Below are 42,085 nucleotides of genomic sequence, written 5' to 3'. Positions count from 1 at the left end.
CGGGAGGAGGTGGGGACCTCAATGTTTGCGCCCGGGGGCGGCCCGGGAGGAGGTGGGGACCTCAATGTTTGCGCCCGGGGGCGGCCCGGGAGGAGGTTTGACCCCCTTTCGGGGTACATGGGGGCGGCCGGTAGGGGGTTGCACCGGGTGGGGGCGCGTTCGAGACCGGCGCATTTAGGGAAGGAGCATGAAGGCAGCGCGTTCGCGAAGGGGCCGGTAGGGGGTTGCACCGGGTGGGGGCGCGTTCGAGAACGGACGGGGAGGGGGGGAGGTCGCGTTCGGGGGGCCCGGGGATGTGGTGGGGTGGGACGTTTTTCTTGCGATCTCCCCGCGTTGCCCGACCATGGTCACCGGTTCTGTGAACGAAAAAACCCGGGCAGGTTGAGGCAGGATGAAGACGAGCGTGAAGGCGATGATGGTGGCCCTGATTCTGGGGCTGAGCCCGGGGATGAGTGGGTGCGTGGTGGGCGGCTACCATCAGCGGATCAACAGCAGCTTTGAGGAGGCTGGCCAGGCGCGCCAGGCCGAGGGCTTTGTCAACGCGATGGAGCTGGGGGTGGTGGCGGATTTTCGTTACCTGAGGCTGGGGATGCCCTTTGAGGGGCAGCAGCGCGAGTTTGTGGTCGAAGACGACCAGGGCCGCCAGCTGACCACGGAGGATGTGGTCGAGCTGCGCTCGCTGCGCCTGGATGTGCCCCTGTGGAGTTTTCGCAACTTTGAGACCAGGGCGATGGGGTATCCGGGGGTGATGCCCAGGCGCAAGAGCCTGGAGCTGTGGGCCAGTGGCAGCCTGGGGCTCACGCCCACCGACCAGCGCACGGTGGGGCTGGGGCTGGTGTACTACCGCTATGGCTCGGTGGCGGTGCGCCTGCACGGCGACTATGTGCAGGCCCCCTACAGCGGGCGCGTGCGGGAGCTCAACGGGAGCACCCCCTGGGCCGGGCATGCGCCGGGGTGGATGGCGGGGCTGGAGGTGACGGTGGCGGCCGGGGAGTACGCGCTGGAGCTCATCAAGTTTGTACTCGACGTCGATCGCACCAGCCGGGAGCGCTCCGAGCAGTGGGCCGGCGGCACGCGCTGAATGTTGGTCGTCGAGGTGCTGTTGGTGCTATGACGCCAGCGGCGCCACGTGTGTGGCACGACCCGATTCGGAGCGCAGATGCGACCAAAACTCTTTCGCGACCCCATTCACGACATCATCTCGCTGGACCTGGCCGACGAGGCCGAGAGCCTGCTCTTTGATCTGATGCGCACCTCCACGGTGCAGCGTCTGCGGCGAGTGAAGCAGCTGGGGCTGGCCTCGCTGGTGTATCAGGGGGCCGAGCACAGTCGTTTCGCGCACTCCATGGGGGTGGCGCATATCGCTCGGCGTATGGTCGATGCGCTGCCCATCGAGGTGGACACCCGCACCCGTCAGGAGGTCTTTGCCGCGGCGCTCTTGCACGACGTGGGGCACGGGCCCTTTAGCCACGCCATTGAAAAGGTGACCGGGGTCAACCATGAGCGCTTCACCCGGGAGGCGATCCTGGATGAAGAGGGGGAGATTTTTCAGGTGCTCCGCCGCGTCGACGCCGAGCTGCCCTTTGATGTGGCGCGCTACTTCGGGGCGCGGGAGCGCTTTGACCCGGCCCGCCAGGTGTTTCGCGACGTGGTCAGCTCGCAGCTCGATGCCGACCGCCAGGACTACATTCTGCGCGACGGTCACGCCACCGGGGTGAAGATCGGCGTGTACGACTTTGAGCGTATCCTGGCCACGCTCAAGGTCTACGAGAGCCGCGGGGCGCAGGGCGAAGCGGTGCGCCGCCTGGCGGTGAGCTACCGGGCGCGCGAGGCGGTGGAAGACTACCTGATCGCGCGTTTTCATATGTTCAAGCAGGTCTACCTGCACAAGACGGTGCGCGCGGCTGAGAAGATGCTGGAGGCGGTGCTGCACCGGGCCGGCAAACGCTACAAAGAAGGGATGCGCTGGGGAGGCCTGGATGATGAGCACCCGCTTTTGCGCATGCTCAGCGGTCAGGAGCTCACGACCCGGGAGTACCTGGAGGTCGACGACACCGATGTGTGGATGATGCTCAAGGTCTGGCAGCGTGGCGAGGACGAGGTGCTGGCCCGTCTGAGCGAGGGGCTCTTGAATCGGGAGCTCTACAAGACGGTGGACCTGCCGCCGGGCGACCCGGTGTTGGTGGCGCGCATTCTGGACCGCGCCGCCGAGGTGGCCCGGGAGCAGGGGCTGGAGGTCGATTACGCGGTGCTGGTGGACCGGGCCCGGGATACCCCTTATCGCCCCTACGATCCGAGTCACCCCCGGTTGAGCGCGCATATCCCGGTGGTGGAGCGCGACGGGCGAGTGGTGCCGATTGAGCAGGGCAGCGACTTTGTGCACCTGCTGGGGCGCGATACCTACCGGATGGTGCGCCTGTGCGTGCCGGCCGAGGTGCGTCGGGGGCTGCTGGAGCGGGAGGCCGGGGCGCGGGTGCTGGTCGATGAGGTGGAGTAAGGGGGCCGGGGTTTCGGGAAAAAGTTTCGGGAGTTCAAGGGGTTGGTCGGAGCGCGGGGGAGCGGTGGTGCCCCCCGGGGTGCGTTCGGAGCTCGGGGGCGGTTGTGGCCATGGCGAGGGTCGTGGTACACCTGCGCGCGCCTTTTAAGAGGCTGGAGCAGCGGTGTTGACGTTACGTAAAGGTCGAGAAATCCATGGAAAAGTTCGTCATTGAAGGTGGTCTTAAGCTCTCGGGTTCGGTGCGTCCGGGGGGAAGCAAAAACGAGGCATTGCCCTGCCTGGCGGCCACGCTTCTAACCGACGAGCCGGTGATTCTGCGCAACGTGCCGCGGATTCGCGACGTGGAGGTGATGCTCGAGGTGATGGCCGATCTGGGCGGGGAGCACGAGTGGATCGAAGAGAACGTGGTGCGGGTGGTCAACAAGAATGTCGATCGCACCACGCTCAACCAGGAGATGTGCCGCAAGGTGCGCGCCTCGATCCTCTTTGCCGGCAGCATGCTCGGGCGCAGCCAGCGCTGCGAGCTCCCGCCTCCCGGTGGTGACGTGATCGGGCGCCGCCGCCTGGACACGCACTTTCTGGCGCTGCGCGCGCTGGGCGCGACCATCACCTTTGAGGAAGGGCGCTTCATTTTTGAGGCCGAGAAGCTGCACGGCGCCGAGATCTTTATGGACGAGGCCTCGGTGACGGCGACCGAGAACGCGATCACGGCCGCGGCCCTGGCTCAGGGCACCACGGTGATTCGCAACGCCGCCTGCGAGCCCCACGTGCAGGGTCTCTGCCGCATGCTCGTGGCCATGGGCGCGCGCATCCAGGGGATCGGCACCAACATCCTCACCATCGAGGGCACCAAGGGGATGTGGGGCTGTGAGCACACCATCGGCCCGGACTACCTGGAGGTGGGATCGCTGGCCGGGCTGGCGGCGGTAACCGGCAGCGAGCTGACCATTGAAGGCGTGGTCCCCGACGATCTGCGCATGATCCGCCTGGTGTTTGAGAAGCTCGGCGTCAAGACCGAGCTCCGCGGCGAAGACCTCTTCGTGCCCGGCGACCAGGACCTGGTGATTCGCGACGATATGAACAACGCGATGGCCAAGGTGGACGACGCGCCCTGGCCGGCGTTCCCGACCGACCTGATGTCGATCGCGATCACGGTGGCCACCCAGAGCAAGGGCACCGTGCTCTTTTTCGAGAAGATGTTTGAAGGGCGGATGTTCTTCGTGGACTCGCTCATCGCGATGGGCGCCAAGATCGTCTTCTGCGACCCGCATCGCGTGGTGGTGGTCGGCGGCGGGGAGCTGATCGGCTCGACGCTGGAGTCGCCAGACGTGCGCGCGGGCATGGCGCTGCTGATCGCGGCGATGTGCGCTCGGGGCACGAGCACCATCTACAACGTGCGCCAGATCGACCGCGGCTATGAGCGCATCGACGAGAAGCTCAATGCTCTGGGAGCTAATATCAAACGGCTTACGGTGGAGTGAGGCAGCTCGTCAGGACGAAGCCAGCGGTGTCGTCAGGGATTCGCGGTAGCGTTGCTACAGCTTCATCCCTGGCTCTCTTGCTGGACTTCGCCCGGAGTGGGGCAGCTCGTCAGAACGAAGCCAGCGTCGTCGTCAGGGATTCGCGGTAGCGTTGCTACAGCTTCATCCCTGCCTCCCTTGCTGGACTTCGCCCGGAGTGGGGCAGCTCGTCAGAACGAAGCCAGCGTCGTCGTCAGGGATTCGCGGTAGCGTTGCTACAGCTTCATCCCTGCCTCCTTGCTGGACTTCGTCCTGACGAGCTGCTTGAGGATTGGGTGTAAAACAGCAGAAAGTGAAAAACGCCGCCCTTGTTGGGGCGGCGTTTTTTATTGCTCGGTGTGTTGTTCGATACCTCGTTGGGTCAGAGAGGCATCGAGGGGGCGGCTTCTTCGGGGGGCGGGGGGGCCAGATCGAGGGGTTCGAACTGGCAGTCGAGGAAGGCCGCGAAGTGGTTGAGAAAGCGCTCGGTGAAGGCTTCGACGTTGCAGCCATCGGGGGTGTCGAGGTGATCGAGGAGGCGAGTGACCGGGGCGTTGGGCATGCCGCAGGGCACAAAGAGGGAGAAGGGGATCAGGTCGTTGATGAGGTTGACGGCGGCCCCGTGGGTGGTGACGCCGCCGGAGACGCGCATGCCCACGCTGGCGATCTTGCGTGGGGGCGTGGTCCGGGTCCAGAGGCCGGGGTGGTCGGTGTCGTAGTCGGCGTCGAGGCCGAAATCGGCCAGTGCCCGGGAGAGGGAGTTGGCCAGGCCGCGGATAAGATCCACGACGCCCAGGCCCAGCGCATCGAGGCGGACCACCGGGTAGACCACCAGCTGGCCGGGGCCGTGGTAGGTGGCTTCGCCCCCGCGATCGATTTTGAAGAATTGGGTGCCCCGGTCTCGGAGCTGGTCCAGGCCGAAGATATCTTCGGCCCGGCCGCGCTTGCCCAGCGTGACCACCGGGGGATGCTCCAGGCAGAGCAGGTAGCCGGTGGGGTGGTGGGCGCGGCCCTCTTGCAGGCGCTGGCGCAGCTGAAGCTGCCAGGCCAGCGCCTGCCCGTAGGGGACGAGACCGGGGCGAAGGAGGATCATGCCGAGGCCAGGGCCTCGATGAACGAGGTGTCGACCATGGTGATCGGCGTCTGGTAGGTGCGCACGCCGATGCCGTGCTTGATCAGGAGTTCCACGAAGGTGTCGCGGTCGATCAGCGTGATCGCGGCGAGTTTCTCTTCGCGGCTCTCTTTAACGGCCTCGGCGTTGATGTTGCCCAGGTGGATGATGACGCCTTCGCTGGCGGAGTAGTGGTGCAGGGTGCCGCGCAGGTCGGTGACCGCGTTGGAGGAGAGCTCCTGGGAGCTATCGCCGACGACCTGGATGCACACGCGCACATCGGCCAGCCCCTGACGCCAGTCCGAGGTGAAGAAGACATCGCCTTCGGAGGAGCGCTTGGAGACCTTGATGTTGCGGTAGCCCAGGCGCTCCATCAGGGTGAGGGCGAGGTGCTCGACGGCCTCGGCTTTGACATCGGTGAGCGCCTGACCCAGGTGGCTGACGGCGTCCTGGCGGATCTCTTCGGCCAGCGAGAGGATCTGCTCTTCGCGCTCGACCGAGCTCTGGGAGAGGCCCCATTCGGTGAGTCCCCAGCGCTCGCGATCGTACTGAATGAAGTAGGGGCGGTTGCCCTTCTGCTCGCGGATCTGGTTGTCGCCGGCGATGGCGGCCTGCACGGTGGCGGCCGGATCGTGGGTGTGGAAGCGGACGAGTTTGCGCTCGAAGATGGCTTCGGCCAGGTCTTTGACCTTCATCGGGCGTTTGTTGTTATCGCTGAGCACGGTCATCGCGGCTTCGGCGATGGTGTCCATGCGCACCGGGCCCTCTTTGAGGTGGCGGTTGGTCGAGCGGGCGGTGCGGGCCGGACGGCGGGTGTCGCGGCGCTCAGTGCGGCGCCCCTCGTGACGTTCACCGCGACCGTTACGCTCACCGCGGCCGTTACGGTCGCCACGGGTCTTCTCGCGCTTGCTGGCGGAGGACTTGCGGCGGCTCGACGAAGACTTGCGACGGCTGGCGGAGGACCTGCGACGGCTGGCGGAGGACTTGCGAGGGCTCGGGGCGCTTTCCTCTTCGCGGCTTTCTTCTTCGCGGGTCTCCGGACGTGCTTCGGCGCGGCTGCCTCGCGAGCTGTTGCGGGAGCCACGACGACGCCGGCGGCGGCTCGAGGAGCGGCGGCTGTCGCCTTCTTCGCTCTCGGCTTCGCCACGGGCTTCGGGCGCCGGAGCCTTGCCGTTGGTCGGGGCCGGTGCGGGGGCGCTGGCTTTTTTGGCGCCCAGGGGCAGGCGCTCGCGGCCATCGCTCTCAAGTTTCTTGACATAGTCTTCACGCAGGGTGAAGACGCCGGGGCGTACGCTGACGACCGGCGAGGAGCCTTCTTTCTTGAGCTCCTGATTCAGGCGCTCTCCCATGGTCGCTTCGGGGGTGCGGCCCACGTGGGAGAGGAGGTTTTCACTGATGGCAGCTTCGGTGATTTTTTTGAAATGGAGCGGGCGTCCTGCGCGAAAAAGAACCTCAATGGCAGCTTCTGCAAAGGTCATGGGTGGTGCTCCTGTGTCGTGGAGACAGCCGCCCGGCGTCTGGGGATGCGTCGGGGCCAGCGCATGGCAGAGCACGACCAGGCCACCGCCTCAAGGGCAGTGGCCGGGCTCGGCTAAGCGTGGCGAATCCGGTGAACCGAGCGAGGGTCGCCCCGATGGGGGGCGATGATCCCGATCGTTTCACGTTCAACTTCGCCAGAGGCCCGAAGGCTTGTTGTGCGACGCGTGGGTCAGAGGCCAAGCGGAGGAGTCTCGAGTCATGGGTGGAGAATCTTACAAGGCACGCGGCGGCGGGGGGTGAGGGGCCCGTAATAAGAGGGACCCCCAGCCAGGCCAGGGCGCGTGGCACCTGGATATCTCCAAAAAGGATGTTTAGCGGCCGATCTATTCCGGCTGCTCCGGCTTCGGGTGCATCTGCACCCGGAGCTCGCTGACGAAAGACGTTGAGCGTTTCGAAAGATGAACGCGCTGACGAGGGTTGACCAGAGGCGCATTAAGCGATCAGGCCCCCGGCAGGTGTTCGATCGATCAAAAAACCCCGGAGAAGCAACGCTCACCCGGGGCTTGATGCTCAGGCCTCGTCGGAGGACTCGTCGTCGCCGGAGGCGACTTTGGCCTCGTCGCGCGTCATGTTGTAGCGCTTGAGGAAGCGGTCGACGCGACCTTCGGTGTCCATCAGCTTCTGCTTCCCGGTGTAGAAGGGGTGGGAGTAAGCGCTGATTTCAACCTGAACTACGTAGTGCTCCACACCATCGATCTCGCGGGTTTCTTTGGAGGTCATGGTGGACTTGGTGATGATCTCGTGCTCACCGTCAACGAAGATCACCGGGTTGTACTGGGGATGGATATCGGACTTCATGGCAGTTCCTCCAGGCTCAAGCCACCTCGCGAGGCACTCTTCCGTTGAGCGCGTCGAGTTAAAAAAGGGTGGCTGGTCGTAAATTAAAACTCGGTTTCAGGCTCGCGATCGGGCGCCGAACACGGCGCGCGGGCGAGCGATAAAGTCGTGGTTGTGGAGCGCGGGCCTTTGGGCAAACGATGGCCTGGGCGCGCGCAAACCGGACGGAGCTTGTAGCGAATTCTCTCGGGCATTACAAGGCGTTTAGTGCGCGGCGGGAGGCCGGCACGAAACTTTTCTATCGAAGGAGAGCAGGGATGCAAGGACAAGCGCAGCCGGGCGGGGTGCCCGCCGGTTTTGAAGCCTCGATCGCCCGGCGCCTGAGTCAGGTGCTGGCGGGGGCGGCCGGGCAGGTGGCGGTGTTCGATTTTGATAACACCTGCATCGTGGGGGATATCGGGGAGCTCTACTCGCATTATCTGATCGACCGGGTGGCCTACCGCTACGATCTGGAGGCGTTCTGGGAGCTGGTGCACCCGGAGGAGGGGCGTGACGAGCTGCGGATGTTGAGTCAGGCGCTGCGGGCGATGGGCGAGCAGGCGCGTGAGGCCGACCCGCGTTATGCGCGCTATCTGGCCGAGATGGGGGCGCTTTACGGGCGGCGGCTGGAGCGGCTGGGCAAGCGGGCCTGCTACGAGTGGGCGGTACGTTTGCATGTGGGGTTGAGCCCGGCGGAGATGGAGGCCTACACGGTGGAGGCGATCGCTGGCGAGCTGCGCCGAGAGTTGCGCGATGAGTGTCGCTTTAGCGGGCGCGGCGAAGAGGTGCGGATCGCGCGCGGCGTGCGCGTGGTCTCCCAGGTGCGCGGGTTGATGGAGGCACTGCGTCGGGCCGGCGCCGAGGTCTGGGTGGTCTCGGCCACCAATGTGTGGACGGTGCGGGTGTTTGCGCAGCTGCTGGGCGTGGCGCCGGAGCAGGTGATCGGCAATCGGGTGGAGCTCGACGGGGAGCGCCTCAGCTCGCGCACGGCTCGGCCGGTGCTCTTTCGGGAGGGGAAGGTCGAGGCGATCAAGGAGGTGATCGGACGGCGGCCCTGGCTGGCGGTGGGCGATGCCGGTACCGACTTTGAGATGCTCTGTGATGCCGAGCACGCGCTGGTGATGGATAAGGGCGATGCGCTCTTAAGGCGCGAGGGGCCGGGGCGTGGGTTTATGATGCAGGAGCGAGACGCACTTGATATGGAGGCGCCCGAGGTGGCGTTGAAGGCGTTGGACGTATTGAGAGGCGTAGAGCCTGTGGTGGCGAGATGAGCACACAGAAGGGCAGTGAAACTCCGCAGGTGGTGGTGGTCGATCGGGGGCAGCCGGAGCGCGAGCGTCTGAGGGCTCCGGCCGCGGCGTTGCGCCGCGGCGAACTGGTGGCCTTTCCGACCGAGACGGTCTACGGGCTGGGCGCCAACGCGCTGGATGCCGAGGCGATCGCCAAGATCTACGAGGCGAAGGGGCGGCCGGCCAACAACCCGCTGATCGTGCACGTGCCCGATCTCGCGTCGGCAAAAGCGTTGGCCGCGCGGTGGCCCGAGGAGGCGACTCGCCTGGCCGAGGCGTTTTGGCCGGGGCCGCTCACGCTGGTGGTGCCGCGTAAGGAGGAGGTTGTGGCCACGGTCAGCGCCGGGCTCGATACCGTGGGTCTGCGGGTACCGGCGCATCCGGTAGCGCGGGCCTTGCTCGAAGAGGCCGGCGTGCCGGTGGCCGCCCCCAGTGCCAATCTCTACACCCAGACCTCGCCAACGCGGGCAGCGCATGTGCTGAAGAGCCTGGGAGGGCGTGTGGGGTGGGTGATCGACGGCGGCGCCACCGAGGTTGGTGTGGAGTCGACGGTGGTGAGCCTGGCTGGCGAGGTGCCGGTGCTGCTGCGTCCGGGGATGGTGAGCCTGGAGGCGTTGCGGGAGGTGGTGGGGGAGGTGCATACCCTGGCGGAGGCCCCGGCCGAAGACGCGCCCCGGCAGTCGCCGGGGCTGGCGCGGCGGCACTATGCGCCCGGGGTGCCCTTGAGGGTGCGAGAGAAGGAGGCGATCGAAGCCGACCTGCGCCAGGGGCGTGGCCAGGGTGTGGGGTGTGTGGTGCGCGAGGCGTTGCGTTGCGAGGGGGCGGTGGCGGTGGTCTTGCCCCGCGACGCGGCGGGCTTTGCCGCCGGTCTTTACGACGCGCTGCATCGCCTTGAGCGCCTGGGCGTGGATGCGATCTGGGTGGAGGCCCCGCCGGGTGAGGCGGCCTGGGAGGCGATTCGAGATCGCCTCGATCGCGCGGCGCATTGAGCGCCGGAGGCGCGGGGCGCTCTCAGCCGGTCAGGGCCATGCTCAGATAGCCCAGGGCGGCGACCATGGCGGCGATGATCGCGTTTCCGGCGATCACTCCCAGGCGTTCGGCGCTGGTAAAGGCGCTGAGATCGTCGGGCTCGGCGGCAAAGCTCAGCGCGCTGGTCAGGGCGGCGGTGGACCAGGCGATGAAGAGGTATACGCCAAAGGGGGCGCCCTTGCCGATGATGAGCATCGCGGCGAAAAAAAGCAGCGGTGTGGCCACGAAGCTGGCTGCCAGATAGTGAGGAAAACGACCTGTCGATGCGCTCATCTCATGCCTCCCCAGGCTCGCTGCGTGGCCTCCGAGGCAGAGGAGGCAATCGCGGCGGTCATCCCATTCATTCAGGCCCGAGCTAAACGTGGGAACGCGCCGCGGCATCGCAAGGGTATGATGTTGGGGAGGTCGCTGCCCTGGCCGCCGGCTATTCGGGCTGGGCACCCAGGGTCAGGGGCAGAGAGAGCGGCTGGCTGCCGCGCTGAAGGGTCAGCTCGACGGTGCGCCCGACGCCCAGGTTGGACGTGACCCAGGAGAGCTGGCGGCTGTCGGAGACGTCTTGCTCGGCGATCGTGGTAATGATGTCGCCGGGCTGCAGCCCGGCGGTGTGGCCGGGGCCCCCGGGAATCACCCGGGTGATGAGGGCGCCGCCCTCGGGAAGGTCGAGCTCTCGTCGTAGCGCGGCGGGGACCTCGTCGACGTAGATGCCCAGCCAGGAGCGGGAGACTTTGCCCTCTTCGATAAGCGCCGGCAGGATGGTCTTGACCATGTTGATGGGGATGGCAAACCCCAGCCCCTGGCCCTGCGCGACGACGGCGGTGCAGATGCCCACGACCTGGCCCTGCACATTGAGCAGCGGCCCGCCGGAGTTGCCCGGGTTGATGGAGGCGTCGGTCTGGATGAAATCCTGGTAGCGCAGCTGCCCGCCGGGGGGGAGCACCTGGCGGCCGGTGGCGCTGGCGATGCCGGCGGTCACCGTGCTGGAGAGCCCCAGGGGGTTGCCGATGGCCACCACCCACTGTCCGACCTGGAGGGCGTCGGAGTCGGCCAGGCTGACGGTGGGCAGCTCCTCGGTGTGGCGTAGGCGCAGGACGGCGACGTCGGTCTGCGGGTCGCTGCCGACGACCTCGGCCTCAAAGACCCGCTCGTCGAGCAGGCGCACTGAGATCTGGGTGGCGTCGCGGATGACGTGTTCGTTGGTCAGAACCAGCCCGGCGGCATCGAAGATAAAGCCCGAGCCCAGGCTCTGCTGTTCGCGCTCGGGGGGGACGATGCCCGGCGGCGATACTGGCGAGCGCGGGGTGGGCACCCGGGTGCGGGTGTAGATGTTGACCACCGCCGGACGGGCCTCCCCGACCAGCTGCGAGAAGTCGGGAGGAGCGGCCAGCGCGGGGGCGTTTTGCGGGGGAGCGGCTTCGCCGGCGGCCGGCGAGGAGGGCGTATCGGGCGAAGGCTGACAGGAGGCCAGGAGCAGGGCGGCGGCAACGAGGAGCCGGCCGCCGACCCGGCGCGATGGTGCCCCGGCCTGCTTCACCCTTTGACCTCCACGTAGACCATCTTCAGGTCGTAGACCAGGGTGCGCAAAAGCTGCGCCTCGTCGTCTTCGAGGTTGCCGCGGGTCTTTTGTTGAAGCATTTGCAGGATGTGGATCACCTGCCGGGCCGCATCGAGGTCGAGCTCCAGCTTGCCGGTCTCCGGGTTGGGGTACTTGCCCAGATTGACCATGCAGCTGGTGCCCAGGCTGAGAATGAAGCCGCCAAAATCGATCTCCAGCGCTTCATCGTCCGAGGCCGATGCGATGTGCACGCCGGTGTTGCCGCCCAGCGGGGTGACTCTGGGGCCGGATTGGGCGGCCTTCTTTGCGGCATCGCCTTCGGATTTGCCACCGTTGAGATCGTCGTGATCGGCCATCGCTACCTCCGGGGTACTGCGGGATTGCCACCGGTAGAAAAGAAAAGGGACGCCGCCTTTGGGCGGCGTCCACCGAGCGCGCTGTATTACTCCGCGTCTTTTTCGAGCACATTCTCTTCGAAGACGGCTTCGACCGTGGCGGCTTTTTCGCTGGCGTCGGGCAGCTGATCGAGATGCGCCTGGTAGTCTTCGTCGGTGATTTTGCCCTCGCGCAGGAAACGGTCGAGGGTGCGGATGTCGTAGATGCGATCTTTGGAACGGGCCATGGTGAGACTCCTGAGAAACCCGGGCAGGGCAGCCATCAAGGGTAAACCCCGGCCGACGCGGAGGTCCGCGCCACGCGGGGTTGGTGAACAAGGGTTAAAAAAGGTCAAGATGCGTGCGCGCAAGGCGCCACAGGGCACTATAGGCCCGGCGGTCCAATTGGCAAGAAGCGAAGCGCTCCTCAGTGGCGGGCCAGTGCGCGGTCGATGCGTTCGCGCATCGGTCCCGAGGCCCGGGGCAGCTCACTCTCCAGGAAGGAGCGTGCCTGTTCGACCCGGGCGCCCTTTTGCAGATCGATGAGAGCCATCTGGGTGCGGGCGGCCCGCTGGTAGGGGGAGTTGCTGCGCAACGAGAGGTAGATCTGCATGGCGTCGTCAAACTTGCCCAGCTCGAACTTCACGTTGGCCAGGTTGAAGTAGAGCTGCTGCGGGCCGGGAGAGCCCATCGCGTCGAGGGCCTGCTCCAGGGCGTGTTCGGCCTCGCGGTACTTGCCCATCGCGCTGTAGATCAGGCCGAGCTTGCTCAGCATGTCGGCCTGAGGGCCGAAGCGTCGCAGAAACCACTCTTTGCGATAGGCCTGCAAGAGTTCGCGGTGCTTGCCGCGCTGAAAGGACTGGGTAAAGGTGCGGTCGAAAGCCTCCCAGCGCCGGCGCAGGTACCAGGGCTTGACGATGTACACCAGCGGGATCCACAGCGAGAAGAGCCCCAGCACCCACAGCGGCGCTTTGAGGCCGTAGTGGAGTACCATCAGAATGAAGATGGAGAGCGGGATTGCGCCGCGCTTCAGATCGATGTTCAAGCGACCACCAGAGGTCATGCGAGCTCCTGCAGAAGATCAGCCGGGCAAGGTCCCGGAGCGTAGACGCCGATGAACGAACACTCAAGCCCAACACATTCGATCCCTGGCTTCATTTCATTGAGCGGGGCCAGCGCCCGGGAGCCCAACGCGCACCTGGTGGGGACGGGGGCAGCGGCGGGGCTGCTCCTGGACTGTGGGAAGGTCTCGGGGCCGGCCGACTGGCTTGAGGCGTTTGGTCGGGAGGGGTCCGGGGTGGGAGAGGCGCCGCAGGCTGTGTGGGTGAGCCATGTGCATGCCGATCATGTGGGGGCGCTTGCGGAGCTGGTGCAGCGCTGGCCGCAGGTGCCGGTGTGGATGAGCGCGCCCACGAAGGCGCTCTTGCCCTTTGCGCTGGTCTCGCAGGGCGTGGTGCGGGCCCGGGCCGAGGCCATCGCTCGCCGCGCCCGGGTGGCGCCCTGGCGGGTGCCGGTGGCGGTGGCCCCGGGGGTGACGCTCACCGCGTTGGAGGCCGGTCATATGGCCGGGGCGGCTATGGCGATGGTCGAGGTCGAGGGCGCCGAGGGCCCCTGGCGGATGCTCTACACCGCGGATTTTTGCACCCACGCCCAGGCGCTGCTTCAAGGGGCGAGTCTGCCCCGGGTGGCGCCCGGCGCGCTGGATCTGGTGGTGATGGAGGCCACGCTGGCCACGCAGAAGGCGCTGGACGCGGTGGAGTACGACCAGGAGGTCGAGCGCCTCGGCGGCGTGCTCTCGGAGCGCCGGGGGGCGCTGCTGGTGGGGGCGGCCGCGCTGGGAGAGGCCGCCGAGCTGGCGGCGATTCTGGTGCGCGCGCTGGCGTCGCCTGGCGAGCTGCTGGTCGATGCCTACGCCCGGGAGGTCGTGGAGGTGTATGGCCGTCAGCTGGCTTCAGAAGAGGCGCGCGCAGCCCTGCAGTCGGTGCGCTACGGGGAGCGCCGGCAGCTGACGCAGCATCTGGAGGCCGGCGGGGTGGTGCTGGCGGTGGGGGACCAGTTTCAGCGGGGCACCACCGCCGGCGCCCTGCTGCCACGCGTCGCCAAAGACCCGCGCGGCACCGTGGTGGTGGTCAACCGCGCCCACCGCTCCAGTCCGGCCGGCAAACTCCTGCGCCGGGCCGGCACCCCGGAGCAGGCCGGCGCCCGGGTGGTGCATGTGCACCTTCCCACCCACGCGTTGCGCTGGCAGCTCCTGGCGGTGGCTGAGTTGCTCCAGCCCCGCGCGATTGCCCTGGTGCATGCGGCCGATGGGAGTCGCCACGCGCTGCGCCGGGCTCTGCAGAAGGCGGGGCTGGAGGCCCCGATTCACGTGGCGCCTTCGGGGCAGTGGCTGACCGAGTTGTGATGCGCCGCGTCATCTGAAGGGGGGGCCAGGGGGTGATGCGCTGCGTCATATTTTGCTGTGCAAAAGGTGTTGCCAAACAAGGGGTTGCGGACAATCTTAGCAGCGCCGCGGACTCCCGCTTCCCTCCCGCTGGAGAGCTCGTCGGCGCCCGCTTTCGCGGCCGGTTCCGGCCCGCTCAGATCGGCCCTCACAACCTGTGTTCCCCTCTGCCTGGAGTTGGTAATGGCTCGAGCTAACGAGAAGGACGTCGTGCGCCTGGGGCGCGAGATCTTTGATCGCATGCAGGGGCAGTCCCCCTCGGTCTTCCGCAAGGATTACTGGAGCGGAAAGATGATGGACTGGTCGATGAAGGATGAGGCCTTCAAAGTGGAGATGTTCCGCTTTGTCGACGTCTTCCCCACGCTCAGCGATCATGTGCAGGTGGCCGAGCACCTTCAGGAGTATTTCTGCCGCCCCGAGCAGAACTTCCCCTCGAGCTTTCAGTGGGGGCTCTCCAAGGTCAAACCCGAGAGTCGCATTGCCAGGATGGCCGCCGGGCAGATCGAGAAGCAGATTGTGGGCATGGCCGAGCGCTTCATCGCCGGGACCAACGCCGAGGAGGCGCTGCCCACCCTGGAGCAGATGTGGGCGCAGGGGCTCTGCTTTACGTTGGACCTGCTGGGGGAGGCCACGGTCAGCGAGGCCGAGGCCGGAGAGTATTTTGAGCGTTACGTGGAGATCCTGGAGACGCTCAGCGCGAAGTCGTCGGCCTGGCCGGCCAATCCCACTCTGGAGCAGGCGAAGTTCGGGCGCGTGCCCCGGGTCAACGTCTCGGTGAAGATCTCGTCGCTCTTCAGCCAGCTCGACCCCATCGATCCCCTGGGGAGCGTGGAGGGCGTTAAGGAGCGGCTGCGTCCGCTCTTTGCCCTGGCGCGCGATAAAGGCGCGTTCATCAACCTGGATGTTGAGCAGTACCGCTATAAAGACCTGACCTTTGCCGTCTTTAAGAGCCTGCTGGAGGAGCCGGAGTTCAAAGGGTTTGAGCACGCCGGAATCGTGGCCCAGGCCTACCTCCGCGACTGCGAAGAGGACTTAAAGGCGCTGGCCAAGTGGGCCAAGAAGCGGGGCGCGCCGGTGACCGTACGCCTGGTCAAGGGGGCCTACTGGGACTACGAGACCATCCTGGCCGAGCAGGAGGGCTGGCCCTGTCCGGTGTTCAAGAAGAAGTGGGAGACCGACCAGTCCTACGAGCGTTGCACGCAGGTCCTGTTGGACAACCACCGGGTGCTCCGCGCGGCGATCGCCTCGCATAACGTGCGCAGCATCGCCTTTGCCATGGCCTACGCCAACGCCTGCCGCCTCGATAAGAGCCAGATCGAGTTTCAGATGCTCTACGGCATGGCCGAGCCGATGAAGGCCGCGGTGCAGGGGATGGGGTATCGCCTGCGCGACTATGTGCCCATCGGGGAGATGATCCCGGGGATGGCCTACCTGGTGCGGCGCCTGCTGGAGAACACCTCCAACGAGAGCTGGCTGCGCATGAGCTTTGTGGAGGGGGAGTCGATCGAGCGCCTGCTGGCCGCGCCCGGCCCGCTTGACGGGGCGCCGGCGCCGGGGGCGGAGCCCGAGATCACGAGCCTCAATGCCACCGGCTTCCGCAATGAGCCGCTGCGCGACTTCGCGCGTCAGAGCGACCGGGAGCGCATGGCGCAGGCGGTGGCCTCGGTGCGCAAGATGTTCGGGCGGCGTTACGGGGCGCAGGTGGCGTATCGGGAGCTCCCCGCCACCGAGACCTTGCCGAGCCTCAACCCGGCCGCCCCCGACGAGGTGGTCGGGGAGGTGGGGATGGCCAGCCTCCGCGATACCGAAGAGGCGCTGCAGGCGGCAAGTCAGGCACAGCAGAGCTGGGCGACCACCCCGGTCGAGGAGCGCGCTCGTCTGGTGCTGGCCGTAGCCGAGGCCATGCGCCGGCGTCGCGACGAGCTCGCCGCCTGGATGGTCTGGGAGGTCGGTAAGACCTGGCGAGAGGCCGACGGCGATGTCTGCGAGGCCATCGACTTCTGCGAGTATTACGCCCGGGAGGCCATGGAGCTGGAGCGCCCCGAGCGCCTGGGGAGGCTGCCCGGCGAGCTTAACGAGTTGATGTATGTGCCCCGGGGAGTGAGCGCGGTGATTGCGCCCTGGAACTTCCCCCTGGCCATTCTCACCGGCATGACGATGGCGGCCGCCGTCACCGGCAACGCCGTGATCATGAAGCCCGCCGAGCAGAGCTCGGTGATCGCCGCGCAGCTGATGAACCTCTGCAACGAGGTGGGCTTTCCCCCCGGAGTCATCGGCTTTTTGCCCGGCCGTGGCGAGGTCGTTGGCGAGGCGCTGGTCACCGACGCCCGGGTGCACACGGTGGCCTTCACCGGCAGCATGGAGGTGGGGCTGCAGATCGTGGAGAAAGCCGCGAAGATGGCCCCGGGGCAGGCCCATGTGAAGCATGTGGTCTGTGAGATGGGTGGCAAAAACGCCATCATCGTCGATGCCGACGCCGATCTCGATGAGGCGGTCACCGGCGTGGTCCACTCGGCCTTCGGGTTTCAGGGCCAGAAGTGCTCGGCCTGCAGCCGGGTTATCGTGCATCAGAGCTGCTATGAGGCCTTTAAGGAGCGCCTGGTCGAGGCGGTTAAGAGCGTGCTCCTGGGGCCGCCCGCTGAGCCCGGCACCAAAATTGGCCCGGTGGTCGACGCGCAGGCCAAGGCCAGCATCGAGCGCTACATCGCCCTGGGGCGCGATGAGGGGCGAGTGCTCGTGCAGCGCGAGGTTCCCGAGAGCCAGGGCTACTACGTGGGGCCCACCGTCATCGAGGGCATCACCCCGGAGCATCGCCTGGCCCAGGAGGAGATCTTCGGACCGGTGCTCGCGTTGATGAAGGCCGAGAGCTTTGATCAGGCGCTCGCCATGGCCAACAGCACCCGTTTTGCCCTCACCGGTGGGGTCTACAGCCGTAGCCCCAGCAATATCGCCCGGGCGCGCCGGGAGTTTGCGGTGGGCAACCTCTACATCAACCGCGGCATCACCGGGGCGCTGGTCTACCGCAACCCCTTTGGCGGCTTTAAGCTCTCGGGGGCCGGCACCAAGGCCGGCGGGCCCGATTACCTGCTGCACTTTATGAATCCGCGCGTGGTGGTGGAGAACACCATGCGGCGCGGATTCGCCCCCGAGATCGACTGATCCCGGGGAGCCATAAGCGCGAGTTTAAGGGGCGGTCGCCGGCGGGCGGCCGCCCCTATTTTTTTGCGCGTTTGCCGGGCGGTGGTACACCGGCGGGCGGAGCTGCATGTTCACCCCACTACCGCCACGGAGGGTCCACGTTGGGTGCCTTATCTGGAACGCTTTCTTACAAAATGTTTTACGTGCAGGGCGAGGTTGCGGAAGGCTGGCAGGATCTCTACCTGCAGCAGATCCGCAAAAATGCCTTTAAACCCCTGAAACCCGAAGACGAAGAAGAGGTCTCCGAGGGCTGGGTGCCCGTGGAGCGCCCCCTGCAGATCAGCTTCGATCTGCATACCCTGCTCTTTGACCACTTCATCAACCTGGGCTTTCGTCAGGATAAGTACGCCATCCCCAGCGCGCTGCTCAAAGCGCATGTGGAAGAGGCTGAACGCGAGTACATGATCCAGAACGACAAGCAACGCCTGAGCAAGTTTGAGCGCGAAGACATCAAGATCATGGTCAAGCGCAAGCTCAAAGAGAAGCAGCTCCCGCGCATGAAGGTCATCGACATGAGCTGGGATTTGCAGAAGGGGCGAGTACGTTTCTGGAGCCAGTCTTCCAACGTGTGTGAGCTCTTTCAGGGCTATTTTGAAGACACCTTCGGGCTCAAACTCCTGCCCGCCAACCCCTACATCAACGCCGTGCAGCTGGAGCCCGGTCCCGAGAAGATCGAGGAGTTGGCGGTGGTGGAGCCGACCAACTTCATTGAGGGGCTTCCCGCACGCTGAGCGCGGGAGGGAGCCGGCGCGAGCTTGCTTCTGAGTCATTCTGATGCAATTTCAACGCTCTCCGGGAGCGTTGTTGAGGAGTAGAAGACCATGGATCTGGTCGATCTGATTGAAACGCGGCGCTTTCTGGGCAGCGAATTTATGATGTGGTTGTGGTTCAAGTCTGAGAGCTACGACGGGTTGATGGAGGTCGCGGAGCACGGCGACATCGAGGTGCTCTTTGACGACGCCCTGGTGCTGGAGGCTTACCTGGCCGAGACCGAGCGCAACACCTTTAAGGGCGGCGCGCCGGCGTACTCGCCAGAAGCCAAGGTGGCCCTGCAGCAGGGCAAGCGGGTGAGCCGGGCTAAGATTCGCGTGATCAAAGACGGACGCGAGTGGCTCTTGACCCTCAAGGCTGAAGGCATGGACTTTTCGTCGGTGAAGATTCCGGCGGTGCTCAGCCGGGAAGAAGACGAGAAGTTTTACGAGCGGATGTACCTGGTCGAGGAGCTCGAAGACATCATCGCCGCGCTCTACCGCACCTTTATCTTCACGCGTCTCTCGCCGGGCTGGCATGACGCGATGGTGCCGGCGATGAAAGAGTGGATCATGGCCGAAGAAGGCGTGCCCTCCGAACTCTACCCGGCCCAGGCCGAGCAGAGCGGGCCCGCCGTGGCCAAAAGCGCCTGAACCGCCGGCAGGGCCCTGAGCCTCGTCGGTCTGCACGAAGGGAGCGAGATGGGCTTCATCGAAGCGATTTTACTGGCGATGTTGCAGGGGGCGACCGAGTTCTTGCCCATCAGCTCCTCGGGGCATCTGATCCTGGGGGAGCGTTTTCTGGGCATTGAGGAGCCGCAGCTGCTCTTCTCGGTCACCCTGCATCTGGGCACGCTGCTGGCGGTGATGCTCTACTACCGCCGCGAGATCATGACCTCGGTCACCGATGTGGTGGCCGCGGCCGCCGACGGCCTGCAAGAGCGCTCCATCGGGGCCTTTCGCCTCCACGCCGGCGCGCGCCTGGCCCTGCTCCTGGTGCTCGCCACGCTGCCCACGGCGGTGGTCGGGCTGGGCATCGACCGGGTGCTCGACCCGGGAGAGGGGGCCGAGGTGATCTCGCCGGCGATGATGCCGATGGTGATCTGCGTCTCGTTGATCCTCACCGGCTTCATCCTCTTCTCGATGCGCTTTTATAACGACGCGAAGCGCCCGGAGCGCGGCGGGAACTGGACCCTGTGGAACATCACTCCCGGAGTGGCGATCCTCATCGGTCTGGCCCAGGGGCTGGCCGCGCTGCCCGGGTTCTCGCGCAGCGGTCTGACGATTGCCGCAGCGCTGTGGCTGGGGGCGGAGCGTGAGGAGTCGGCGCACTTCTCCTTTTTGCTCTCGATTCCGGCGGTGCTGGGCGCGCTGATCCTCAAGTTTGACCCGGCCCTCTTCGCCGGGGTCGACGGCGGGCGCACCGCGCTGGTCTACGGTGTGAGCGCCCTGGTGGCCGGAGTCATCGGTTATGTGAGCATCATCTGGCTGGTGGGGCTGTTGAAGCGCGCGCAGTTCCATCACTTTGCCTGGTACTGCTGGATCGTGGGCGCCGGGGGCCTGCTGGCCCTGGGGATGATGAGCTGAGCGCCCGGCGCGCTGGCGCCCCACGCGCATAAAAAAAGGCCGCCCTTCACGGGGCGGCCTTTTTTTATGCCGGGCCTATCGGTGCCCGGCATCCGCGCTTAGAGCGGGCAGGTGCTGCCCTGGTCGGTGGTGATGTCCACCACCTGAAAGATGTCGACCGACCCACGGGTGACGACCAGGTCGCCGGTGAGGCCTTCCACATCGTCGTAGATGTTGGGCGACTCCATCGCGGTGTTGGTGGCGGGGAAGGCCGGGGAGTCTTCCAGGTTGGCGCAGGTGTCAAGCTCGTCGATGGACGAGGCCCGCAGCAGCGCCCCGCTCAGCTCGCTGTGGAGCTCGGTGTAGAGCGACTCGCCGACCAGAGCCACCGAGCCATCGCTGAGGAGCAGGGTGTCGTAGAGGGTCAGGTCCTGGTTCTCGCCAAGGCCCAGGCTCTGGGTGTCGAGGAGATCGCCGGTGACCGGATCGAGGCGCAGGATGTGGGCGGTACCGGTGTAGTTCCCCTCGTCGATCGAGCCGGCAATGCTGCTGGTGCTCAGCAGCACGTCGCCGTTGTTGGCAAGCTCCACCGAGAAGGCCTGTTCGCTGTCCTGGTGAGCGAAGACGCGCTGCCAGGTGATGGCGCCGGCTTCGGTGACGTTCATCGCCCAGGCGTCGGAGCGCTCGGTGTCGTCATTGGCGTGCCAGCCGGCGAAGGTCAGGTTGCCATCGTCGCTCTGGACGACATCGTGGACCTCGGTGTCGTTCTGAAGGTGGGCCAGTGCCCACTGCGGGACGCCGGCGTCGTCGAAGTGGACGGCCGCGATCTTCTCGAGGGCAGGGGAAGAGGGGAATACGATGGTCTGGTTGCCCACCACCGTCAGCGCCTCGTCGCCGAGGAGCGCGACGGGGACATCGGCGTTCTCCAGCACCCAGGTGCCTCGCACGAACTCGCCATCGCCATCGATCACCATGTAGCCCAGGTGGTTTTCGTCTTCCTGGGCGAAGGTGCCGGCGACGCCGAATGCGAAGTTGCCGTCGCTCAGCTCGGTGAGGCCGTCGGCGACCACGTCATTGAGCTCGTCCATCTCGGTGCTGGTCACGTCGTAGGTGGCCTGCCAGCTGATGGTACCTTCGGCGTCGAAGCGCACCAGCCAGGGAGCGAAGTTCCCGCTGCGCTGGGTGGTGCCCACAGCGAGGAAGTCGCCCTCGGAGGTGGTGATCAGGCTGGCGAGGCGGTCGAAGTCCGCCGTGCCCAGGGCCTTTTGCCAGACGGGGGTGCCGTCAGCGCCGATGCGCGCCAGGGTGGTGTCCTTGTCTCCGGCACCGACGGAGTTGGAGACGCCCATGACGATGAGGTCGCCGTCGGGCCCCTCCAGCGCTTCGGTGAAGGTGAGGACGCCGGTGGTGGCGTAGGTGTGAAGCTCGGCCCGGGTGTCGGGGACTTCGCCGCCGTCGGTGTCGTTGCCGCCGTCGGTGTCGTTGCCGCCGTCGGTGTCGTTGCCGCCGTCGGTGTCGTTGCCGCCGTCGGTGTCGTTGCCGCCGTCGATGTCGCCGCCGCCGTCGATGTCGCCGCCGTCAACCTCGTCTCCGGCGTCGGGGGTTGAGCGGGAGGGATCCGGATCGTCGGAGCAGGCGGTGGCCAGGGAGGCGCCGAGTAGCGCCACAAGGAGCAGGGAGAACGTTCGTTTCATGGGAACCTCGTGTATCCAATACCAGTGTGAATTCAATCGTGCGCGTCCCAGGGCGAAGGCTCCGCGGGACGTCGCGGGAATGAGCGCTCGTGTCGTGCTCGTAGGCATCCAAAGACGCGGTGTGCGGGGGGATATTCAATAACCTGACCCATGCGTCAACCTCGACGCGGAAAAGGGCCTGTGTTGGGGGAAAACAGGAGGGTGGGCAGGAGGAGAAGGTTCCCGGAAAGGCCAGTCGAAGCGGGGCGTGGGAGTTTTATGGACCCGGGCCGCCCGGAGTGGGGCGGCCCTGGTTTTAGCGCTTACTCCCCGCGCAGCGCCGCGCCCCGGGCTTCGCTGCGCTCCCAGAAGCGCAGGTAGGCCTCGGCCGAGCGGAAGAGGGGCTCAAGCTGGGCGTCGCTGACCCCGTCGTTGCGCACGTCTTCGATCAACTCGGCCACCAGCCCCAGGTGCACCATGCCCTCGGTGTTGAAGTCGACCTCTCGCTCGCCAAGGCGCGGCCGGGTGAAGGTGACGTGCCCGTCGTACGAGGTGAAGGGGTAGGTGATGGGGTTCTCCTGGGGAGTGTCGCAGACCGAGTGTTCGCCAAAGCGGGGGCCCGGCGCGCCGGCAAAACCGTTGAGGTCGAACCCAAAGCCTTCGGCCGGATAGCCGCCGTGGCTCTCGATGAGGGCCACGCGCTCCTGGAGCCCGTCGGCCAGGGTGCCCGGGGACTGGGGATTGCTACAGCGCCCCAGGTTCATCTTGGAGATCCCGCCCAGCCCGTAGAGTTCGCCACGCATGTTGTTGCCGTGGGTGCCGGCGGCCGGGTAGTCGTGCTCCACCAGAAGTTCAAAGGCGCGCTGGTAGCTGCGCCGCGGCAGGTGGTCGATCTCCAGAATGAAGCCCTCTTTCATCAGCTCGATGAGCAAAAACTCGCCGAGCTCGGTGAGGCCGGCGTTCTGGCAGTAGTCGCCGTGGAGCGAGCCCCCCATCAGGTAGCGGGCCTGGCCCAGGAGCACGTCGATCGGGTCGTCGGCAAAGCCGCTCATGTCGACCGGGGGCTCGGCCAGGTAGTCTTCGCGGGGCTGGTTGAGCTCGGCAAAGGCCACATCGCCCTTATCAAAGGCCGAGGGGATGTCGGGGCAGTCGTCGGTGAAGTTGGAGTAGTGGCCGGTCATCGCGAAGTTGGCCAGCTCAATGATCTCGCGGTGGCCATCGCCGGCCGAGAAGGCGTTGTCGAATTTATGGACCGGGAAGATCGCCCGCACGCCCAGCGCCCGGTAGCGCTCCAGGTTGGCCAACACCTGCGCCTCGGTGCAGCGTTCGCCACCGCCGGGGGGGACCAGAAAGCAGTCAAAGAGGTTGGAAACCTCAATGCCCAGGACGACGGCGAGCTTGCCCTCTTCGATGACCGCCCGGGCCTCCTGTGGGGATTCTACGATGCGGAACCAGCCTGTGCCCGGCCCGCCGCTCTGGGCGTCGATGTAGCGCTCCAGCGCGCGGGTGTCTTCGAGGGTGCGGTCCACGGCCACCATGTCGTTGCAGGAGTAGCGCACCGGCTGCGCGCCGCTGCCCGCGACCAGCTCGCAGATGATCTGGTTGCTTGTGGCGTGATTGACCACCAGACGCAGCCCCGCGTAATAGGCCCGCTTGAGCCACAGGTAGTACTGGGTCTGGTGGGTCGAGAGGAAGTGGGCGCTGGGCCAGTCGGTGAAGGAGGGCCAGCCCTGGGTGTGATGGTAGAACTCGGGCACCCGGCCGTTGACAAAGGCCGTGATCATGTCGAGTTCGCTGACGGTGTCAGACTTATCGAAGCCGTAGCCAAAGAGGTCTTTTCGGCCCTCCTCCCCGTGAAACATCTCGCAGGAGGGCAGGGCGTGGGGCACGCCAAAGGGGTGAAAGGGCGCGCCGTGGAAGATGCCCGCGCCGCCAAATCCGCGGTTGGAGAAGAGGTGGCTGTGGGTGTCGACAAAGCCGTAGACCGAGCCGTCGTCAAAGCGCGTGGGGGGGAGCTCTCCCTCGGCGTCCAGCGTGAGTTCGGGGTAGGGGGCGCAGCCCTGGGCCGGGTAGAGGGTGATGACCGCGGCGCCGGCGGCCTCATCGCTCAGGCCGGTGGGGGTGAGGTAGGCGCCGGTTTTAAGGTGGCGTAGCTGAAAGCGGGTTGGATCTTCGTCGGAGACCTCCAGTGCCCACTGCACCCCGGGCAGGGTGGTGTCGTCGAGGGTGAAGGCATCGGAGTTGATGGTGTCGCGGCGCCGCAGCGCGCGTTCTTCGACCACCAGGTAGTGCTCGTGGCTGTCGTAAAAGAGGTAGGTGCCCAGGTCGGTGGCGCGCATGGTCAGGGGGGCGGCGGCGTCGGCGGTGGCGCCAAACGCAAAGCCCTCCCCCTCGTCGCTGACCCGCAGGAAGGAGGCCCGGCCGGTGCCGGCGGCGGCCGCGTCGAGGGTCACGCAGGCGTTGGGGAAGCTGTAGATCCCCTGATGCTCGGGCGCCGCCTCGCGCGCCACGGGCTGTTGGTCAGCCTCGTGGGTGCAGCCCGGCGCCAGGGTCAGGGTGAGGAGCATGGCGAGTCTGGCGAGTGGGGCAGGCTGACGAGTCATGGCGTGGCTCCGCGCTCAAGAGATCGGCAGGCGTCGGCGAGCCGACGTCTGGCGAGGACACGTAAAGTGGCGGGGGCCCGAGAGGGGCCGGCGCCGGGGCCGCAGATGTGGAACGTGACTCAAGCGTAATAATCTGTAGCGGCGATGTCTACGCGCGTGGCGAGGCGGGGAGGGGCGCGGGTCACGAACCTCGCCATACGCCTCGTCCGGCTGGAGATACCCCCCCTGAGTGCTTTGCGGTGGCCCCGCGCCCCGGGCTTCGCCCGGGGGCACCTTGCCTTAGTGCGGTCGTGCTTTAGTGCGTGCGCAGGCGCAGCCCCAGGGTCGCCCCCGGTCGCAGATGCACCTGCTCGCCAAGTTCCCAGGCGGCGAGCAGACCGTCGGGGAAGGTCGCGCCCCGCTCGTTTAACACGTCGAGGGTCAGGGTGGGGCCGCCAAAGATGGCGAGTCGCTCCCCGAGCCCCACCGAGAGGAGGGGGCGTACCTGGAAGAGCGAGACGAGATTGGCGCGGGCATCCCCGATGAGCGAGGTGACCCCGGCGTCGAGCGAGACTTCCAGCGCGTCGGAGAATTCGGTGCGCCACCCCATGCGCAGCGAGAGCGCCACCGAGGGCCCCTGGCCCTCGGTGGTGGCAAAGGCCTGCGTGCCCACGCTGTAGGTATGGTAGAAGGCCCCGCTGCCGTGGCGCACCCCGGCCTGCACCAGGCCCTCATCGGAGACCTGGAGCTCGGGGTAGATGTAGCCCCCGCGGTAGATGCCCACCGCCGCGATGCCGGCGTGCTCGCCAGGGGCCACGTTGACCACGCCCACCTGAAACCCGCGGGCCCGGCCCTGGGTGATGTTTATCGCGCCGATCTGCAGGCCGTGCATGTCGCCGCGGGTCAGGTTGAGCCCGCCGCTGATCTGAAGGCCGCGTACGTCGCCGGCGTTGATGTTGGCCCCGCCGCTGATCTGAAGGCCGCGTACGTCGCCGGCGTTGATGTTGGCCCCGCCGCTGATCTGAAGGCCGCGTACGTCGCCGGCGTTGATGTTGGCCCCGCCGCCGAGCTGAAGGCCCCGAAGAGGTCCGTCATTGACGTTGGCTCCGCCGCTGATTTGCGCCCCTTCCACAGCGCCGCGGGTCAGGTTGAGCGCGCCGCTGATTTGTGCTCCGTGAAACTCGTCAGCGTTGATGTTGGCCCCGCCGCTGATCTGAAGGCCGCGCACGTCGCCGGCGTTGATGTTGGCCGCGCCGCTGACCCCGAGCCCGCGCACCTCGCCACGGTTGGCGTTGAGCGCGCCGGCGAGCTGCACCCCGGTGCGCTCCGCGGCATTGATGTTGGCCGCGCCGGCCAGCTGCACGCCCCGCACCTCTCCGGTGGTGAGGTTAAAGGCGCCGCCCAACTCCAAAAGCCGCGTCCCCCCGCTGAGCCCTCCCACCAGGTTCAACGAGACGACCCGCGCGGCCTCTGGCGCGCCGGAGGAGGTGCCCACATAAGGAAAAAGATCGGCGCCAAACGCCAGGGTCTGCGCCGGCGGCGCCTCCGTGTCAGGCTCCAGGGCGCTGGCCTGCCAGGCCGGCATCATCATCATGACCCACGCGATCGCCACGCCGGACGTACGTTTTGGGCCCCACCATCGTGTCATGTCGTGCACCTTCCCAGAGAGTTCATATGCGCGGCTAAAGGGTTGGTCACTCGCCAGCGCTCCGGTTGCCCGAGGCGCTCCGGTCGGAGCGGGGGCGATGATCGGGCGCACCCTATCAATCGGGCGGCCGACTCCCAAGCGCATCTTTTTAGTGCGGAAGGGTGGGGATGGATGCGCTCGGGGATGTTCGTAAGCGAGTCCGAGTTCAATCACCTGCTTCAAATCCCCCCTCGCCCCCCGGCCTTGTCGAGCGCGAAAGGCTCTCGACCCCCTCGCCCCCCACGCCTTTCCCTTCGCGAGCCTTTCGCGATCCCCTCGACCCCCTCGCCATGTCGTTCGCGAACGGGGCGCGCGCCCGTCGATCGGCACATCCTGTCGTTCGCGAACGTTTTGTGACCCCTTCGATGCCTGCCTTCGGCTATCGCGAAAGGCTCATGACCCCCTCGATGCCCCGTTCGGGGTATATGTTTGCGGCGCGGCCGGAGCCTCCCGCTCCCGGGCGCGCGAAGAAGGCGTGTTGAGCCCGCGCCCGAGGCCCCAAATCTCCTAAAACCGAACCCAAACGCATCGTCTGTGTCAGAGTATCACGCTCGGCCTCCCTCTTCTGACCCGATGTCGCAAAACGCCACGCTCGGGGGGCGGACATCGAGCATCGTTCGGGTTCCGCTTTTTGGGGGGTCTTGAGGTAGTCGCGCTTTTTTGATGTGGGGGGAGATGACCGAAAAATAAGGCTGGGCATGGTTGATTCCCGGCGGGCTCGTGACTTGACCCTCTTTGGTGGCGATGTCAGGGTAGCGGCTCCGGTTTACGAATCATGTTTTCGGCAGCATAGCGCCCGCGCTAAGTGTGAGCCTGATCCCTGCTCCGTAGGCCGAGAGTGGATGAAGTCATTCGACCGATGAGGAAGAGCATGCCTGTATTTCAACTCGATGGTGGTCCCTGGGAGATTGAACTTGATGGAAAACTTTCCGGGTATTTCTGGGTCAACAATCCCGGGGGAAATATGCTTGATTCGTATATGGTGCTGAGAGAAGGGATTCCTTTCCCGCTTCCGCATTCTGTGCCGGTGACGTTTAATCCAATGGCTCTTTCGGGGGTACATAATGAGAAAGAGTTTTACTTCTGGGTGGAGAAGATGGGGGAGCTTGGGGAGGGAACGTCGAGTTGGGAGATCAATGAGACGTACCAGCCCTGGAAGGTCTGAGGGGTTTTACGCCCTGAGATAAACGCCCGAAAGGCTCGCCAGTGAAGTGGTCGAGCCTTTCGGTTTTTTTTTGTGTGTCGCGGAGGCCTCAGGCTTCTGCCGGCGCGCTGGTGATTCGGGTGGAGGGGGGACGGAGCGAGGTCTCGGTGGCCGTTGCTCTCTCGATCAGGCGCAGGCACTCATCGACGCTGAGAATTTCCATGCGCCGGTGGCGCGGCGCGTCGGGGAGTTCGCGCAGGTAGCGGCGGGCGGCCTCCTGCCAGGGGTAGGGCGTTGGCGAGAGGGAGGTGGCGAGCATGGCGAAGCCCTGCAGGGTGATGCGAGGGGGGGCGTGTTCGCGGAGGCTGGCCGCCAGAGAGAGGGCGGTGTGCGGATCGCAGGGGTGCAAAAAGGCGGAGAAGGTCCGGGCCAGGTCCGCTCCGGGGCGATGTCCGCTTTTTTCCCAGTCCTCGCGGGCGACCTCGCAGAGCGATCGCGCCAGCGGGTGCTCCCCGGCTCTCCAGGCGATGGCGGCTTCGGTGAGCGCGGTCAGGGCGCGCAGCTCGGGGATCGCCAGCGGGGCGAGCTCGTCGACGCGTTCGGGCTCCGGGGCAAGGCGGTCGCCGAGGCGGTAGGCGCTGGTGCGAATGAGGTTATGAATCCGCGCGAGATGGTGGGGTTGATGGTGCACGTGGGCCTGGGTGATGAGCGCGCGTGCCAGGGCGTGGGAGCGCTCGAAGTCGCCGGCTTCCATGCGCGCGATGGCCTCGGCCAGGGTGGAGGCCTGGCGAGCGCTGGGGCGGATCTTGATCTGCGCGGCGCGGGCGTGGAGGTTGGCGGCGCGCTCAAAGTCGTGGCGGTGAAAGGCCAGCATCGCCTGCCACCCCACAAAGCTGCCGCGAACCTCGGCGTCGGGGTGCTTGCCGGCCCAGGGGCGCATGGCGTCAAGGGCGTCCGCAAAGGCCTCGATGGAGAGATCCTTGCAGGCGCGGGCGATGAACATCTGTCGGCGAAGTTCGAGCCGGGGCGATGCGAAGGGGCCGAGGGCGCGCAGCGGGGCGATGGTGTCGGCGGCGCGGGCGCGGCAGCAGTGGCGGGCAAGCGCCACGAGCTCAATCAGCCGGCTCAAGGGCTTGCTGAGGTGAGAAGGGAGACGCTCCACGCTGGCAAGCCAGGCTTCCTGGCGAGTGGGGCTGGCGCTGGCCAGGGCCTGGGAGGCCCAGGTTTCCAGCACCCGGATGATCGCGGCAGGATCGTCGGTGAGAAGAGCCGCGCGCAGGCTGTGTCGAAGCACGGCGATGGCTTCATCGCTGCGCCCCTGACGATCGAGGACCTCGGCGGTGCGCAACCCCTCCGCAGCGATGGCGTCGTCGCTGGCGTAGCGCAACATATGAAAGAAGCGGGGCGCCTGGCCGGGCTTCATCTCCTCGGCGACGGCGCGGTGGTAGGGCTCGAGCGCAGCGGGCTCCATCGAACCGATGAGGCTGACGCGGGCGTGGACCGTCTCGTCGCTGTCGAGGTGGAGGAGGCGTCGGGCGTGCAGGGCTTTGAGGCGAGCCCGCACGCTCCAGGGGGGCTGGCCCAGCCACAGGGCAAGGCGGGGGAGGGTGGCCGACTCGCCGGCGATCTGCACCCAGCGCAGGAGCTCGATGTCGGGCTCCGAGAGCGCGTCGGGTGCCGGAGGCAGGGGGTTGGCGAGGTTGCTCTGGGCTTCGAGATGTTCGAGGGAGGCCGGCGATATGGCGAAACGAGCCCCCGTCCAGGAGCCCATGCCCTGGCGGCGCCAGAGTTGCAGGAGGGCGGCCATGCCCCCGAGACGACCCGCGCTGCGCCTTGCCAGCAGTGCGGCCGCGCGATGAGGCACGCGAAAGATGCGGTTGGAGCCTTCGAAGAGGGCTTCGAGCTCGTCGTGTCCGGGCGCGCAGAGGGTGTGAGTGGCCGGGCCCTCGTCACGAATTTCGATCAGAGGAAGATCCGCGGGAAGTTCATCGATCAGCTGCAGGCTCCATGCGTCCAGATGAGCGCGGCGAACCAGAGCCGGGCTGTGGTGCAGGTGCGTCTTCAACCTCTCCAGGCAGACGCGATGGACCTCTTCAAGAGGCAGGGTATCGGGGATATCTGCCAGCCAGGCGGGGGGTAGGCTTTCGAAGGGGAGACTGCCCTGCAGAAGCTCAAAGAAGGGCCCGCGCATGGTGAGGGCGACGCGCAGCATCGCGTGCAGGTCATCGGGGTGCAGGCCGGGCTCGCCGCAGAGCGTATGGCGAGCGGGTGTGGCGAGGGTCGGGATGAGCTCGTTCAGGCCGCTGGTGCGCAACCAGAGCGCGGTTAATGCATCGCTCTCGCTGGTGAAGGCGCGGGCCACCAGGGCGTCGAGGTGGGCGAAGCGGCGGTGGGGCTCGGCGTGCATCAGGCCTTCGATGGCCGTCTGAAGCTCGTCGGCGATCGGAATGGCCAGGGGGCTAAGCTCGACGCTCGGGCTGGCCAGGCGCGCCCGCATCAGCGCGGCGCGGCTCTCAAGCGGGTGTGGCCAGCAGGAGGTTGCGGCCTTAAAGAGCATCACACCCAGCGCGTAACAGTCGCAGGCGGCGGTGGCCCGGGCCCCCCGCAGTTGTTCCGGTGACATGGTGGCCATACTCCCGGTCAGGCCACCGGCCGGGGTGCTCATCAGGTCGTCATGAGGCAATGGTGAGAGGTCGAAGTCGATCAGCGTGCAGTGGCCATCCTCATCGACCAGGACGTTGTCCGGCTTGAGATCGCCGTGGACCACGCCGCAGGCGTGGACGTGTGCCAGGGTATCGGCCAGGGTCCGGGCCAGACGCTCCAACTCCCCGGCCCGCAGCGGTCTTCGACCGGGAAAGGGCGAGCCGTCGAGGTGCGGTGTGACCAGAAAGTCGACCGCCCCGATGCGTCCCTCGTCCAGCAGGGGAACGACGCCCGGATGGCGGATCTGACTGAGAATGGCGGCCTCGCGCCAGGCCCGGCTGCATGGTGAGCCCTGCGGATCGAAGAGTTTGACCACGACCTCCTGCCCGCTCTTTCGATCGCGAGCCCGCAGCGTTCGGCTGCGTCCGGTATGGGCATAGGTCTGCAGAGCCTGATAGCGCGGGGGAAGGCCGGTGTCACTCATCGCTGCGGCTCCTGAAGAATGTGGGACTCGGCCTGGAGTAGGGCGGCGATGGCCTCCTGCGCGCGGCGGTAGCGGCGGTGGTGGTTTTTGTGTTCGACCAGGTTCGCGCAGCCCAGGAGGCAGAAGGCCTCGGCTTTGTCGTCGGTCCAGGCGACGGCCTGCTCAATGATATAGGCCGAGAAGGCTTCGCTCAGATCGAGGTCGAGGCCGCCGCCGGACGTCTCCCTCTCGCGGGCGCGCAGCGCCAGGTGGATAAAGGCGCGCGCGGCCTGCTCCAGGGGGGCGCTGATGGAGGTGCGTTCGGGGCGCCCGCCCAGCGAGAGGGCGCGCTCGACGACGCCTGGTGGGATGGTGTGAGCGCCCTCGGGCTCCGGACGGCTGCGGGCGATGATGAACGCACGGCGCACCACGTTGTCGAGCTCGCGCAGGTTGCCCGGCCAGCGCTGCGCCTCCAGCGTGCGCAGCGCCTCAGGGGTGAAACTCCAGGCGCCGGCGCCGGCGTCGTTTGCGCAGCGCCGGAGCATAAACGCGGCCCAGGCGGCGATCTCATCGCTGCGCTCCGCCAGGGGAGGAAGCTCCACCGGGAGCACGTTGATGCGGTAGTAGAGATCTTCGCGAAAGCGCCCTTCGACCACCTCGCGCTGCAGATCGGCGTTGGTGCCGACGATAAAACGCACATTGGCCTGGCGGCGGCCGCCGCTTTCTCCGAGCACCTGAAAGCTGCGCTCTTCAAGCAGGTGCAGAAGTCCGGCCTGGGTTTCCAGGGAGAGTTTGTCGATCTCATCGATAAAGAGGGTGCCGCCCCGGGCGCGGGTCACCGCCCCATCGACGTGGGAGGTGGCCCCGGAGAAGGCCCCGCGGCGCCAGCCCACAAGATGCGCCATCTGCATCGATTCGGGAACGGTGAGCAGGTCGAGCACCTCGAAGGGCCCGTCACCGTGGCGCGATTGACTGTGACACCAGCGCGCGATGCGAGACTTGCCGCTGCCGGTGGGGCCGGCGATGAGCAGGCATTCGTCGTGGTGGGCAAACGCTTTCAGGAGGTTGACGCGGGGAGCCATCGCCTCACCGACCACCGGGAGCAGAGGATCGTCTGCGAGCCTCTCGGGCAGCCCGGGCACCTCGACGGGAAGGCGCAAGAGGGCGTGGGCGAGCAGCGCGACGTAGCTCTCCAGCGCCTCGATGCCGGCCTGCGGCGGGAAGAGCTCGCCGGTGTAGGTCGGGGCGCAGAACTCCAGGGTGATCATGCCCGCCAGCGCGCTCTGCGAGGAGCACAGGGGAATGACGAGCAGGTGGGTGGCTTCCTGCTCCAGAAAGCGCACCACGCTGGCGGTCAGGGGAAGTGGCGAGGCCTCCCCTCCGAGATTGAGCCAGTCGCCCTCGGAGGTGTCATCGGTGAGCCGGAGGCGTTGGAGGCGAGTGTCGACGATGAAGGGGCGGCCGAAGCGCCGGGTCCAGTTCCAGAGCTCGGCCGAGCGGGCTCCCTCGCAGGATGCCGTTGCCGATGGGGATGCGCTGCGCGCTACCAGGCTCACATAGCTCTGATCGGTGCGCAGATGCACCGCGCTTTGATGCAACGCCGCCTCACGCTCCGGGGTTGCACGTTCAAAGACCCCCTGGAGCGCGTCGAGCAGTGCGCCGGCGCCGGAGTCAAAGGTCTGAGCCTCATTCAACCTGGCGAGCGCGCTGCGCAGATAAGTGTACATCGTCGGTGACCACAACCGTTGGCGGGAACATCCAGGAAGGCTTGAGCTGATGTCTAAGCTTTATCCGCCACGCGCCGGTGTGCAAGAGCCCATTTTCAATTCATAGAGCTTCGTTCGGGTGTCACGCGTTGACACCGAAGCGTTTCGGGGCGTCAGAGGCGGACGCTGACACGCTCACCTGGCGTCGTCCAAATATGTCATAGGCGGTTCTGTGTGGTGTGTAAGTCTTTGTATTTAAGGTTGTTTGTTGATTTGTGGGGACGGCCGGTCGGGTTTGGAACGCTCTGTGCGAAGGATGAAACTACGCCGTGGAAAGGCGCGGCCTCAGGATTCCCCCCATGGACGCAACCCGATGACCAAGGAGTAACCGATGTCCGAGACGCAGAGCACAGACGCAGTCGTGATTGAAAATCTGAGTTTGGAAGAGGCAGAGCGGGTGTTCCACTTTCTTCAATCGTTTGGCTACATCAAGAATCCTGCCACGAGCGGCGCGATGGTCGTGATGGGCTCACCGCTGAGCTACGCCTACGATAAGGCAGCAAAGACGCTGGAGATTCAGCTTCTGATGCCCTCGAAGATCGTGACTCCGGCGAAGATCCGCGCGGTGGTCGAGCGCGAACGCTTCCGCCCCGAGGGCCTTCTGGGCAGCGAGGCGGGTGAGCTTCCCGCCGCCGATAACCACGTGGAGATCACCATCGACAACGCCTCCGGCCACCTTCTTGTGAACTCAGGTCGAGAAGTCACCAAGGGCGTCTCCCGGGTCATCGAGTCGCGGATCGCCGCCGGCGACAAGGTTCTGGCCTTTGAGGCGCGCAGCGCCACCTGGAGCGTGGTCGGTGCCGAGGGCAGTGTGACCTACCAGATCGATGCGCAGACCTTTTTGATCATCGACTACTTCCTGGAGGGGGAGCTCTTTCACCAGTGCAGCGCGATGCTCAAGGGCGTCAACGCGGCTCGCTACAAGACCACCGTCAGCGGCACCGGCACGCGGTGTGTCTGCGAGAGCGACCGTGGTCCCTGGCTGGAGATGACCCCGACGGTGAAGATCGAAAAAGCCTGATCGTGCGGTAGCCTGAGACGCGATTGTTGAAACGCACGCCCATCCGGGCGTGCGTTTTTTTATGCGCTTCCTTTCCGCCCGGAAGAAACGATTCGCGGGCTTCTACGACCCTGGGTCAAACGTGCTGAGGCTCGAAACCGTGGGTGTTGACGCGTGACACGACCCTGAAATCGAGTGTCGTGAGATGACACGAATTCAAGGAGGTCTCGCTTGCAAAGGAGCACGTTTCAGGAAGGTGTGTGTTTTTTATGTTTTTGTTTTTATTTGGTTTTTTGGGGATGTCCGGGTTTTGTTTTTCGTGTTTTTCCGGGCTGGAACACCTGTTGCTCAAGGGAGTGGCGAGGTCGGCATGGTGCCACCTCTTTCAAGTTACAACGCCGTGAGGCCATGGTGACGCCTTTGGATGCGACATTGAGAGCGACCTGAGCAAGGCGCAAAACGCAGGCGATGCTTCAGCATCGTCGAGGATTTGCAACGCAGCTCCGGGTGCTCTCCATGCAGCAGACATGGCGTCAACGTTGGCTCACGGCGTCGTACTGACCCATCGCATGAGCAGGAGTCTGAGATGTCTGAGAAAGCGATCTTTGATGGCGTGACCCCCAACCAGATGAGCTTTGTGACCGAGCACTTCAAGAGCCACGGGCTTGTCAAAGGCGACACCACTTCGGGCGTGGCCACGGTGCATGGTGTTCCAATGGACTACAGCTACGACAAGGTCAGTCAGCTGCTCACCGTGGCGATCCGCGAGCCCTCCGAGCGCATGTCGGTGGCTAAGATTCAGGATCTGGTGGGTCGGCTGCGCCAGGCCCACGACAAGACCGCCTACGACGAGCTGGGGCCGGGCTACAACCACGTCGATGTCACCATGGAGAACAACTCCGGCAAGACCCTGATCTTTGCCGGGGATGACGTCGAAGACGGCGTGATCGACATCAAGGTTCAGGATCTGCCCACCGGCCAGACCGAATATATCTTCCAGGCCAAGAGCTCGACGGCCTCGGTGATCGGGTGCCGGGGCGAAGTCACCTACCAGATCGATCCCCAGACCACGGTGACGATGGACTACCACCTTAACGGGAAGGCGATTCATAGCTTCACGGTGGGAATTAAGGGGCAGAACGCCGCGAAGTATCGGGTGTCGGCGCGTGACACCGACGCGGGCTATGACTGCGCTGGAGCCTACACCTACATGCGCCCGACCGTGGTCGTGAACAAGGCCTGATGGTGCCTGACGACCTCGCGCCGGGCCTGCTCTCAGAGGGAGCGGTCCGGCGCGGAAGCAACGGCCGGCGCGTTGCGCCCGCTGCTGCCTCTCTCCCACGACCCGCGTGACACGCGCTGACCCGATGAGGACTGCCATGATTGAGACACCTGGAGTAGGACCTTCTTCAAACGCCTGGGGCGTTACTCTGACCGAGCCGGTCATTGTGAACCTTCAGAACAAGCTCGTGGCCTTTGCCCGCGAGAAAGACACCATCTGCGACACGATCTACTTTCAGGTGCTCGACCCGGGAGAGGCGGCTGAGAACGACGAGCCACCGCAGTGGAACGGCTGGTATCGCTACGGGTTCTCGCAGAGCGCCCGCGAGGTGATTCACGGGCAGCGCTTGCCCAACGCCGCGCGTCGGGAGCTGCGTCTGGCGGGCATGGATCTGCTTACCCTGGAGGCGGAGAGCGTGGAGGCCAGCCCGGCCGACGCCACATTTCAGGTCGTGGTGATCGACCGCTACATGCTGATCTTTCGCCCCTCCACCTCGGGCACCCTCTATGTGGATCAGCTCATGCTCTCGACCACCAAAGTGGAGGGCGTCGACCATAAAGAGGAGAGCCGCTATGCGCTCAGCCCGGCCTGGGAGGTGCGTTTTCAGCGCAGCGGCGTGCGCGATGTGCCCGCCGGCGACACCGACACCCGCGGGGCGCTCGACCCGGCCGGCTCGCCATTTTTGACCCCGACTCTGGAGCTTATCGGGGTGCAGGGAGCCGAGCATGGCCACTTCGCTGTGGCGCGGGTGCCCACCGAGAATAATGAGCTCTTTAGCTGGTATGTGGCCGTGGCCAGCACGCAGGGCGTGCAGCTCTTCTTCTTTGAGGAGAGCGACGGGCTTGATGTGGACCTGGGGCAGAAGCCCTTTGTGTTGCCTTTGCTGCAACCCACCCTGGCGGGCAGCGAGGTGGCGCTTACCCCCGAAGAGCTCGCCCCCACGCTGGCCTTCTGGGCGGAGCAGGAGCCGGTGGTCGGCAACGAAGGCACTCCGGTGGAAGTGCAGCGTGCCGGGCGTCTGATGCTGGCCTTTAGCGCCGGCGCCCCGGGCCTGGAGCCCTGCATGGTCGTCTATGACTTCGGGCTCACCATCGAGGGGCGCATCGCCGCGCTCCCGGCCGAAGATCAGGCCGTGGTCCTGATCGACGGCACCTTCGACGCCGCCTCCCACACCTTCACCCCCGATCACGACTCGCCGGCGTTTCCCACCCCCGAGCAGCTCCCCGCCACGGTGAGCGTGGTCGACGGGCTGATGGTCAGCAAGGTCGCGCTCGGTCAGGTTAAGGCCCAGCGCGATCCGCTGCTCTGGGTGGGCGAGGATGGGCTTTTGCACCTCTACCACGCCGGACCCAACCCCGACCCGGAGCAGGTGCTCGATACCTGGGGGGCGCTCAATCCCGATCTGCCCCAGGCGATGGTGGCGCAGTTTGATACGCGCACCAGCCGCACCCTCATCGCGCTGGACTGGGATCATCCCACCTCCACCGAGCAGCCCGCGGGCGCGGTCTACATGATTTCGCGCATCAGCGGCCCCTTGATGGAGGGCGCGCAGATCAGCGTGGAGGATGTGGCCGGCCACCCCGACCTCTGCGATCTTCGCATCACCTATCCGGTGGAGCTGGGCTGGTCGAACGAGCGCTGGCAGGGGGTTCCGAGGGAGGTCAGCGCCTTTCACGCCACGGTGAACGGTCGCGCCACCGATGATGCCGCCGACCCGGCAGCGCTCTCCGGGGCGCGGGTTTTTTATGACTACAACGGCGATCAGCCCCTGGTGCGCCTGCCCCTTTTGCGCCTCAACGGCCTGGGGTGGGGCGGAGAGGTCAACGACCCTCGCCTGAATCCGGTGGCGAGTTTTGTGACGACGCGCTCGGAGCTCGCGCTCGGCAGCGTGACCTTTGAAGAGCAGGGCGACTCCCTGCAGCGCCGCCGCGCCACCCTGCACCTTGGCAGTGAGTCCACACCGATCACCCTGGTCTGGCCTGATCTGCCCCAGCACGCCGGCGCCTATCAGGACATCTTCTCCGGGGCGGCCGACAGCGGCGTCTACGACTATGTGCCGGGCCCGGGCACGACCCTGCTCTTTGCGCTGGAGACCGACACCAACGCGCTGCCGGCCAGCGTGCTCTTTATCCCCAAACCCGATGCCGGCGACCTCTCGGAGATGACCATTGCCGTGGCGCGTGCCTCGGCCGGATCTGAGCTCCTCAATGTGAGCTTTACCCTGGGTGAGAACACGACGTTGGTGGAGGGGCTGCCCGCCGAGGTGCACGCCTTTGTGGAGGCGCTGGGGCAAAACGCAGACTTCGCTGCGCTCAAGCTCGCGATCAACAGCCAGGGCGCCGGCGGTCGGGTGCGACCGACCTCGGCGCCGCGCCCGCGCCTCGACCTGCGGGGCTGCGCGACCCTCTTCGACCTGCTGATGCCCGAGCTCAACGCCTCCAGCGTTACCCTGCAAAGCGGGGAGCACTCCGCTGTGACCCAGGGGCATATCTATGAGGGGGATTTCGCGCTGACCGAGATGATCGGGTTTTATGCCGATGGCCCCACCCCGGACGATGGCGCGCCGGCCTTTGTGAAAAACACGGCGGCGGCGCTCAAACGCCACACCACCCGCGGGATGCTCGGGCTGGTCGAGGCCTCCGACCCGGCCCACGGCGGACGCTGGCTGCGCAAGACGCCCAACATCGCGCTGGCCTTCGAGTCGACCGAGAGCATGAGCGTCCCGGTCCACACCGGACAGGACCCGCTTCCCCGCGCCCTCGCGCTCGCCCCGCAGCACGCCTGGACCCTGGAGGGATGGATCAGGCCCGAAGGCAGCGCCATGCGGCGGCTGGTGACCTTCCATCAGGAAAAGGACCTCCCGGCCGGTGCCCCCGAGGCCGACTACCGCGTGAACCTCGCCGGGGCTGACGTGCTCAGCTTCGCGTCGTACGACAAGCAGCCCGACACCCAGGACTCCTCCTTCTTTATGTCGGGCACCAGCGAGAACGCCGACTTTACGCCCACCAGCGACTTCACCTGGGAGTTCTGGGTCAAGCCCGATGACCGGCCCGCGCCGGCCGGCAGCGGCAGCCACCCGCCCCTGGGCGGTGTGGTTCAGATTCAGCACCCGGGCGTCGGAGAGCTCCTGGCCATCGGTCTCGATAGCGGGCGCCATCTTGTGGTGCGCTCGCAGAACTCCGACTTTGAGCTCAACCCCGACGTGCGCACCCCCAACCCGCTGCCGATGGGCAGCGACGGAGCCAGCTCCTGGAACCATGTCGCGGTGGTGGGTCGACGTAACCCCACCTCCGGGACGTGGCAGCTGACCGTGGTTGTCGACGGCATCCTGATGGTCGAGTCCCCCGAGCTGGAGTTTATGGACACGGCGGGCTCCTACATGATCCTGGGACGCAACGACGACCAGGGCGCCAGCGTCTTCGGCGAGCTTTTTGATGTGCGCTACTGGGGTCGTGCGCGCAGCATCAGTGAGATTCGTGCCGAGTGGTTCCGAAGCCTCACCGGGACTGAGGACGCACTTCTCGGCGCCTGGCCCCTGGCGGCCCTGGAGACCCGTGATGGTATTGAGTATGTGCGCAATATCGCTCGGAAAACCGGCGAGTTTTGGGACTGTGAGCTGACCGAATCGTCGGACCAGGCGGTGGATATGGTCCCCGATAACGCCAAGCTCTCGCTGATCGCCAGCGTGGCCGGCCTGCCGGCGCAGGAGGCCGCCGGGGTGGTCATCAGCGGGCGCTGGAACCATATCGCGCTCACCTTGCAGAAGGGCGGGGCGCTGGAGCTTAACCCGCCGGATCGCTTTGCCCTGGAACGCTATGACTGGGCCGAATGCACCGACGTGGAGTTTGAGCCCGGGCTGGCCTTTGCGCTCGATACCTGGGTGGTGATGCCCGAGCCGATCTCGGCCAAAGCGACGATCCTCTCGCAGTGGGCCTCCGATCTCAGCCCGGAGGATCAGTCCTACAAACTGGAGGTCGACACCGAGGGCAACCTCGTCTTCACCGTGGTCGTCACTCAGACCATGAGTGGCGAGCGCCACAAGGTCAGCATCACCAGCTCGGGCGTCAACATGCTCGATGGCAAGACCCACCACGTGGCGGCACGCTACCGCAGCGTCGACGCCTCCCAGGACGATGACCTCAAGGGGGTGGCCGAGCTGGAGCTCTATGTCGACGGCGTCAACGGCGGCAGCGCGCCGATTCAGGTCGGGCGCGATACCAAAACGCTCAGCGACGTGACCACCGTGCCGGTGCAGGGCTCCACCAGCTCGGTGACCCTGGGACGGGCGTATGTACCGCCCACCGAGCGCGACTTCACCGCCGGGCAGAACTTCTTCCGGGGGACGGTCGGGCGGATGCGCTTCTGGAGCGCCTGGGAGGACACCCGCCAGATCTTTTCCGAGCAGTACCCCCGCGACAACATGCCGACGCGACCCCGTACGCTCACCGCCGAGTGGAACTTCCACGAGCAGGAGGGGCGCGTGGCCGCGGACATCATCAGCGGCAGCGATTTCACGCTGAACACCTCCGCACCCTGGGCGGCGATGCGGGCGACCAGCGAGGTGAAGTTTGTGATCAACGGTGCCAACGTCGGCCTGCTGCTCAAACCCGACGCCTCGCCGGCGAACACCGAGACGGCGCAGTTCGCGCTGGGACGCCCGGTGGATCAGTCCGAGCAGGGCTTTAGGGGCGCGTTTGGCCGCCTCTCCCTCTGGAGTCGGGTGATGACCCCCACCGAGCTTGCTTCGCGGCGCTTCTCACCGCTGGTCGGCGATGAAGTGGGGCTTCTGGCGGGCTGGGATTTTGCGCAGCGCGAGGGCCTGGATATCACCGGCGGTGGCAACAACGCCGACCCCATCCCCGGGGCCGCGCGCTTCTCGGAGCAGCCGGTGCCCATCTCCAACGAGGGCGGCGCGATTCGCAACGTCTACGGCGAAACGGTGACCTTCTACCATCGCTCGGCCACCGGACGCTTCGGCGTGGGTGCCTACGCGATGAGCGAGCAGACCGAGACCGGACCGCGCTCGGCGCTTCACCGCTCGGTGATGCTCGACGCCAACAGCTCCCCGCTGGAGCCCCTCTACCTTGGCGAGCTGCAGCTGACCTACATCGGCCAGGTGCAGACCGAGCCCACGCTGATCGGCTACATCGAGGGCGCCCCGCCGGTGCCCTCCGAGAACCTCACCCGCCCCTACTACCTCTCGCCGGGCGGTGGTCCCTTCATGAAGTATCTGGACACCACCAAAGTGACGCTCTCGCGGGCGGAGTCGGAGTCGATCTCCTTTAAGTCGTCCACCACGCGCTCGGTCTTTCTGGATGTGAGCGCGCAGTTGGGCCCCTACTGGTCCTATGAGCTGCAAACGCTCAAAGGGTTTATCATAGATAAAGCCATCTCTGCGGAGACGTCTGTGCTCTTCCAGGGAACCGTGAACTGGAAGTCCGGACGCGAGGAGGGTGAGGGGCTTGCTGCACAGTGGAATCGCACCACGGAGGATACGCAGGGCGTCACCGGCGACTGGGAGCCCTTTGAGCCAAACCCCGAGAACTACCTCAACCCCGAGGTGGGCCGCAGATTTGAGGTCAGCAACGTGGGCTACGCGCTGGTGGAGTCGCTCACCGCCGATATGTACGCGATGACCTACCGACCCACCGGGGCGGCTGTGGGTACGATCGTGCTTCCCAACCCGGCGATTCCGCCGGATCAGAACATCCTGATCTTCCCGATCCGCGATGGCTACACGCACGCCGGCTCGCTTGATGGGCGCATCGGTCTTGTGGACGACCCCCGTCGTGGCGGCGACCCGCCCGGGCGCGCCAGCTACTTCAAACCGGTGCAGGCCTACGCGCTCGCCAGTCGCATTGAGGAGCGTGCTCAGCAGGCCCGTGCGAAGATGCTGGAGATCGACATCACGACACGTGGGCGCACCTCCCGCACCGATCTCAGCGATGTGGCCGCCCGCATGCCGGTAAACTTCGACGTTGAGCCCGCCGAAGAGCGCTCCATTGCCATGCCTGCCCAGGGTATCGTCAACCGCTATGTCTGGTCGGCCGACGGGGGACTTCACGCTGAGTCGATGTCCTACGCTGCAAGCTCCTCGAAGGTATACAGCGGGTTTAATCAGATCGGGGGTGGCGGAGGCGTCGCGGTGTCTTTTCAGGCCCCGGTGGTCAAAGGTGGGTTTGACTTGATGGCCGGTGGCCATGTTGAGGTTTCGATGGAGCGAGACCACACCCGTTCGCAGGGCATGAGTCTCAACGTCTCGGTTGATGGCGAGGGCTACCTGCGCGCCTGGGACCCGAGCGGCACGCCCGAATACGGCAGCGCCCCCGGCGCCTACCGCGAGGGCACTGCGCCGGGCAAAGTGCATATGTACCGCTTCATGTCCTACTACCTGCCCCCGGAGCGCAAAAACGCCACCGATTTCCAGTCGATTGTCGACAGCGAGTGGCTGCAGCTCTCCAACGACCCCACCGCCCGGGCGATGCGCGAGATCAATCTCGATAACCCCGTCTGGCGCGTGCTCCACCGCGTCACCTACGTCCACCGTGAGCCGCCCAAGACCGCCTCTCGCCCCGTCACCTCGGCGGTCGACACCGCCCGGCTGCCCCATAACGTGGAGGGCAACGAAGACCTGCTGATGCTGATCCAGGAGCAGCTCGGCCAGAACGATGCCCCCACCCCCATTGAGGTCGGTCAGGCGGTGGGCGCGGTCATCAACCCGCCGCGTGTCGATGGCAGCTACCCGACCTCGGTGCTCGAAGGCATCGTTCCCTGGTGGCGCTCCTTCCTCGACCAGGCTCGCCCCGATGCCGATGGAAAAATCCCCAACAAAGCGGCCGCCCGCCAGCTCGATACGCTGATGCGTCGGGTGGTTGACTACTGCCTCAATGGTTATGCCAGCGGTGCGCTGCCTCTGCCGCCGACGCCTCAAGGCGGCCTGGAGGGGCGGCAGTCGTTGCATAGCCAGGCCCGCACCGCCGGGGCGCCTCGGGAGGTGGAGGGGCTGGTATAAAATAAAATGGGGAGCGGGCGTTGGGGGGCGTCCGCTTTGTGGTCAGGTGGTTGTGTGGTTGTGGGACGCCGGGGTTTGCGGTGGGGGTCGATTTGAGTGCACCCCCGGCGGCTCACGCCTTTCGAGTACGAGTTCGAGATCGCGTTCGAGTACGAGATCGAGCCCGAGCCCGAGCCCGAGCCCGCGTTCGAGATCGAGCCCGCGTTCGAGATCGAGCCCGAGCCCGAGCCCGAGTACGAGATCGAGCCCGAGATCGAGCCCGAGTACGAGAGCGAGCCCCCCTGTGTCAGCGTAGTTGCCGCATGAACTTTCCAAACCATTCGGGGGCGGCAACGTGAGGTTATCATGGCGTATTCAGCGGGATTTAGAGAACGTGTGGTGCAGAAGATGTTCGGGCCGGAGCGCAGCTCTGTCGCCGAGTTGATGGAAGAGACGGGTGTGGCACGAGCGACGCTGGGCCGGTGGCGCAGAGAAGCGGTAAACGGAGGTAGTGTGAGCGGAAAGTCCGGGAGAAGGCGCAGCAAACCACCCAAAGAGAAGATTCGTATTGTGATGGAAGCCGCCGGCCTCTCGGAGGAGGAGCTCGGCGCGTTTCTGCGCCGGGAAGGGCTTCATGAGGCTGATTTGGTGCGCCTTCGGCAGGAGGTTTTGGAGGCTGCCGAAAAAGGGCTTTCGCCGCAGAAACAAAAGGCCGCGGAGCCTGAAAACAAAGAACTCAAACGGGTCAAAAAAGAGCTCGCCCGTAAGGAGAAGGCCCTGGCGGAGGCGGCGGCGTTGCTGGTTTTGCAGGGAAAGCTCAAGGCGTATTTCTCGGAGGACGAGGACGACGACACGACGAAGACGAAAGGTTAACGGTGCTGAGCTGGGCGGAGGAGGCGCAGCGCGACGGCGCCAGACTCTCGTCCATCTGCAAAGTACTGGGGTTGAACAAGCGCACCCTTGAGCGCTGGCGCGCCCGGGGTGGGGGCTCTGACCGACGTCAGGGCCCGCGCACCTCCCCGGCCAATAAGTTGAGTGCGGTCGAGCGCGCGCAGGTTCTCAAGGCCGCGAACAGCCCGGAGTTTCGCGATAAATCGCCTCACCAAATCGTGCCCCTGCTGGCGGACCGCGGTGTGTATCTGGCCTCCGAATCGACCTTTTATCGGGTGCTACGCGAGGCCAAAATGCTGCG

Annotated in this window: 30 protein-coding genes; 17 read left to right on the top strand and 13 right to left on the bottom strand. The window is 66.0% G+C overall.

The window, feature by feature from the left end:
- Positions 1-391: 391 nt before the first annotated feature.
- From DL240_RS19060 to murA, 3 genes are all read left to right on the top strand, one after another.
- Entirely contained in the window at positions 392-1,081 is a 690-nt protein-coding gene (locus DL240_RS19060) for a hypothetical protein (protein WP_111731490.1), read from the top strand.
- Between the two features lie 78 nt (positions 1,082-1,159).
- The gene (locus DL240_RS19055; protein WP_111731489.1) at positions 1,160-2,497 is read left to right on the top strand and encodes an HD domain-containing protein; all 1,338 of its coding nucleotides are present in this window, start codon (positions 1,160-1,162) and stop codon (positions 2,495-2,497) included.
- A gap of 194 nt (positions 2,498-2,691) precedes the next feature.
- Entirely contained in the window at positions 2,692-3,978 is a 1,287-nt protein-coding gene (murA, locus tag DL240_RS19050) for a UDP-N-acetylglucosamine 1-carboxyvinyltransferase (protein ID WP_111731488.1), read from the top strand.
- A gap of 400 nt (positions 3,979-4,378) precedes the next feature.
- On the opposite strand, the gene lipB is transcribed toward murA, so the two are convergent.
- From lipB to DL240_RS19035, 3 genes are all read right to left on the bottom strand, one after another.
- Positions 4,379-5,089 (bottom strand): lipoyl(octanoyl) transferase LipB, encoded by a 711-nt coding sequence (gene lipB / locus DL240_RS19045; protein WP_111731487.1) that lies wholly within the window; start codon positions 5,087-5,089, stop codon positions 4,379-4,381.
- Positions 5,086-6,585 carry an HTH domain-containing protein gene (locus DL240_RS19040; RefSeq protein ID WP_111731486.1) on the bottom strand — a complete coding sequence of 500 codons (1,500 nt, stop codon included), beginning with the start codon at positions 6,583-6,585 and terminating at the stop codon, positions 5,086-5,088. The genes lipB and DL240_RS19040 overlap by 4 nt, the downstream gene beginning before the upstream one ends.
- Positions 6,586-7,156: 571 nt before the next feature.
- Positions 7,157-7,444, bottom strand: a complete 288-nt coding sequence (locus DL240_RS19035; RefSeq protein ID WP_111731485.1) for a type B 50S ribosomal protein L31 — start codon at positions 7,442-7,444, stop codon at positions 7,157-7,159.
- Positions 7,445-7,740: 296 nt separating this feature from the next.
- Here DL240_RS19035 and DL240_RS19030 point away from each other — a divergent pair, with 296 nt between their 5' ends.
- Positions 7,741-8,733: an HAD family hydrolase gene (locus DL240_RS19030; protein ID WP_158542792.1), complete on the top strand. Its 993-nt coding sequence runs from the start codon at positions 7,741-7,743 to the stop codon at positions 8,731-8,733.
- Positions 8,730-9,740 carry an L-threonylcarbamoyladenylate synthase gene (locus tag DL240_RS19025; protein ID WP_111731483.1) on the top strand — a complete coding sequence of 337 codons (1,011 nt, stop codon included), beginning with the start codon at positions 8,730-8,732 and terminating at the stop codon, positions 9,738-9,740. Before DL240_RS19030 ends, DL240_RS19025 begins: the two co-directional genes overlap by 4 nt.
- Before the next feature lie 22 nt (positions 9,741-9,762).
- Here the strand turns inward: DL240_RS19025 and DL240_RS19020 are convergent, their stop codons facing one another.
- The 5 genes from DL240_RS19020 to DL240_RS19000 all read right to left on the bottom strand — a co-directional run bounded on the left by DL240_RS19020 (position 9,763) and on the right by DL240_RS19000 (position 12,769).
- Positions 9,763-10,053 carry a hypothetical protein gene (locus DL240_RS19020; RefSeq protein ID WP_111731482.1) on the bottom strand — a complete coding sequence of 97 codons (291 nt, stop codon included), beginning with the start codon at positions 10,051-10,053 and terminating at the stop codon, positions 9,763-9,765.
- Positions 10,054-10,204: 151 nt separating this feature from the next.
- The gene (locus tag DL240_RS19015) at positions 10,205-11,311 is read right to left on the bottom strand and encodes a S1C family serine protease (RefSeq protein WP_111731481.1); all 1,107 of its coding nucleotides are present in this window, start codon (positions 11,309-11,311) and stop codon (positions 10,205-10,207) included.
- Positions 11,308-11,688: a DUF1844 domain-containing protein gene (locus DL240_RS19010; protein ID WP_111731480.1), complete on the bottom strand. Its 381-nt coding sequence runs from the start codon at positions 11,686-11,688 to the stop codon at positions 11,308-11,310. The genes DL240_RS19015 and DL240_RS19010 overlap by 4 nt, the downstream gene beginning before the upstream one ends.
- An 86-nt stretch (positions 11,689-11,774) precedes the next feature.
- On the bottom strand, positions 11,775-11,954 hold the full coding sequence (locus DL240_RS19005; protein WP_111731479.1) for a hypothetical protein: 180 nt from the start codon (positions 11,952-11,954) through the stop codon (positions 11,775-11,777).
- A 179-nt stretch (positions 11,955-12,133) separates the two neighbouring features.
- Positions 12,134-12,769 carry a tetratricopeptide repeat protein gene (locus DL240_RS19000; protein ID WP_111731478.1) on the bottom strand — a complete coding sequence of 212 codons (636 nt, stop codon included), beginning with the start codon at positions 12,767-12,769 and terminating at the stop codon, positions 12,134-12,136.
- A 51-nt stretch (positions 12,770-12,820) separates the two neighbouring features.
- Between DL240_RS19000 and DL240_RS18995 the strand changes: the two genes are divergently transcribed.
- The 5 genes from DL240_RS18995 (at position 12,821) to DL240_RS18975 (ending at position 19,683) form a co-directional block, all read left to right on the top strand.
- Complete coding sequence (locus DL240_RS18995; RefSeq protein ID WP_111731477.1) at positions 12,821-14,110, top strand: MBL fold metallo-hydrolase; 1,290 nt, start codon at positions 12,821-12,823, stop codon at positions 14,108-14,110.
- A 222-nt stretch (positions 14,111-14,332) separates the two neighbouring features.
- A complete protein-coding gene (pruA, locus tag DL240_RS18990) occupies positions 14,333-17,308 on the top strand; it encodes an L-glutamate gamma-semialdehyde dehydrogenase (protein ID WP_111731476.1) in 2,976 nt (991 codons plus the stop codon).
- 140 nt (positions 17,309-17,448) lie between these two features.
- Complete coding sequence (locus DL240_RS18985; RefSeq protein ID WP_146618430.1) at positions 17,449-18,078, top strand: hypothetical protein; 630 nt, start codon at positions 17,449-17,451, stop codon at positions 18,076-18,078.
- Positions 18,079-18,168: 90 nt separating this feature from the next.
- The gene (locus DL240_RS18980; protein ID WP_111731474.1) at positions 18,169-18,750 is read left to right on the top strand and encodes a hypothetical protein; all 582 of its coding nucleotides are present in this window, start codon (positions 18,169-18,171) and stop codon (positions 18,748-18,750) included.
- A gap of 48 nt (positions 18,751-18,798) precedes the next feature.
- Entirely contained in the window at positions 18,799-19,683 is an 885-nt protein-coding gene (locus DL240_RS18975; RefSeq protein ID WP_111731473.1) for an undecaprenyl-diphosphate phosphatase, read from the top strand.
- A gap of 98 nt (positions 19,684-19,781) precedes the next feature.
- Here the strand turns inward: DL240_RS18975 and DL240_RS18970 are convergent, their stop codons facing one another.
- The 3 genes from DL240_RS18970 to DL240_RS18960 all read right to left on the bottom strand — a co-directional run bounded on the left by DL240_RS18970 (position 19,782) and on the right by DL240_RS18960 (position 25,565).
- Positions 19,782-21,356 (bottom strand): hypothetical protein, encoded by a 1,575-nt coding sequence (locus tag DL240_RS18970; RefSeq protein WP_111731472.1) that lies wholly within the window; start codon positions 21,354-21,356, stop codon positions 19,782-19,784.
- A 302-nt stretch (positions 21,357-21,658) separates the two neighbouring features.
- On the bottom strand, positions 21,659-23,938 hold the full coding sequence (locus tag DL240_RS18965; RefSeq protein WP_146618429.1) for an amidohydrolase family protein: 2,280 nt from the start codon (positions 23,936-23,938) through the stop codon (positions 21,659-21,661).
- A gap of 295 nt (positions 23,939-24,233) precedes the next feature.
- The gene (locus tag DL240_RS18960; RefSeq protein WP_146618428.1) at positions 24,234-25,565 is read right to left on the bottom strand and encodes an LA_2272 family surface repeat-containing protein; all 1,332 of its coding nucleotides are present in this window, start codon (positions 25,563-25,565) and stop codon (positions 24,234-24,236) included.
- 910 nt (positions 25,566-26,475) lie between these two features.
- On the opposite strand from DL240_RS18960, the gene DL240_RS18955 reads away from it, so the two are divergent.
- Positions 26,476-26,769 (top strand): hypothetical protein, encoded by a 294-nt coding sequence (locus tag DL240_RS18955; RefSeq protein ID WP_111731469.1) that lies wholly within the window; start codon positions 26,476-26,478, stop codon positions 26,767-26,769.
- 88 nt (positions 26,770-26,857) lie between these two features.
- Here the strand turns inward: DL240_RS18955 and DL240_RS18950 are convergent, their stop codons facing one another.
- The gene (locus DL240_RS18950) at positions 26,858-29,875 is read right to left on the bottom strand and encodes a serine/threonine-protein kinase (protein WP_111731468.1); all 3,018 of its coding nucleotides are present in this window, start codon (positions 29,873-29,875) and stop codon (positions 26,858-26,860) included.
- Positions 29,872-31,581 carry a sigma-54-dependent transcriptional regulator gene (locus DL240_RS18945; protein WP_111731467.1) on the bottom strand — a complete coding sequence of 570 codons (1,710 nt, stop codon included), beginning with the start codon at positions 31,579-31,581 and terminating at the stop codon, positions 29,872-29,874. The genes DL240_RS18950 and DL240_RS18945 overlap by 4 nt, the downstream gene beginning before the upstream one ends.
- Positions 31,582-31,951: 370 nt before the next feature.
- Between DL240_RS18945 and DL240_RS18940 the strand changes: the two genes are divergently transcribed.
- The 6 genes from DL240_RS18940 to DL240_RS18915 all read left to right on the top strand — a co-directional run.
- Complete coding sequence (locus DL240_RS18940) at positions 31,952-32,641, top strand: hypothetical protein (RefSeq protein WP_111731466.1); 690 nt, start codon at positions 31,952-31,954, stop codon at positions 32,639-32,641.
- A 565-nt stretch (positions 32,642-33,206) separates the two neighbouring features.
- Positions 33,207-33,863, top strand: coding sequence for a hypothetical protein (locus tag DL240_RS18935; protein ID WP_111731465.1), 657 nt, complete (start codon positions 33,207-33,209; stop codon positions 33,861-33,863).
- Between the two features lie 136 nt (positions 33,864-33,999).
- Positions 34,000-40,914, top strand: coding sequence for a LamG-like jellyroll fold domain-containing protein (locus DL240_RS18930; protein ID WP_158542790.1), 6,915 nt, complete (start codon positions 34,000-34,002; stop codon positions 40,912-40,914).
- A 96-nt stretch (positions 40,915-41,010) separates the two neighbouring features.
- Complete coding sequence (locus tag DL240_RS18925; protein ID WP_111731463.1) at positions 41,011-41,220, top strand: hypothetical protein; 210 nt, start codon at positions 41,011-41,013, stop codon at positions 41,218-41,220.
- 39 nt (positions 41,221-41,259) lie between these two features.
- Positions 41,260-41,766: a helix-turn-helix domain-containing protein gene (locus DL240_RS19835; RefSeq protein ID WP_146618290.1), complete on the top strand. Its 507-nt coding sequence runs from the start codon at positions 41,260-41,262 to the stop codon at positions 41,764-41,766.
- A gap of 2 nt (positions 41,767-41,768) precedes the next feature.
- Positions 41,769-42,085, top strand: a 317-nt coding sequence (locus DL240_RS18915) for a helix-turn-helix domain-containing protein (protein ID WP_146618416.1), incomplete at its 3' end; no start/stop codon positions are given.

The organism is Lujinxingia litoralis, assembly GCF_003260125.1.
GTDB lineage: Bacteria > Myxococcota_A > Bradymonadia > Bradymonadales > Bradymonadaceae > Lujinxingia > Lujinxingia litoralis.
This window is presented reverse-complemented; position numbering and strand designations above follow the sequence as displayed.

What these genes read in the sequence shown, in the direction of transcription:
- DL240_RS19060 (WP_111731490.1), top strand. Translation starts at nt 392, where the DNA reads ATGAAGACGAGCGTGAAGGCGATGATGGTGGCCCTGATTCTGGGGCTG.
- DL240_RS19055 (WP_111731489.1), top strand. Translation starts at nt 1,160, where the DNA reads ATGCGACCAAAACTCTTTCGCGACCCCATTCACGACATCATCTCGCTG.
- murA (WP_111731488.1), top strand. Translation starts at nt 2,692, where the DNA reads ATGGAAAAGTTCGTCATTGAAGGTGGTCTTAAGCTCTCGGGTTCGGTG.
- lipB (WP_111731487.1), bottom strand. Translation starts at nt 5,089, where the DNA reads ATGATCCTCCTTCGCCCCGGTCTCGTCCCCTACGGGCAGGCGCTGGCC.
- DL240_RS19040 (WP_111731486.1), bottom strand. Translation starts at nt 6,585, where the DNA reads ATGACCTTTGCAGAAGCTGCCATTGAGGTTCTTTTTCGCGCAGGACGC.
- DL240_RS19035 (WP_111731485.1), bottom strand. Translation starts at nt 7,444, where the DNA reads ATGAAGTCCGATATCCATCCCCAGTACAACCCGGTGATCTTCGTTGAC.
- DL240_RS19030 (WP_158542792.1), top strand. Translation starts at nt 7,741, where the DNA reads ATGCAAGGACAAGCGCAGCCGGGCGGGGTGCCCGCCGGTTTTGAAGCC.
- DL240_RS19025 (WP_111731483.1), top strand. Translation starts at nt 8,730, where the DNA reads ATGAGCACACAGAAGGGCAGTGAAACTCCGCAGGTGGTGGTGGTCGAT.
- DL240_RS19020 (WP_111731482.1), bottom strand. Translation starts at nt 10,053, where the DNA reads ATGAGCGCATCGACAGGTCGTTTTCCTCACTATCTGGCAGCCAGCTTC.
- DL240_RS19010 (WP_111731480.1), bottom strand. Translation starts at nt 11,688, where the DNA reads ATGGCCGATCACGACGATCTCAACGGTGGCAAATCCGAAGGCGATGCC.
- DL240_RS19005 (WP_111731479.1), bottom strand. Translation starts at nt 11,954, where the DNA reads ATGGCCCGTTCCAAAGATCGCATCTACGACATCCGCACCCTCGACCGT.
- DL240_RS19000 (WP_111731478.1), bottom strand. Translation starts at nt 12,769, where the DNA reads ATGACCTCTGGTGGTCGCTTGAACATCGATCTGAAGCGCGGCGCAATC.
- DL240_RS18995 (WP_111731477.1), top strand. Translation starts at nt 12,821, where the DNA reads ATGAACGAACACTCAAGCCCAACACATTCGATCCCTGGCTTCATTTCA.
- pruA (WP_111731476.1), top strand. Translation starts at nt 14,333, where the DNA reads ATGGCTCGAGCTAACGAGAAGGACGTCGTGCGCCTGGGGCGCGAGATC.
- DL240_RS18980 (WP_111731474.1), top strand. Translation starts at nt 18,169, where the DNA reads ATGGATCTGGTCGATCTGATTGAAACGCGGCGCTTTCTGGGCAGCGAA.
- DL240_RS18975 (WP_111731473.1), top strand. Translation starts at nt 18,799, where the DNA reads ATGGGCTTCATCGAAGCGATTTTACTGGCGATGTTGCAGGGGGCGACC.
- DL240_RS18970 (WP_111731472.1), bottom strand. Translation starts at nt 21,356, where the DNA reads ATGAAACGAACGTTCTCCCTGCTCCTTGTGGCGCTACTCGGCGCCTCC.
- DL240_RS18965 (WP_146618429.1), bottom strand. Translation starts at nt 23,938, where the DNA reads ATGACTCGTCAGCCTGCCCCACTCGCCAGACTCGCCATGCTCCTCACC.
- DL240_RS18960 (WP_146618428.1), bottom strand. Translation starts at nt 25,565, where the DNA reads ATGACACGATGGTGGGGCCCAAAACGTACGTCCGGCGTGGCGATCGCG.
- DL240_RS18955 (WP_111731469.1), top strand. Translation starts at nt 26,476, where the DNA reads ATGCCTGTATTTCAACTCGATGGTGGTCCCTGGGAGATTGAACTTGAT.
- DL240_RS18950 (WP_111731468.1), bottom strand. Translation starts at nt 29,875, where the DNA reads ATGAGTGACACCGGCCTTCCCCCGCGCTATCAGGCTCTGCAGACCTAT.
- DL240_RS18945 (WP_111731467.1), bottom strand. Translation starts at nt 31,581, where the DNA reads ATGTACACTTATCTGCGCAGCGCGCTCGCCAGGTTGAATGAGGCTCAG.
- DL240_RS18940 (WP_111731466.1), top strand. Translation starts at nt 31,952, where the DNA reads ATGTCCGAGACGCAGAGCACAGACGCAGTCGTGATTGAAAATCTGAGT.
- DL240_RS18935 (WP_111731465.1), top strand. Translation starts at nt 33,207, where the DNA reads ATGTCTGAGAAAGCGATCTTTGATGGCGTGACCCCCAACCAGATGAGC.
- DL240_RS18930 (WP_158542790.1), top strand. Translation starts at nt 34,000, where the DNA reads ATGATTGAGACACCTGGAGTAGGACCTTCTTCAAACGCCTGGGGCGTT.
- DL240_RS19835 (WP_146618290.1), top strand. Translation starts at nt 41,260, where the DNA reads ATGGCGTATTCAGCGGGATTTAGAGAACGTGTGGTGCAGAAGATGTTC.